The organism is Bradyrhizobium sp. HKCCYLS20291 (assembly GCF_051167715.1).
In the GTDB taxonomy this organism is placed as follows: Bacteria; Pseudomonadota; Alphaproteobacteria; order Rhizobiales; family Xanthobacteraceae; genus Bradyrhizobium.
The window spans coordinates 563,615-617,639 of record NZ_JBNPTO010000001.1; the positions used below are offsets into that span (position 1 = coordinate 563,615).

General features: G+C 64.7%; 60 protein-coding genes and 1 tRNA gene (1 of these 61 only partly in view). 35 read left to right on the forward strand and 26 right to left on the reverse strand.

Annotated features, from left to right (window positions below; translation table 11 throughout):
• The 3 genes in view from ACQR07_RS02650 to ACQR07_RS02660 are tightly spaced (at most 3 nt apart) and all read right to left on the reverse strand, a layout consistent with a single transcriptional unit that may run on beyond the window.
• A protein-coding gene (locus ACQR07_RS02650) for a TRAP transporter large permease (protein ID WP_434900797.1) crosses the window boundary here: on the reverse strand, positions 1-429 show its beginning. It extends 930 nt beyond the left edge of the window; the window shows 429 of its 1,359 coding nt (coding positions 1-429); the start codon lies at positions 427-429; the stop codon falls past the left edge of the window.
• Entirely contained in the window at positions 426-968 is a 543-nt protein-coding gene (locus ACQR07_RS02655) for a TRAP transporter small permease (RefSeq protein ID WP_434900798.1), read from the reverse strand. Before ACQR07_RS02655 ends, ACQR07_RS02650 begins: the two co-directional genes overlap by 4 nt.
• Before the next feature lie 3 nt (positions 969-971).
• Entirely contained in the window at positions 972-1,994 is a 1,023-nt protein-coding gene (locus tag ACQR07_RS02660) for a TRAP transporter substrate-binding protein (RefSeq protein ID WP_434900799.1), read from the reverse strand.
• A 354-nt stretch (positions 1,995-2,348) separates the two neighbouring features.
• Between ACQR07_RS02660 and ACQR07_RS02665 the strand changes: the two genes are divergently transcribed.
• Positions 2,349-2,585, forward strand: a complete 237-nt coding sequence (locus tag ACQR07_RS02665) for a pentapeptide MXKDX repeat protein (protein ID WP_434867217.1) — start codon at positions 2,349-2,351, stop codon at positions 2,583-2,585.
• A 118-nt stretch (positions 2,586-2,703) separates the two neighbouring features.
• Here ACQR07_RS02665 and ACQR07_RS02670 read toward each other — a convergent pair whose 3' ends face one another.
• Entirely contained in the window at positions 2,704-3,057 is a 354-nt protein-coding gene (locus ACQR07_RS02670; protein WP_434900800.1) for a DUF6481 family protein, read from the reverse strand.
• A gap of 322 nt (positions 3,058-3,379) precedes the next feature.
• On the opposite strand from ACQR07_RS02670, the gene ACQR07_RS02675 reads away from it, so the two are divergent.
• From ACQR07_RS02675 to ACQR07_RS02695, 5 genes are all read left to right on the forward strand, one after another.
• Positions 3,380-3,631 carry a hypothetical protein gene (locus ACQR07_RS02675; RefSeq protein ID WP_434900801.1) on the forward strand — a complete coding sequence of 84 codons (252 nt, stop codon included), beginning with the start codon at positions 3,380-3,382 and terminating at the stop codon, positions 3,629-3,631.
• 10 nt (positions 3,632-3,641) lie between these two features.
• A complete protein-coding gene (locus tag ACQR07_RS02680) occupies positions 3,642-3,818 on the forward strand; it encodes a hypothetical protein (protein ID WP_434900802.1) in 177 nt (58 codons plus the stop codon).
• A 671-nt stretch (positions 3,819-4,489) separates the two neighbouring features.
• A complete protein-coding gene (locus tag ACQR07_RS02685; protein WP_434900803.1) occupies positions 4,490-5,011 on the forward strand; it encodes a hypothetical protein in 522 nt (173 codons plus the stop codon).
• Between the two features lie 118 nt (positions 5,012-5,129).
• Positions 5,130-5,528, forward strand: coding sequence for an NUDIX hydrolase (locus tag ACQR07_RS02690; protein ID WP_434900804.1), 399 nt, complete (start codon positions 5,130-5,132; stop codon positions 5,526-5,528).
• A 44-nt stretch (positions 5,529-5,572) separates the two neighbouring features.
• The gene (locus tag ACQR07_RS02695; protein ID WP_434900805.1) at positions 5,573-5,767 is read left to right on the forward strand and encodes a hypothetical protein; all 195 of its coding nucleotides are present in this window, start codon (positions 5,573-5,575) and stop codon (positions 5,765-5,767) included.
• Between the two features lie 3 nt (positions 5,768-5,770).
• Here the strand turns inward: ACQR07_RS02695 and ACQR07_RS02700 are convergent, their stop codons facing one another.
• The 5 genes from ACQR07_RS02700 to ACQR07_RS02720 all read right to left on the reverse strand — a co-directional run bounded on the left by ACQR07_RS02700 (position 5,771) and on the right by ACQR07_RS02720 (position 10,110).
• Positions 5,771-6,193: a group II truncated hemoglobin gene (locus tag ACQR07_RS02700; RefSeq protein ID WP_434900806.1), complete on the reverse strand. Its 423-nt coding sequence runs from the start codon at positions 6,191-6,193 to the stop codon at positions 5,771-5,773.
• 109 nt (positions 6,194-6,302) lie between these two features.
• Positions 6,303-6,704: a response regulator gene (locus ACQR07_RS02705; RefSeq protein WP_434900807.1), complete on the reverse strand. Its 402-nt coding sequence runs from the start codon at positions 6,702-6,704 to the stop codon at positions 6,303-6,305.
• Between the two features lie 139 nt (positions 6,705-6,843).
• The gene (locus ACQR07_RS02710) at positions 6,844-7,209 is read right to left on the reverse strand and encodes a hypothetical protein (RefSeq protein WP_434901049.1); all 366 of its coding nucleotides are present in this window, start codon (positions 7,207-7,209) and stop codon (positions 6,844-6,846) included.
• 193 nt (positions 7,210-7,402) lie between these two features.
• Positions 7,403-8,461, reverse strand: a complete 1,059-nt coding sequence (locus ACQR07_RS02715; protein ID WP_434900808.1) for an acyltransferase family protein — start codon at positions 8,459-8,461, stop codon at positions 7,403-7,405.
• Positions 8,462-8,640: 179 nt separating this feature from the next.
• A complete protein-coding gene (locus tag ACQR07_RS02720) occupies positions 8,641-10,110 on the reverse strand; it encodes a helix-turn-helix domain-containing protein (RefSeq protein ID WP_434900809.1) in 1,470 nt (489 codons plus the stop codon).
• 146 nt (positions 10,111-10,256) lie between these two features.
• Here ACQR07_RS02720 and ACQR07_RS02725 point away from each other — a divergent pair, with 146 nt between their 5' ends.
• The gene (locus ACQR07_RS02725) at positions 10,257-11,894 is read left to right on the forward strand and encodes an isocitrate lyase (protein ID WP_434900810.1); all 1,638 of its coding nucleotides are present in this window, start codon (positions 10,257-10,259) and stop codon (positions 11,892-11,894) included.
• Positions 11,895-12,194: 300 nt separating this feature from the next.
• On the opposite strand, the gene ACQR07_RS02730 is transcribed toward ACQR07_RS02725, so the two are convergent.
• Complete coding sequence (locus ACQR07_RS02730; RefSeq protein ID WP_434900811.1) at positions 12,195-12,824, reverse strand: LysE family translocator; 630 nt, start codon at positions 12,822-12,824, stop codon at positions 12,195-12,197.
• Between the two features lie 728 nt (positions 12,825-13,552).
• On the opposite strand from ACQR07_RS02730, the gene ACQR07_RS02735 reads away from it, so the two are divergent.
• Positions 13,553-14,017, forward strand: coding sequence for a hypothetical protein (locus ACQR07_RS02735; protein ID WP_434900812.1), 465 nt, complete (start codon positions 13,553-13,555; stop codon positions 14,015-14,017).
• A gap of 56 nt (positions 14,018-14,073) precedes the next feature.
• Here the strand turns inward: ACQR07_RS02735 and ACQR07_RS02740 are convergent, their stop codons facing one another.
• Positions 14,074-14,235 (reverse strand): hypothetical protein, encoded by a 162-nt coding sequence (locus tag ACQR07_RS02740; protein ID WP_434900813.1) that lies wholly within the window; start codon positions 14,233-14,235, stop codon positions 14,074-14,076.
• Between the two features lie 100 nt (positions 14,236-14,335).
• On the opposite strand from ACQR07_RS02740, the gene ACQR07_RS02745 reads away from it, so the two are divergent.
• Positions 14,336-14,641 (forward strand): hypothetical protein, encoded by a 306-nt coding sequence (locus ACQR07_RS02745; RefSeq protein ID WP_434900814.1) that lies wholly within the window; start codon positions 14,336-14,338, stop codon positions 14,639-14,641.
• A gap of 53 nt (positions 14,642-14,694) precedes the next feature.
• Positions 14,695-15,174 (forward strand): Rap1a/Tai family immunity protein, encoded by a 480-nt coding sequence (locus ACQR07_RS02750; RefSeq protein ID WP_434900815.1) that lies wholly within the window; start codon positions 14,695-14,697, stop codon positions 15,172-15,174.
• A gap of 111 nt (positions 15,175-15,285) precedes the next feature.
• Here ACQR07_RS02750 and ACQR07_RS02755 read toward each other — a convergent pair whose 3' ends face one another.
• From ACQR07_RS02755 to ACQR07_RS02765, 3 genes are all read right to left on the reverse strand, one after another.
• Positions 15,286-15,450: a hypothetical protein gene (locus tag ACQR07_RS02755; protein ID WP_434900816.1), complete on the reverse strand. Its 165-nt coding sequence runs from the start codon at positions 15,448-15,450 to the stop codon at positions 15,286-15,288.
• A gap of 48 nt (positions 15,451-15,498) precedes the next feature.
• Positions 15,499-16,080 (reverse strand): hypothetical protein, encoded by a 582-nt coding sequence (locus tag ACQR07_RS02760; protein WP_434900817.1) that lies wholly within the window; start codon positions 16,078-16,080, stop codon positions 15,499-15,501.
• 222 nt (positions 16,081-16,302) lie between these two features.
• Positions 16,303-17,040, reverse strand: coding sequence for a hypothetical protein (locus ACQR07_RS02765; protein WP_434900818.1), 738 nt, complete (start codon positions 17,038-17,040; stop codon positions 16,303-16,305).
• 227 nt (positions 17,041-17,267) lie between these two features.
• On the opposite strand from ACQR07_RS02765, the gene ACQR07_RS02770 reads away from it, so the two are divergent.
• Both ACQR07_RS02770 and ACQR07_RS02775 read left to right on the forward strand, forming a co-directional pair.
• On the forward strand, positions 17,268-18,518 hold the full coding sequence (locus ACQR07_RS02770; RefSeq protein ID WP_434900819.1) for a hypothetical protein: 1,251 nt from the start codon (positions 17,268-17,270) through the stop codon (positions 18,516-18,518).
• Positions 18,518-19,084, forward strand: a complete 567-nt coding sequence (locus tag ACQR07_RS02775; protein WP_434900820.1) for a hypothetical protein — start codon at positions 18,518-18,520, stop codon at positions 19,082-19,084. The genes ACQR07_RS02770 and ACQR07_RS02775 overlap by 1 nt, the downstream gene beginning before the upstream one ends.
• Before the next feature lie 173 nt (positions 19,085-19,257).
• Here the strand turns inward: ACQR07_RS02775 and ACQR07_RS02780 are convergent, their stop codons facing one another.
• A complete protein-coding gene (locus ACQR07_RS02780) occupies positions 19,258-20,517 on the reverse strand; it encodes a hypothetical protein (protein ID WP_434900821.1) in 1,260 nt (419 codons plus the stop codon).
• 492 nt (positions 20,518-21,009) lie between these two features.
• Between ACQR07_RS02780 and ACQR07_RS02785 the strand changes: the two genes are divergently transcribed.
• From ACQR07_RS02785 to ACQR07_RS02845, 13 genes are all read left to right on the forward strand, one after another.
• Entirely contained in the window at positions 21,010-21,480 is a 471-nt protein-coding gene (locus tag ACQR07_RS02785; protein WP_434900822.1) for a hypothetical protein, read from the forward strand.
• Positions 21,481-21,499: 19 nt separating this feature from the next.
• Positions 21,500-22,060 (forward strand): hypothetical protein, encoded by a 561-nt coding sequence (locus ACQR07_RS02790; protein ID WP_434900823.1) that lies wholly within the window; start codon positions 21,500-21,502, stop codon positions 22,058-22,060.
• Between the two features lie 246 nt (positions 22,061-22,306).
• On the forward strand, positions 22,307-22,651 hold the full coding sequence (locus tag ACQR07_RS02795) for a hypothetical protein (protein ID WP_434900824.1): 345 nt from the start codon (positions 22,307-22,309) through the stop codon (positions 22,649-22,651).
• A gap of 480 nt (positions 22,652-23,131) precedes the next feature.
• Complete coding sequence (locus tag ACQR07_RS02800) at positions 23,132-24,391, forward strand: tyrosine-type recombinase/integrase (RefSeq protein WP_434900825.1); 1,260 nt, start codon at positions 23,132-23,134, stop codon at positions 24,389-24,391.
• A gap of 220 nt (positions 24,392-24,611) precedes the next feature.
• Positions 24,612-24,806: a hypothetical protein gene (locus tag ACQR07_RS02805; protein WP_434900826.1), complete on the forward strand. Its 195-nt coding sequence runs from the start codon at positions 24,612-24,614 to the stop codon at positions 24,804-24,806.
• 123 nt (positions 24,807-24,929) lie between these two features.
• Entirely contained in the window at positions 24,930-25,583 is a 654-nt protein-coding gene (locus tag ACQR07_RS02810) for a hypothetical protein (RefSeq protein WP_434900827.1), read from the forward strand.
• Between the two features lies 1 nt (position 25,584).
• The gene (locus tag ACQR07_RS02815) at positions 25,585-25,818 is read left to right on the forward strand and encodes a hypothetical protein (RefSeq protein WP_434900828.1); all 234 of its coding nucleotides are present in this window, start codon (positions 25,585-25,587) and stop codon (positions 25,816-25,818) included.
• Between the two features lie 6 nt (positions 25,819-25,824).
• Positions 25,825-28,077 (forward strand): AAA family ATPase, encoded by a 2,253-nt coding sequence (locus ACQR07_RS02820; RefSeq protein WP_434900829.1) that lies wholly within the window; start codon positions 25,825-25,827, stop codon positions 28,075-28,077.
• 3 nt (positions 28,078-28,080) lie between these two features.
• Positions 28,081-28,308 (forward strand): hypothetical protein, encoded by a 228-nt coding sequence (locus tag ACQR07_RS02825; protein WP_434900830.1) that lies wholly within the window; start codon positions 28,081-28,083, stop codon positions 28,306-28,308.
• A gap of 1 nt (position 28,309) precedes the next feature.
• On the forward strand, positions 28,310-29,077 hold the full coding sequence (locus ACQR07_RS02830) for a hypothetical protein (protein WP_434900831.1): 768 nt from the start codon (positions 28,310-28,312) through the stop codon (positions 29,075-29,077).
• A complete protein-coding gene (locus tag ACQR07_RS02835; protein ID WP_434900832.1) occupies positions 29,074-29,253 on the forward strand; it encodes a hypothetical protein in 180 nt (59 codons plus the stop codon). Before ACQR07_RS02830 ends, ACQR07_RS02835 begins: the two co-directional genes overlap by 4 nt.
• A complete protein-coding gene (locus ACQR07_RS02840) occupies positions 29,253-29,432 on the forward strand; it encodes a hypothetical protein (protein WP_434900833.1) in 180 nt (59 codons plus the stop codon). Before ACQR07_RS02835 ends, ACQR07_RS02840 begins: the two co-directional genes overlap by 1 nt.
• Positions 29,413-29,754 carry a hypothetical protein gene (locus ACQR07_RS02845; protein ID WP_434900834.1) on the forward strand — a complete coding sequence of 114 codons (342 nt, stop codon included), beginning with the start codon at positions 29,413-29,415 and terminating at the stop codon, positions 29,752-29,754. The genes ACQR07_RS02840 and ACQR07_RS02845 overlap by 20 nt, the downstream gene beginning before the upstream one ends.
• Here ACQR07_RS02845 and ACQR07_RS02850 read toward each other — a convergent pair.
• The 6 genes from ACQR07_RS02850 to ACQR07_RS02875 form a co-directional block, all read right to left on the reverse strand.
• Positions 29,748-29,930 carry a hypothetical protein gene (locus tag ACQR07_RS02850; RefSeq protein WP_434900835.1) on the reverse strand — a complete coding sequence of 61 codons (183 nt, stop codon included), beginning with the start codon at positions 29,928-29,930 and terminating at the stop codon, positions 29,748-29,750. The two genes, ACQR07_RS02845 and ACQR07_RS02850, sit on opposite strands and share 7 nt — an antisense overlap.
• A 2-nt stretch (positions 29,931-29,932) precedes the next feature.
• Complete coding sequence (locus tag ACQR07_RS02855) at positions 29,933-30,076, reverse strand: hypothetical protein (protein ID WP_434900836.1); 144 nt, start codon at positions 30,074-30,076, stop codon at positions 29,933-29,935.
• The gene (locus ACQR07_RS02860; protein ID WP_434900837.1) at positions 30,073-30,225 is read right to left on the reverse strand and encodes a hypothetical protein; all 153 of its coding nucleotides are present in this window, start codon (positions 30,223-30,225) and stop codon (positions 30,073-30,075) included. Before ACQR07_RS02860 ends, ACQR07_RS02855 begins: the two co-directional genes overlap by 4 nt.
• A 313-nt stretch (positions 30,226-30,538) precedes the next feature.
• A tRNA-Lys gene (locus tag ACQR07_RS02865) sits at positions 30,539-30,614 on the reverse strand.
• 306 nt (positions 30,615-30,920) lie between these two features.
• On the reverse strand, positions 30,921-33,620 hold the full coding sequence (locus ACQR07_RS02870) for a glycosyltransferase (protein ID WP_434900838.1): 2,700 nt from the start codon (positions 33,618-33,620) through the stop codon (positions 30,921-30,923).
• 319 nt (positions 33,621-33,939) lie between these two features.
• Entirely contained in the window at positions 33,940-34,509 is a 570-nt protein-coding gene (locus ACQR07_RS02875; RefSeq protein WP_434901050.1) for a beta-1-3, beta-1-6-glucan biosynthesis protein, read from the reverse strand.
• A gap of 377 nt (positions 34,510-34,886) precedes the next feature.
• Between ACQR07_RS02875 and ACQR07_RS02880 the strand changes: the two genes are divergently transcribed.
• Positions 34,887-36,467: a beta-(1-6) glucans synthase gene (locus ACQR07_RS02880; protein ID WP_434901051.1), complete on the forward strand. Its 1,581-nt coding sequence runs from the start codon at positions 34,887-34,889 to the stop codon at positions 36,465-36,467.
• Here the strand turns inward: ACQR07_RS02880 and ACQR07_RS02885 are convergent.
• Entirely contained in the window at positions 36,427-36,807 is a 381-nt protein-coding gene (locus ACQR07_RS02885; protein WP_434867240.1) for a hypothetical protein, read from the reverse strand. The genes ACQR07_RS02880 and ACQR07_RS02885 overlap by 41 nt on opposite strands.
• 108 nt (positions 36,808-36,915) lie before the next feature.
• Positions 36,916-38,193, reverse strand: coding sequence for a hypothetical protein (locus ACQR07_RS02890; RefSeq protein WP_434900839.1), 1,278 nt, complete (start codon positions 38,191-38,193; stop codon positions 36,916-36,918).
• A gap of 145 nt (positions 38,194-38,338) precedes the next feature.
• Between ACQR07_RS02890 and glmU the strand changes: the two genes are divergently transcribed.
• Together glmU and ACQR07_RS02900 are read left to right on the forward strand one after the other, a co-directional pair.
• Entirely contained in the window at positions 38,339-39,685 is a 1,347-nt protein-coding gene (gene glmU / locus ACQR07_RS02895) for a bifunctional UDP-N-acetylglucosamine diphosphorylase/glucosamine-1-phosphate N-acetyltransferase GlmU (RefSeq protein ID WP_434900840.1), read from the forward strand.
• A gap of 22 nt (positions 39,686-39,707) precedes the next feature.
• Complete coding sequence (locus tag ACQR07_RS02900; protein WP_434900841.1) at positions 39,708-39,896, forward strand: hypothetical protein; 189 nt, start codon at positions 39,708-39,710, stop codon at positions 39,894-39,896.
• Between the two features lie 19 nt (positions 39,897-39,915).
• Here the strand turns inward: ACQR07_RS02900 and ACQR07_RS02905 are convergent, their stop codons facing one another.
• The gene (locus ACQR07_RS02905; RefSeq protein WP_434867244.1) at positions 39,916-40,140 is read right to left on the reverse strand and encodes a hypothetical protein; all 225 of its coding nucleotides are present in this window, start codon (positions 40,138-40,140) and stop codon (positions 39,916-39,918) included.
• Between the two features lie 230 nt (positions 40,141-40,370).
• Here ACQR07_RS02905 and glmS point away from each other — a divergent pair, with 230 nt between their 5' ends.
• The 3 genes from glmS (at position 40,371) to ACQR07_RS02920 (ending at position 43,992) form a co-directional block, all read left to right on the forward strand.
• Positions 40,371-42,197 (forward strand): glutamine--fructose-6-phosphate transaminase (isomerizing), encoded by a 1,827-nt coding sequence (gene glmS / locus ACQR07_RS02910; protein WP_434900842.1) that lies wholly within the window; start codon positions 40,371-40,373, stop codon positions 42,195-42,197.
• Positions 42,198-42,442: 245 nt separating this feature from the next.
• Positions 42,443-43,057, forward strand: coding sequence for a LysE family translocator (locus tag ACQR07_RS02915; protein ID WP_434900843.1), 615 nt, complete (start codon positions 42,443-42,445; stop codon positions 43,055-43,057).
• A 149-nt stretch (positions 43,058-43,206) separates the two neighbouring features.
• Positions 43,207-43,992 carry a DUF502 domain-containing protein gene (locus ACQR07_RS02920; protein ID WP_434900844.1) on the forward strand — a complete coding sequence of 262 codons (786 nt, stop codon included), beginning with the start codon at positions 43,207-43,209 and terminating at the stop codon, positions 43,990-43,992.
• Between the two features lie 26 nt (positions 43,993-44,018).
• Here ACQR07_RS02920 and ACQR07_RS02925 read toward each other — a convergent pair whose 3' ends face one another.
• On the reverse strand, positions 44,019-44,393 hold the full coding sequence (locus tag ACQR07_RS02925; protein WP_434901052.1) for a VOC family protein: 375 nt from the start codon (positions 44,391-44,393) through the stop codon (positions 44,019-44,021).
• Between the two features lie 260 nt (positions 44,394-44,653).
• Here ACQR07_RS02925 and ACQR07_RS02930 point away from each other — a divergent pair, with 260 nt between their 5' ends.
• On the forward strand, positions 44,654-46,531 hold the full coding sequence (locus ACQR07_RS02930; protein ID WP_434900845.1) for an autotransporter domain-containing protein: 1,878 nt from the start codon (positions 44,654-44,656) through the stop codon (positions 46,529-46,531).
• Between the two features lie 156 nt (positions 46,532-46,687).
• Positions 46,688-47,548, forward strand: coding sequence for a DUF1932 domain-containing protein (locus ACQR07_RS02935; RefSeq protein WP_434900846.1), 861 nt, complete (start codon positions 46,688-46,690; stop codon positions 47,546-47,548).
• A 158-nt stretch (positions 47,549-47,706) separates the two neighbouring features.
• Here ACQR07_RS02935 and recG read toward each other — a convergent pair whose 3' ends face one another.
• Positions 47,707-49,809, reverse strand: coding sequence for an ATP-dependent DNA helicase RecG (gene recG, locus ACQR07_RS02940; protein ID WP_434900847.1), 2,103 nt, complete (start codon positions 49,807-49,809; stop codon positions 47,707-47,709).
• 195 nt (positions 49,810-50,004) lie between these two features.
• Here recG and ACQR07_RS02945 point away from each other — a divergent pair, with 195 nt between their 5' ends.
• Together ACQR07_RS02945 and mfd are read left to right on the forward strand one after the other, a co-directional pair.
• A complete protein-coding gene (locus ACQR07_RS02945; protein ID WP_434901053.1) occupies positions 50,005-50,292 on the forward strand; it encodes a succinate dehydrogenase assembly factor 2 in 288 nt (95 codons plus the stop codon).
• Positions 50,292-53,807 carry a transcription-repair coupling factor gene (gene mfd / locus ACQR07_RS02950; RefSeq protein WP_434900848.1) on the forward strand — a complete coding sequence of 1,172 codons (3,516 nt, stop codon included), beginning with the start codon at positions 50,292-50,294 and terminating at the stop codon, positions 53,805-53,807. Before ACQR07_RS02945 ends, mfd begins: the two co-directional genes overlap by 1 nt.
• Positions 53,808-54,025: the final 218 nt, after the last annotated feature.

Consider the following 54,025-nt stretch of genomic DNA (forward strand, 5'->3'; position numbering starts at 1 on the left):
GCCGGCCGCGAAGCCGCCGGAATAGCCGCGCTTGCGCATCTCGGGAATGCCGGCCGAGCCGATCGCCGAGCAGGTCGCCGGCGACGATCCGGCCATCGCCGCGAACAGCGCGCAGGCGAACACGTTGGCGACGCCGAGGCCGCCGGGCACGCGGTGCAGCCACGCGTGCAGCGCCGAGTAGAGATCCTGGCCGGCGCGCGAGCGGCCGATCGCGGCGCCCTTGAGGATGAACAGCGGGATCGACAGCAGCGTGATCGACGCCATTTCCTCGTAGACGTTCTGCGTCACCGTATCGAGCGAAGCGGCCGGCATGTAGATCGCCATGAACACCACGGCGACGGCGCCGAGCGCGAACGCGATCGGCATGCCCGCGAACATCGCAAACAGGGTGGCAACCCCGTAGGCGACCCCGATTCCAAACACGCTCATCGACGCGCTCCGGTCAGCGGCGCCAGGATCTGCAGCAGCATCTGAATGCACAACAGGGTCATGCCGGCGGCCATCAGTCCGTAGGGAATTGCGAGCGGCGGCGACCACATCGAGTTGGAAACCTGGCCGTCCTCGAACGCCTCATGGGTGAGGGTCCAGGATTTCCAGGTGAAGAAGGCACAAAACAAAAAGCTGGCGACGTCGACGAGCCAGAGCCGGATCCTGTTGGCCAACGGCGACATCAGCCCGACGAAGGCCTCGATGCTGACATGGCCGCGATGCTCCTGGACGTAGGAAGCGGTCATGAAGGTGGCGCCGACCAGCAGGAACACGGCAGCCTCGTCCTGCCAATAATTGGCGGCCTTGAACAGCGCGCGCCCCGCCACGCTGTAGCTCAGGATGACGCAGGCCGCGACCAGCGCGATCGCGGCGAAAACGACGATGATGCTGTTGAGAGCGGAGATCACACGCTGAATAGGCGCCAGCGGTCCGCTGGCGCCGGTCGGCGTAGCCTCGCTATCGGAGACGGGAGCGTGCATCAATCAGGCCGCGACGTCGGAGGCGAGCTTGAGCAGCTTGGCGCAGCTGGCCGACTTGCCGCCATAGTCCTTCCAGGCGGTGTCGCGGGCGATGTCGCGCCATTTGTTCACGGTCTCGGCATCGAGCTCGGAGACCTTGGCGCCAGCCTTCTCGTAGACCTTGGCGACCTCGATGTCGTCCTCCTGCGCGCCCTTGCGCCCGAACGCCTCGAGTTCGGCGCCGACGGTGAGGATGATGTCCTGCTGGTTCTTCGGCAGCTTGTCGAAGCTCGCCTTCGACATCATCAGCGGCTCGAGCATGAACCAGTAGGAGGCCTTGGCGCCGGAGGTCAGCGCCTTCGAGACTTCCTCGAGGCGGAATGAGATCAGGCTGGTGGAGGAGGTGATGCCGGCATCGCACGCGCCGGTCTGCATCGCCGTATAGATTTCGTTCGACGGAACCGAGAGCACCGACGCACCGGCGGTCTGCAGCACCATGTCCATCTCGCGCGAGCCGCCGCGCACTTTCATGCCCTTTGCGTCCTCGGGGGTCAGCAGCGGACGCGAGCGGCTGGCAACGCCGCCGGCCTGCCAGATCCAGGAGAGGAGGATGATGCCCTTGTCTGCGAGGAAATCGCTGAGCGCCTTGCCGACCGGCTCGTTCTTCCAGCGCATCCCCTGATCGTAGGTGGTGACGAGGCCCGGCATCAGCCCGATGTTGGTCTCGGCAAGCTCACCCCCGGCGTACGGCATCGGATAGAGGCTGATATCGAGGGCACCTTTCCGCATCGCCGAGAACTGCGCGACGGTCTTGATCAGCGACGAGTTGGGGTAGATTTCAGACGCGATCTCGCCGCCGGAGCGCTTCGACACCTCCTCGGCGAAGACCCGGCAGAGCCGGTCGCGGAAGTCGCCCTTGTCAATGGTTCCACCGGGGAATTGGTGGGAGATCTTCAGGGTGGTGGCCGCATGAGCTGTGCCGGTTCCAAAGCGCAGAATGGCGGGTGCAGCGAGCGCGGACGCGATGACTTGGCGGCGTGAAAGCATTGGATTTCCCCTGTACAACTTCTGATTGGGTTCCGGCCGGTTCATGAGCGCACTCTGCGAGCCGGTCTGCTGGCATACCTGTAGCCGAACAATACAGTTCGTTCGAGGTCAAATGCATGGGAGGCGACATATTGTTGCGGCGCAACTGCCCAACTTGAGAGTCCCGATGCGGGTTGTACTAACATGCGTTCGCCGGGCAAAATTGTGTCGACCGTTCAAACACCGACAAAGTTTGATTCAAGCTTGTCGTGCAGAAAAAATTCTTAGGCCCGTAACAATCGCTCGTCCCGATGCGTCGAGACTGAGGAGCGGCACATCATTGCCGTCCAACCCGCCCTCGAAGGAGCGATCATCATGACCAATCGTAGCCGCCTCATCCTCAGCATCTCCGCTGCCGTTTTCGCCCTCAACGTCGCGGCCGTTCCTGCGGCCTTCGCCGAGGACAAGATGAGCAAGGACGACGCCATGAAGAAGGACTCGATGTCCCACGACGGGATGAAGAAGGATTCGATGGCCAAGGACGGAATGAAGAAAGATGCCATGTCCAAGGACAGCATGAAGAAGGACGACGGCATGATGAAGAAGAACTGAGCGGACCGTTCGCCGATCACGTTCGGCGCATAGCCGTTCGCGCAAGTTTGCAGGCGCCGTGGTGAGCAACTCACCATGGCGCCGCTTGACCGTCCGGCTTGCAAATGGCCTGGCTAGATCACTTCTTTTTGCCGCGTGCCTTGCGCGCGGCATAGCGCGCGTCGCGCTTGGCCTTCTGCTCGGCTTCCAGATCGGCCGCGCGAGCGGCAGCTTCTTCCGCCTCGCGGGCGAGCCGTTCGGATTCTGCGGCTTTCGTCTCTTCTTCGATCCGCTTCTGCTCGGCCTTGGCGGCTTCGCGTTCGAGGCGCTGCTGCTCACGGCGCGCCGCCGCAGCTTCGCGCTCCTGCCGGCGCTTCACGACCTCGGGATCATCCGGCCCGGGCTGCGCCTTGAATTTCTGTAGAATGCCCTGGCGAGCCTGCTGCGCGGCCTTCTGCCGATCGGCAAATCCGGGTTCCTTGAATCCTCTCATGGAGACGTCGTCACTTCGCTACTGGTGTTGCTAGATGGTGGGGTTCGATCAGGGCTGCATACGCCGGCAGCTCGTGCTCCACGATGTCGTGAACCGAACTCAGGCTGACGCGAGGCCGTGTGTATAGGATCGCACGCGTCGATGACAAATGCTTTATCGCGCTGCCGGCACATTGCGTAGGTTTGGCGCTTGCGTGGCGCGCGCCGGTGGCTATGTAAGCATCCCCCGTCGAGCTGACGAAGGTCGGCCCGCTGTGAATTGCCTCACAGGGCTCGGGCATCGGCGCACCCTTTGGATGTGCCTTCCAGAGGAGTCTACCGCCATGACCTCGATGTTTGCGAGGCGCGGACGCATCACGCTCGTGCTCGTCCTTTTTGCCTCGGCCGTCAGCGCGATGGTCATGACTGCGGTGCTTGCCCATCCCCGAGCAGCCTCGCGGGGGGTGCTCGGCGCGGAGTGGGACTGTGGCGAGCTGCTCTGGGTGACCAGCTGTACGCGAATCGAATCGACGATGCCTGCGTCGCGCCGACCCTCCGAGCCTCATGCTGCTGCCGTTCACCCGCAGCCGGTCTAGGCGATCCGCGATGAGCGAAAGAGACGCCGGCAACGGGCGGGGCGGTGCGGTGGCGGGGCTGGTGTTCGCAGCGGCGATGGTCCTTTTCGGGTTGTGGCTGGCGCACAGCCTGACGTCGGCCAGCAAGATGCAGGATTGCCTGATGTCGGGCCGCTCCAACTGCAATGTGATCGAGCCGAACCGCTAATGGCCGCCTTGCAGCCCCGGTCGTGAGCCGCGCGGCTGTCCTCTCCGATCATGGCGGCGAATCAACTTCGCTTGCCGGTATACTCAGACGACGCGGCGGCTGCGGCCGCAAAATAGTCGCGATTTTACCGACTTTGTCGCGAAGCGTGTGGTGCGAGACGGTCCGCGCAGCGCCGGACAGGCATCGGTGACGCGATCAGTGACGCGTGGGACCGACACGGTATCCGGTCTCGGCTCGGGCAGCGATTCCGCAGAGGGCGGGCCAGTAAGGGGTAGGCAAGCATGACAGTTTTCGTCGCATCCAGATCATGGCTGCCTGCGCTGGCGATGCTGACCGCAGTCGCCTTGCCTGCTTATGGACAAGGCCAGGGGCCGTCGCCGGACCAGGGCGGCCCTGGACACCCGCCGCATGGCCGTCCGCCCGGTGTTGTCCGTCAGCCTCAGGCAGGAGGGCCCGGAGGCCCAGCGCCGCAGGCTCAGGCGCCGCGGCCTGGACCCGTTCAGGGGCAGCCAGGAGGGCCGTCGGCGCGCGCTGCCGTGATGCCACAGGGCCGGCCACCGGCTCCCGTGGCGCAGCAGGCGCACCCGCTGCCCCCCGGGGCTGACCGCGGTCGTTTCGAGCATGGCGCCGGTCCGCGGCCCGGACCTGGACCCGCCGTCGTCGGGAGGCCCGTGGATGGACGCTACGCCCGCGGGACGATCGCAGTGCGTGACTATGGCGGGCAACGCTATCGCGGCAGAATCGGCTGGGAAGGCGGTCGCTGGCGCCATGAGGTCCATAATGGCCGTCCGGGCTGGTGGTGGGACGTTGGCGGCGTCTGGTATTATTATGCGGAACCGATGGAAGGGCCGCCGACCTATGTCTCCGACGACTACGCCGACGACGTCGTCTATGCGCCGGCGACGGTCTATGAGCCCGCGCCGCCCCCCGTCGCCTATGAACCGGCCCCGCCGGCTGACCCGGACCCCGGCGCCAGCGCGCTCGGCGGCGCCATCATCGGCGGTGTGCTTGGCGGCATTCTGACTGGAAAGGCCGGCGGTGCGGCTGCGGGTGCCGTGATCGGTGGCGCCACCGGCGCGATCGCAGGAGCCTCTGCCGCGTCTCGGCCGGGCTATTATCTGTCGCAAGGCAATTGCTACTACCGCTATCCGTCCGGACAGTACGTCGCGGTCGATCCGCGGTCCTGCTACTGAACCAGGGAGGTCGATCGCGACGCCGCAGCCGCGGAGGCTCCGAAAAGGTCCGGAGCGGGAATTGGAGCGAATCCTGTTAGGGTCCGCTGCATTGCTCGTCTCAAGAGTTTTCGAGGCCATGGCCAAGGCGTCCAAGCTCGTTGCCGCCAAGGGCGGAAAGGTTCTTTTGGTACGGCGGCGCGTCGACGGCCGCTGGATGTTTCCCGGCGGACGCAAACGGGCGCGGGAAACTGCGAAGGACTGCCTCAAGCGCGAGATCAAAGAAGAGCTGCCGAAGCTCAAGCTTGGCCGTCTCAAGCTCTGGAAGGAAGTCACGGCCACGAACAAACGTTCGGGACGCAAGATGAGCGATGCGATTTTCATCGCCAAGCACGCGAAGGGACGGCTGGAGATCGGCGACAAGGACGAGATCGACCGCGCCGTCTGGCAGAAGCCCTACGGGCTGAGCCTGACCCCGACCTCGCGCTATATCCGCGACCGGCTGTTCCCGCGCAAGCCGAGTACGCGCAAGGTCTAGGCTTGGGCCGGGGAACGTCTCGCGGCGCTGGGCGTTGTATCGCTATGACTTACGAAAGCACAGCCAGACCGCCGCGCGTCCTTACGCCCGAAGAGCGAAGGGCGCGCGATGCCGCGCGCAGGGCCGATGCCGAGCAGGCCATGCGCGAGCACGAGGAGGCCCAGCGGGCCTTCTACAAGAACCGTGAGCGGCTCCGCGCGGAGCGACTCGCGCGCGAATCAGCTGGGAAGCACGGCTGAACGTCAGCTTGCCTGGCGCGTGCGAAACGCGTTCGCCATGCGCAGGAAAGCCCGGTCCAGTAGATCATACATCTCGCCGGTGATGTCGCAGTCGAACATCGCACGGCGCATGCACGTCATCCATTCGTCGCGCTCGGCATCGCCGATCGGGTAGGGCCGATGCGCCGACATGATGCAGCGGTGCTCCGCGCGCTCGAAATACAGCGGCGGCCCGCCCAGCCAGCCGCTCAGGAACTCGAACAGCAGCTGCTTGATCGGCCCGAGATCCGCATCGTGCATGGCGCGGATACGGCGCGCGTCCGGCTCCTCGTCCATGATCGCATAGAACCGCTCGGCCAAGTGCCGTACGCCCGCTTCCCCGCCGACGAGCTCGTAGGGCGTGGCCTCGACCACGACTGCTTCGCTGGCTTGCTCCGCTACCGTCATTGCATCTCGTTCCCGTTCGCCTCGTTGAAGCCAACAGGCGGCGGTCGCGCTGCGCCTTGATCTGAATCAAAGCGGGCAGCCGGTGTCGCCGAAGGCGAGGAATCGCGTACTAGCGGAGATTGGCTTTGACGAGGCGCTGCCGGTCGGTGTCGGCTGCAATCTGGCGCAGCAGCGCGAGGTCGACCGGTTTCGAGAACGGCGGGAAGACGTTGAGGCCGAGAATCTTGCCCGCGCGCACCGTGACGTCGCGGGTCTGATCGTCGGAGCCGCTGATGATCAGGATCGGCGTGCGCGACTTCATGTCGGACAAGAGCTGCAGCACTTCCGTGCCGGAGCGTTCGCCGAGATTGAGGTCGAGGGTGATGCATTCGAAGTTGCGCCGGCGCAGCACGCTCATGGCGCCGTCCACCGAATTCACGCCGGTCGTCGCAAAGCCCGCCTGCACGGCGATCTTGCGCAGGATCGAGAGATGAACATCGGCATCTTCGATCACGAGAAGTTCGTTGAGCATGGTCCCTGCGCGGCTGTGTATCGGCTCTTGATGGGCATTCAGAGCTTAAGAGCCGGTTTCTGAGTTCCGCGTAAATTTTCACTCCCGTAGAATTACGGAAATTTGTGCACGCGCACGTGCGCAAGCGGACTGGGCGCTCCTAACGTGGACCCGGGATTGCGGCGCCCTTGATCGCGGCGGACGCGACCGGCCTGACGTGTCCGCGCATCAGCCGCCACTGCCGGACGTTCACGAGGATCCCGGCGACGACAAGCGGCGCGACCGCGACCACGGCCATCAGCGGCGACAGCGGTTTCGGGGCGATCATCTCGAGTGCCATCTCGGAGACCATCCAGAGCGTCGCGAAGACGACGGCGAAGTCGAGCGGCGGGATGCGCAGCCAATACAGGAAGCCGGTGATCAGCACCGCGGGCGCGATCGCGGGGCCGATCATGTAGAAGGTGAATTCCGGCGGCGTCAGGGCGTCGAGAAGCATGGACGCCAGCAGCCACAGGCTGAAGAACATCACCGCGCCGTCGACATATCGCATGGAACACCTCCGCCGCGACACTTTGGCGCAATCTTTGTCGGGTTTGTGACTGTTTCGTCAAGCCCGGAACTTTTGGCGAGGTCGTTCTCCCGTCGATCTTCCGGGCTTCTGACGACGGCCATGGCGCCATCCGACGCCTCTCCGCCGCCGCCGACCAGCCCTGCGCAGATCAGTGCCGTCCGGTCGGCGCCAGCCGTGCGTCGAGGAGCGTCGTCGGCGCCCGGCTGGTCCTCGGGGCCACGCGCAGGGGCTTGTCGACCAGATGGTAGGCCAGTATGGCCGCGGCGATCGAGACGATGACCTGTGTGATGCCGTAGTTCAGGTTGGGGTAGTGCTTGAAGAGTGAGCTGCTGACTGCGAACAGGACGGGATAGTGCAGGATGTAGAGCGGGAAACTGAGTTCGCCGAGGTATTCGAATGCCGCCGCCGTTCTGCCGCCGACCTCGCCGACCCGGTAGAACACCAGGACCAGGGTGCCAATCCAGGCGACGCAATTGACCGCTGCCGATGCGAATCCGGCGACGTCGAAGAACTTCGCCTGGGTCGCAACCCCGGCGAGGCCGGCGATTCCAAGCCCGATCAGATAACGCAGGTCGCGGGGCTGCCGATAGGCGACCCATCCGGCCAGCCAGGCCCACAGCATCACGAGGGCGGTCAGCCAGAAGGAGCTGTGGTCGGCGACGTAGTCGTCGGGGAACAGCGGGAACGCGACGAAGGACAGTCCTGACGCGATCATCATCGCCGGAATGTGCGGCCGGCCGTCGAGCCGTTTGAACAGCGGCGCCAGCAGGTAGTAGACCGCCTCGATGGACAGCGACCATGCCGGATAGAGGAAGGAGATCATGATCGGCAGGACGGCTTCGAGCAGCAGCATGCAGCCGATGAACTGCAACGGCGTCGGCGGCTTGGCGGGAGCGAGGTAGCCGCCGGACGTGCCGAACATCGACCAGGCGAGCCAGGCGATCAGGACCGCAAGCGCATTGAGCGGGAGGATGCGGAGGACGCGACGGCGGAGATAGCCGGCGGGCCGGGTGGCGATGGAGTGATGGATGCTGAAGCCGGATATGACGAAGAAGCACATCACGGCCATCAGCCCGCTTTTCGTCAGAACGGGAATGGCCCGTTCGGCCGGCCCGAAATTGTAGGTGTGGTCGAACAGCACCCATATCGCGAGCAGAAAGCGCACGCCGCCGAGGATCGGCCAGAATCCACGATGCGGGTCGTTCATGGCGCTGCACACGCTGACGTCCGGGCGCACGACGCGCCGATTGAACTCCGTCAGTCCCAGCAAAGGACAGTAATGAACGGACACAAATCATAGCGGTAAAATGATACAGCTCGACAGCTTGCCGGACCCGCCACGCTCCTTTCGAACCGATGTGTGCCATCCTGGTCACAGAATCTCCCTCAATCCGACGAGAAACCGAACGGCACGGACGACGTCCTGAAATCGTCCGGGAGGATTTCGCGGCCGATTGGCGGCGCCGAGCGGGCGGCGCATTTCGGGCGGTGGCAGACGCGGCAGGCGACGCCGATCGGAGTCGGCGCGTCGGCATCGGGGCCGTGGCCGTCGCGGGTGTAGATGAGCTGCGCGGCATGCTCGGCCGCGCAGCCGACCGCGATGGCGCGTTCGACGCGGACCGCGCCATAGGAGCCGCCGCCGGCGGTCACCGTGCGCGCGATCGAGAAGAAGCGGCGGCCGTCCGGCAGCTCCAGCCATTGCGTGATGATCTGGCGCGGCGTCTTGAAGATGCCGTGGACCGACCACAGCGGGCACGCCCCGCCATGGCGGGCAAAGGGAAAGCCGGCGCCGTCGAGCAGCTTCGAGATGTTGCCGGCGGGATCGACGCGGATCAGGAAGAACGGGATCTTCTCGGCGCCCGGCTTCTGCAAGGTGGTGACGCGATGCGCCGTCTGCTCGAAGCTGGTGCCGAACTGCCGCGCCAGCGCCTCGAGATCGTAGGCCCTGGCATCGACGGCCTTGGCGAAGATCGAGTAGGGCATGATGATCGCCGCCGCCGCATAGGCCGCGAGCGCGCGGCGCGCCAGGAGCTCTGCGGTCTTGCTGGCGAACTTGCCGTCCTCCAGCGCAGCGCCGATCTCGGTGTCGAGCTCGAGATAAGCGAGCTGCCGCGCCAGCTCGAATTTGAGGCTGGCGCTGTCGAGCGAGTCCTCGATCAGCAATTGCCGGCGATGCAGATCGAGCCGCCTGAGCGAGCCCAGCATCACGTTCGGCGGCATGTAGCGGACCTGCAGATTGTGTTTTGCGCGGAAGCGCTCGATCAGGCCGGCGGGGCCGGGCATCTGCGGCGACCCGGTCGGCGCCCCCTGTGCGATCGCCTGCGCCAGCCGCTCGGCGGCATCGTCGAGACCGGCAAAGTTGTTGCGGCGGGCGGCGAGGAAGCGGCGGACGTCGGCCACGGGATCATTGGCGTCGAAGCCGTCATTGCCCGGCCGCGGCGCGCTGCCGGAGACGGGCGCGCGCTGTTCGGCCAGCGCCAGCTGCTCCTCGCGATACGCCGTGTAGAGCCGCAGGAACGCTTCCGTCATGCCGGGATAGCTGACGGCGAGGTCGGAGATCTCCAGGGCGGGGATGTCGATGTCCGAGAACATCGGGTCCTTCAGGATCGACTGCATCCGCGCGGTGTGGTCGGCGCCGCCGTCGCCGGCGAGATCGGCGAGGTCGATCTTGTAGGTTCGGGCCAGCCGCAGCAGCATGTCGGCCGTGACCGGCCTCTGGTTCCGCTCCAGGAGCGCCACGTAAGGTGCTGATATTTCGAGGTCAGCGGCCATGTCGGCCTGGGTCAGGCCGAGCTCGCGGCGGAGCCGTCGCAGGCGCGGGCCCATGAAGATAGAGCGTGCCGTGGCGGTACTCATGACCGGTCAACTCCCGTCTGTAAGCTCCTTACAGCTATACACGAGAGATTTGTAAAGTGTGACAAGTTTTCCGCGCAATGTCTGGTCCGTACGCTGCAGGTGCTTACAACGGGTCTCAGGTTGTCCTTAACCAAGGGATCACGGACATGAACTTCCAACCGCGTGGATTGAACGATCAGGCCATCCAGGGACCGGCGTCCTACCAGGCCGAGGTCGAGGCGGCGCGTGCGCTGCTCGAGAGCAACCCGACCTGGAACGGCGTCACCGCCGAGGCCGTGGCGCGCATGCGCCTGCAGAACCGCTTCAAGACCGGCCTCGACGTCGCCCGCTACACCGCGTCCGTGATGCGCGCCGACATGGCTGCCTATGATGAGGACAGCACCAAGTACACCCAGTCGCTGGGCTGCTGGCACGGCTTCATCGCGCAGCAGAAGCTGATCTCGATCAAGAAGCATTTCGGCAAGACCGACCGCCGCTACCTCTATCTCTCTGGCTGGATGATCGCGGCGCTGCGCTCGGAGTTCGGCCCGCTGCCGGACCAGTCGATGCACGAGAAGACCTCGGTGCCCGCGCTGATCGAGGAGCTCTACACCTTCCTGCGTCAGGCCGACTCGCGCGAGCTCAATGATCTCTTCCGCACGCTGGACGCGGCCCGCAAGGCCGGCGACAAGGCGAAGGAGAGCGAGATCATCGCCAAGATCGACGGCTTCCAGACCCACGTCGTTCCGGTCATCGCCGACATCGACGCCGGCTTCGGCAATGCGGAAGCGACCTATCTGCTCGCCAAGAAGATGATCGAGGCGGGCGCCTGCGCGCTGCAGATCGAGAACCAGGTCTCGGACGAGAAGCAGTGCGGTCATCAGGACGGCAAGGTCACCGTGCCGCATGACGTCTTCCTCGCCAAGATCCGCGCCTGCCGCCACGCCTTCCTCGAGCTCGGCGTCGAGGACGGCATCGTCGTCACCCGCACCGACTCGCTCGGCGCTGGTCTCACGCAGCAGATCGCGTTCTCGAGCCAGCCGGGCGATCTCGGCGACCAGTACAACAGCTTCCTCGATTGCGAGGAAGTGACGGCGGCCACCGCGCGCAGCGGCGACGTCATCATCAACCAGAACGGCAAGATGATGCGCCCGAAGCGGCTGCCCTCGAACCTCTACCAGTTCCGCCCCGGCACCGGTGAGGACCGCTGCGTGCTCGACTGCATCACCTCGCTGCAGAACGGTGCTGACCTGCTGTGGATCGAGACCGAGAAGCCGCATATCGAGCAGATCGCCAAGATGGTCGACCGCATCCGCAAGGTGATCCCGAACGCCAAGCTCGCCTACAACAACTCGCCGTCGTTCAACTGGACCCTCAACTTCCGTTGGCAGGTCTATGACGCGATGAAGGAAGCGGGCCAGGACGTCAGCAAGTACAACCGTGCCGAGCTGATGAAGGCGGAGTACGACGACACCCCGCTGGCGAAGGAAGCCGACGAGCGCATCCGCACCTTCCAGGCGGATTCGGCCAAGCGCGCCGGCATCTTCCACCACCTGATCACGCTGCCGACCTACCACACCGCCGCGCTGTCGACCGACAACCTGGCCCGTGAGTATTTCGGCGAGCAGGGCATGCTGGGCTACGTCAAGAACGTCCAGCGCGCCGAGATCCGCCAGGGCATCGCCTGCGTCAAGCACCAGAACATGGCCGGCTCCGACATCGGCGACGACCACAAGGAATACTTCGCCGGTGACAAGGCCTTGAAGGCCGGCGGCGCGCACAACACGATGAACCAGTTCGGCTGATCTCCGCCGGGTGAAGCGCTGGACTGATGAGACCCGCCCGAAGCCGAGTGCTTCGGGCGGGTTTCGTTTTTTGGCGATACGCCTCATTGCTGTCGCCGATCGTGAACCTGGAAGCTTGAGGTCACCTCTCTCCACGCCGTCATGGCCGGGCTTGTCCCGGCCATCCACGTCGTTCGGCGCCTGCGGAGCCACGTGGATGCCCGGGACAAGCCCGGGCATGACGAGCAACAAATTGGCCCCGCGCTGCGGAGCTAAGGACGGCTTTTGTACGCGAGCCTCTCGCCGCATTACTCCGGGTTCTCACCGCTCGCTCAGCGCAAGCCTTGCGCCGAGCAGCGCAAACCCGCCCGCAAATGCGCGGCGGAGCCAGGTCACGACGCGAGGCCGGCTGACGATGCGGTCGCGGACGGCGGCGGCGAACAGGCCGTAGACCACGAACACCGCAAACGTCATCGCCATGAACGTGGCCGACAGCTCCAGCATCGCCGCGAGCGGATGCGCGTCGTCGGCTGCGATGAACTGCGGCAGGAAGGCGAGGAAGAAGATCGACAGCTTTGGATTGAGGATGTTGATCAGGAAGCCGGTCAGCACCACGCGCCACGCCGAGCGCGCATCCGCATCGTGCTTGGCATCCTCCTTGGCCTCGACCGACAGCGCGCCGCGCTCGCCGAGCGTCTGCCAGGCCATGTACAGAAGATAGGCGACGCCGCAATATTTCAGCGTTGCAAACGCCAGCGCGCTGGTGTGCAGCACCGCCGCAAGCCCGACGATCGCGGCAAGCATCGCCGGGATGATGCCGAGCGTGCAGCCGAACGCCGCCGCGATGCTCATTCGCGAGCCCTTGGTCAGCGCCACCGCCAGCGTATAGAGCACCCCGGTGCCGGGCGAGGCCACCATGATCAGCGAGGTCAGCAGGAAGGCAGTGGACATTGGCGGGCTCCCAGGGGCGTGGCCGTTCAGGCGAAAGGCGGTCGGCGCGCTTCACATCGGCTGCATCCTTCCACGGCGCAGCGGCGGACGATAGGCGGGCGCAGGACACGGCTCGGTGACGAGCAGGCGCGCCGCGGTCGATTGCAGAGGACGTGGACAGAAGCCAGCGGGCAGGGGACGTGTTCATCCGTCGTCGCGACGCAGGTCGCGTCCGAGCTTTGCGAGATCGTTCGCCCTCATCAGACAGAGGGCGCGGGGAATGCCGGGCTGCAGGCCGCAACCCATGGCCCGCCTGCAGAAGAAAAAGCAGGCGGCAGTCACCACAGGTTCAGCCGACAACCGGCATTCCCCGCGCGATGGTCTTCACGCTTATACGCGATCTCCCCGGCGTCCGGCTTGATAGCCACCGTCGCCCTCAGGGCTCATCATCCCCAGGACTTGGCGCCAGCTTCGGGGCGCCAGGACCACGCGATTTCACGTCCGCGCCAGGCTGTTCGTCCGCGCGCAAGCGCGCTGCAGCCAGCCGCGGCCACCGCTCCCCGCACCCAACGTCCGTGACGATCGCGATCCGCCCCTCTCGAGGAGCACGGGATGGGATTGCGTGTAGCATGGAATTCGGAAAAGTGGAAGTGATATTTTTCGCGGGCAGGACCGGACAAGACTGATTGTGTTGATGCTGTTGAATAATCTAATTTATCTCACTTCCCCGAAAGATCGGACGTCTCCGCATGCTGTCGTCGATGAAACGGATCTCGAAGTCTCTGCGCGAGGCCGTCCAGGTGATGAAACAACGTGCCGCCGCGCGCGAGGCGGAGAACGAACGAGTCTATGAGAAAATACAGCTTTTCGGACGTCGTGATGGCATCTACGTCGGATTTCGACGTCCCACGTTCCTGCTGGATTGTACGCTCGGTGACGTCGGCTCTGTCGAGCTGTCACTCGACGAGGCGCGAATGCTTTTCCAATCAATCAGAGAGGCCTGCGAACGGCAGGATATCGTGAAGGTGAATTCCCTGAACCTCTCCTGGACCACGGACGCAAGGCCGCGTTCGAAGGATCCCGACAAGGTCGTCGTTCGATTCAGGGGAGGGTTGGGTGGGTTGAATATCGCTCTCAGCAGGGAGCAGCTGCTTGCGGCTTCGGATCAGTTCTTCGCGACATTCCGCGAGAGCAGGGTGTTCGATGATGCATGAGGGAGGCGAAGGCCGGGCAGTGTCACCGTCATCCTGGCCTTGCCCCGGGGGGGCGCTCAGGGCCGCCAGGTCGGGGGCTGCAGCCGGGCTTGCCGCAAGCACTCCGCCTCGGCCTGTCCGCGCGATTGGCAGTCGTCATATTTGGCGGACAGGAGCAGGACCATCAGGACCGCGATCACCGCCATGCACGCGAGTGCCAGACGATTGTCCGCCTTCATGATGATCCTTCCAGCAGGTCTGTCCTGCACGCCGCTTTATCACAGGCATTCGCCGCGCGCCGCCTCGGCACGGCCGGATCAAACGTCGGAGTCAAACGCCATGAGAGCCCTCGCGCTGATCCCCATGATCGCCTGCCTCGCCGGCTGCGGCATGATCGACGCCGTTCAGAACGGCATGGCCTACAGCCGCGCCGTCGAAGCCGACCTCCTCACGGAGACCGGCGTCAAGCCCGCCGTCGGCTTCAACTGGAACAACGGCACCCTGACGTCGGTGACGGTGACGTTTCCGAAGCTCTACACGGACAAGCCGCTGCCGGAGCTGGCGGAGAAGGTCCGCGCCGCGGTGCTCAAGGAGTTCAAGCAGAGCCCGAAGCAGCTGGTGCTGGGGTTTGCGGTGGGTGGGTGAGGGGGCTGACGGTTAAGCCGTTATGCGGCATACTGCCTTTGCGGGTAAGTGAAGTGTACCTCACCTTAACTAACGAAGGCCCACAAATGTGTTCGGTATCACTGAAAGTAATACTCACGGCTGCGGCAATTCTCTTGGCTGGTACGCTTCACACGCTCGCCGCTGATATGCCGAAGAGGCCGCCGTTTAGTGACAAAACGTTCTTTAGTGGCAATGACGTTTACCAGTGGTGCCGATATGAAAAGGCTTTGGCACAGACCTACGTCAGCGGAATGTACGACATGTCCGTGCATGGCGCATTCGCGATAGACAGGACGAGGCATCTTGGTGCTAAGCCGGATAACGATTTTGAGGTCGATTTCGCACTCGAAGCATTTATAGGCTTCTGCAAGCCGGAACGCGCAACTGTGGAGCAAATGACAGACCTGTTCTGCGCGTATCTTAGTAGTACACCGGCAAAGCGCGATTTGTCTCCTGCACTTTTACTCAACGATGCTCTCAAGGACGCGTGGCCCTGTCCAATCAAAAATTAGAATTGCGCAGTTCATGGACACGGGCAGCACGATGCGGCGCATGTCACCGGTCGTGCAGTACCCTTCGGCGGGCGTCTTATCCGATCTAAGATCGAAGCCCGCAGCACGCATTCAAGCGTACAGGTATCGACCCGCGGGACTGTGCCAGTCACCTTGCTGGTAACCCATCTTTTCAATCGCTTGCATTTCGCAAGCATCAAATTGTTTGGCGGCATCCGAGTTAAAAAGTACCGGAATGGCGGCCACCACCCCTAATGTCGCAAAAAGCCGAATCATTGCAGCCATATCCCGGATTGCAGTCCAGCACTGTCACCGTTACTAGTTTTAGGGGCAGAAGAGCTCATGCCCGGAAGGGAGAAGGGACCAAGCGTAGAGCGTTCCGACGAGCACCATGAGCGCGGCCGTTCCGACGTCCCAGATCCAAAAGCGAACGGCGGTTAGTCTTGGGAAGTTTTTCAACCGCTTGCCGTATATTTCAGCGGCCTTGGAAAATTCCTTGAGATTATCGGCATCTTGCTTGGTAAAAATACTCTGTCCCTGAGAAGTAATAACCCCAGCATTTGCCATTATTTTCTGCAAGCTGTCACTTGCCTTGCGTATTTGGTTGGTGAGATCGACAACACCCAGGCCACCATCTGCAAAGGTTGTGTTTTGCTGGGTGAGCTCGAGCTCCCAAACCCTATACTCTTCGAGTGCGCGAATTGCGAAAGCGACGAAGTGATAAGCCATCACAATGAAAAGAATGGCCACGAGCGCGCTGGTCGTGAAGTTTTTGACTTCAATCCCGAGCGTACCGGCTTTATCGATCTGAAGATTGAATAGCTTGATGCTGATGATCACTGCTGCTGCACCCACAGCATTGCGGTGCAATCGGTTCGTCATTTCGCTAAATTCAATGCGTTTCATTTTAGCCCCGATCGTATCGCGTCGTGAGTGTAATTGCGATTGTGCGACTAGGTCAGCACGGCTCGGAAAGTAGATCTTGCTCTGAGCATCAACCAATCAATTCGAAAGACAGGCGTAGATCAAATCAACTGGGGGGTGCGGTGAAAGTGCACGAAACTTGTTCGAGCACGCCGGGCTTTGTAGGAACTTGCTGCGGCTGCACGTAAACTCCGAGTGCGTATCTCATGCCCCCGCAGGCGCTTGCGACACCTCGACCACGTGCCGGTCGGTCCCAACCGTGATCACGATGGTGTAGGTCTTCGCAGCACCGGCCTGATCTGTCGGAGGCGCCAGGTGGAGTTGCCCGCCGTACCACTCGCTCGGCATCAGAGTGTTGTCCTTGATCACCGCCTGCTCCAGCATCGCCATGTTGCGCTGGCCGGTTTCGATCGTTGCCGAGATCATGGCCTCGTTCTGGATCGCTGCGTTGTTCTGGGCGATGACTGCGGCTGTCGGACTGTAGAAGGTCCCTGTGCGGCCGCTGGGGGTCGTGTAGCTGCCACGTCCGGCTTGCGACGCGCTCATGGCGTTGGCGCCGGCAGCGAGCCCGGTGAGCAGGGCGGCAGCGACCTGGCGGCTCTGCTCCTCCTGCACCAGCATTTCGTAGGTCACGACCTTCATCTCGAAGTCCGAGCCGGCGGCATGCTGGACAGCTTCGACCTGGGCGACGCGGAAGTCGATAGGTTGGCGGCCGAGATTGTTGATCGCAACGACGAAAACCGGCCTTCCGTTGCGCTGAAGCTGGCGCGACGCCGGGCGTACCAGCACGAGCGAGGTTTTCTGGCGCGAGACCAGGGCCGGCTGACCGTCGCGCATCAGCGACTGCTGCTGAGGATTGGAGGCCCGAAACGAGATCGTCTCGCCGGCGCTGACGCATCCCGCGAGCAGGCTGTACAGCAGCAGTGATGCCCAGTGTCGCATTTTGGTCTCCCCCAATCCGGGCATCCAATCGCAACCGATGCGGGAACTCAAGGGGAGCTTCTCTAATCCGGAGAGGTGTCCAGCGGTTGTGCACACTGAAGGTGTTAGCCGTGCGTGAGACAACAAAGGTCAGCAGGATACCGTCTGAGGTTGCGCGAGCAGGTTACGGTGGTAAGTGCTGTCACGGCAATCACCGTAGTCACGTCATCGCAACATCCGAGAGCATCATGAACGTCGGGCGTACTCTCGTTCTCGTGGTGATCGTGGCGCTGCTTGTAGCGGCTGGGTTTGCCGGTGACACATCGACCGTTCAGGCGCTTCTGCGACGATGGTCTTACACCAAGTCGGTCGAGCGGGACTCAGGCACTTACTACCGACTGAACGTCAAGCTCGTCTACAGGGGCGCGCCCCTGAACTTCGACATCGTCGTCGGCTGCAACGTCAAGATCACGCGCTCCATGGACAACGATCGGACCGTTGAGGTCGGCATCCTACCGATGGCCTACGGTCTCAAGATGACGGATGGCCGCGGGGTCGTGGTGAAGCCGCCGCAGGCCTGCGGCGGCGAGACCACGGCCAACGGCAAGGTCCCCGCTGCGCTGCTGCCGCTCGTGGTGACCTATCAAAACGCGGATGAGCCGTGGTTCGGTCTGGCCTATGCCTCCGATGACGCCTACGAGAGCCCCCGTTCCGAAATGAAGTTCCTTGGTGCCACGATCAGTGAGGCCACCAAGCCCCAGTGGGAGGAATGGCGCCGTGTCGAGGCTCCCAAAAACTTTCTGACTTTTGAAGTTCTCGGCATCAATCCGAAGAATCCGTGGGATCAGATTCGTTGGAGGATCGGCGATCGTTTTATGGGAACGCGCTGCCATGCGGCCGCGCGTGTGAAGCTCGCGGATGCGGTCCGCGCGCCGGTCAATGCAAAATGGCCGGTCGATCGACCGACTTACTGGCACACCAATGAAGAGGTGAAGCGTATTCTGCGAGGGCGCCCGGCGGGTAACGTCTTGCCCGAGTGGTTGTTCGATGATTACCGGTTCGAGCAGTACTTGTCGCATGGCGCGTCCCAGGGACTTCCCAGGCTTAAGGCCGGAGCGGTGATGTACCGAGCAGACGACGTGGCGGGCGCAATTTATCCTGCGCGCACGGATTTCACACCCAACCTGCTTGGCCCAGATGGCCGCCTTCCGCCGGATATCGCTGCAAAGACAAACGTCAGCTGGACTGCAACTGAGGTCCTTCCAGAGTTACGCGGCTTTGCCTATTGCGACACCCTTTCCAACGTTACGGGATTCCCGTCCTACATCGACTGGCAATTGAACCTTGGTCGCACGGTCAATCGGATCAATGGCGAGTTGATCCAGGAGGCGCACGAAGACGGCGGAGGCCGAACCCGATCCGGAGCGGCCATCGAGCGCGACGAATACGTGTACTTCTTCCGCGAATATGAACTCGTCAACATTCTTGGTGGATTGTGATGGCGAACACAGCGCTGACCGGTATCCAGCTTGCCGCAGCGCTTGCGGAAGAAACTTATCGTCGAGGTTCGCCTGACGCGCCCATCGATCTGAGTAAAGATCTTGGAATGGTCGCCGCTTCGACAGCAATGGTGCGCAGAGCCCCGTTCCCTTCCGCCATGATTGTTGTCCTGGTTGCGACTTCGATGTTGGTTCTGTCGCCCAGTGTGTCGTTTGGCGCCTGTAAGGCCGTAGTGCGAGGCGAGTTGGTGCAAGCGCTCGATCGCCAGCCGGCGTACCCCAAGAAGTTTCTGTTTTTCTTTCTTTTCAAGATCACGCGGTCTGGAAAGGAGGAGCTCTTTCAATCCTTCGTAGTTCCGAATGCGAGAGATGTGCTGCCGATTTCATTCGTGTTGAACGTCGAGTCGCGAAGGGATTGTCCAAGCGAGGTTCGATTGAAGGTGAACACTGCTGATGGGGATCATTCGCCACCAATGCACTTTGGCGACCAGTCGCTGTTTGGCTCTTGGAGCGACACCCGTCTGGACAAGTTCCAGTTCATCCCGGTCTGGGGCCCAACTTACTGAATGGGAGGGGCAACGGTCAGGTGCCGCTCAGCCCTGTTGCAGGTGATTTTCCCAAGGTTAGGTGACGGTGCATTCAACGCGTCCGTAAACAGGGCGAATGGAATGGGATCAAGTGGGACTGGACCGTTATGCGTAGACGCAATCGCTGATCAATGCGTCGTTCGTTTCGATCTTCATTGCATTCTCGCGAGCTCGTGCGTCAGGTCAAAATCGTTGTTGAGCCAGATGTACTCGTCGCGCTCGATGATGGCGGCGCCCGGAGCCATGGTTGTCGATTCCGGCCAGGTTCCGATCAGTTGATTGTCGATGAAAATGCGGTGATCGGCCGCTCTTCTCGGCGTACCCAGTGGTGTGGCGAAGTAGTATCCGAACATGTCGCGGTAGCAGTAGGCGAAGCCTTGGTCTGCGCCGCCATCAGTGTCCGCATGAAGGTCGAATGAACCTTGTGTCCGCATCCGTTCGGTGGCCCACGGATAACCCGTTTCCACGCGATAAGGAATCCGAAGACCTTGACCGGAGGCGAGCCGGCCGACCCCGATGCTGCCGACACCCGATGAACGGTTGACACCCGTGCCCTCATAAAACGTCGGAAGACCACGCGGCTCCTCGCCGCGCAGAACGCCGCGCCGCGCTGCCTCAGCGCGAAATCGTTCCCAGTAGCGGGTTTCTTGCGGATTCTCTTCGAATATGATGGGGCGGACGACGCGCCAGTCGAGGAGCCAATAGCGAGGGCGATCCGACGGCCAATGGGCCCCCACCAATTCCCGCAGATCCGGCGGAATTGGAACCCGCAGAAATGAAAAGCACGCCATGCGCAGCAATGATTTATTTGGATCACCAGCTGGAAAAAATCCTTCGCCCCGGAAGAAGCTTCGGGCGTTGACCTGATCCTCTCGCCGATCGCCGATCGGGACGATATTGTCCTTCCATTTTGTCTCACGCCACGCCTTGTGGTCGGCCTCGGTCGCTTCGGTCACAGTCGCGCGATGAAATGTCAGCTTCGAGACAGGCTGCTCGTAGGCCCGCTCATTGAGATAGGCGACAAGGAATTCGAGATTGCCCGCGTCCGGCGTCCAGAACACGACCGGCATGAAATCGGCGGGGACCGGCTTCTTGGTGACATCGCGATCGCAGACGTTGGGGCTTTGAACCAGCACGCCCTCACCATTCCCGGTGCGAACGCCGTAGATGTAGGGAGCCCAGAGCGCACGGGCGCTGCGCCCTTCGCCCAGGATTTGCCTGACCTGCGAGCCGCAGGCGATGACGACTTCAATGCTGAGTGGCTCGTCGCCGTGGGATAGATCGACGACCATCCGATAAAACCAGCCAAACTTGATGCCGTCGCTTTGGCTTTGGCTCGGACCGCATGCGGCAAGACCAAGGGCGAGGCCAACCATCAGAGTCAACGAAAGCAGACGCTTTGCGAGCGCCATCACGCGCCCTCCCTCTCTCAGAGTTACGGTGTGAGTTACGTTGGCAGTGTACAAAAATGAAGTCGCAACAACCCGACCATCGCTACGTCCATTGGCACGAGGCATCATTTCGGCGAAGTGGTGTTGGGGAAAGCCGCCAGCGTTGTTGCAGACATTGGCGGCCTACACCTACAAGCAATTGCGCCGATCGCGCTTGATTTCTCGCATAAGTTGTGGCTCGGCGATCGTCTGACACATCCATTCCACCGGCCTATTTGATGCTGCGGGACGACAGCGACTGTGTCCTGCCCGCAACGCAGGCGGTTTTTGATGGTCGCTCTACTCTCCCCGAGGTTGCGGCTATTGTTGGTCGGATTGGACCCTGCTACCGCTATTTCACCACAATTGGGCTGGGGGGCTCAAATGGACTGTTTGCGTTGGTCTGCCACTTGGCTGGCGATCCTTGGAGGGGCGTGCCTTGGCGGGTGTGCTGCGCCGCTTGCGGTCAGCAGTGTGACCGACATCAGGTCGAACACCGGCAGCCGAGGGATCGACGTCTACGAGCCCAAGCGCCGGACCGGCGCGAGCGTGCCCGATTTCGCGGGTGACCAGCTGGTGGAAGTGCGGACCTATGGCAATGCCGGCCAGGGCGAGGTCGAGATGACCGGGGCCGCCTGCTCGCTGGAGGCCACCGGTTTCACCGCATCCATGACGAGCCCCGCGCAGGTGCGCGTGCCGCTCTATCGCGGACAGTCGAGCACGCTGGCCGTGACCTGCCAGAAGCCCGGCTATCAGAAGCGGATGATCACGGTCGCGCCGTTCGATGCGACGCGCCGGGCGCGTCTGGCCAGCGGCGTCAATGGCGGGCTCATCGGTGCAGTCATCGTGGCAGGCATCGATGCCGCCGCCGACAACTCGAAGAACGACTGGCGCTATCCCGTGGCGAAGGTCGTGATGGAGACCGATCCTCCCGTCGTTAGGTAATGGACGGGATCGTTCGTGATTGAAGGTGACGGCGGTTGCGGGACAGTGCACGTCACGCGTTCGATCGCCTCTCGAGATCACAGGTTCGGGGACGACGGTGCCGGCCGCAATTGAACAACGGTCGGTGATTGCCGCCTCTCCGGAGGAAATCTGGCGTCGGATCGTCACGCTCGACGGCATCAACCACGAACTGATGCCTTTCGTCCAAATGACGACGCCAAGGGCGATGGCAGGCAAGGTGAGCAGCGAGATCCGTCCGGGCGACCGGCTCGGAAAGAGCTGGCTGCTGCTGTTCGGCGTTCTGCCGTTCGACTATGATGACATCGTTGTTTCGGAAATCCAGCACCCGTGTCGTTTTCGGGAAACATCGACCATGGGGAGCCTGCGGGTATGGGAACACGAGCGCACGCTACGGCCGACTGCCGGAGGTACAGAGATCATCGACCGTGTGACATTTGAGCTGAGAGCTCCGTTGTCGATGATCCCCGGATTGCGGTCGTTGGTCGCCAGCGCCGTTTCGAGATTGTTTTCCCATCGCCACCGGCGTCTCGCCGATTGGTTTGCAAAGCAAGACCCGTAGAACGCCTGAGGAAATCATGCAGTTGCGGTGACATGCGGTTACGGCAGTTGCGGCGACAGTGCACGAAGCCAACCTCGCAAGACCCCGAGCATCGCTCGGCGTCCATCCGCACGAGGCCTCATTTCGCCGAGCGGTGTTACGAAAGCCACCAGCTCTGTTGCAGAAAATGGCCGCGCCACAATGGTGTCGATCGCGCTTGATCTCGCGCTCAAGTTGCGGTTCAGTGCCGCGGGGAGAGGCGGGGTAATGCGATACTTGCTGGTGCTTGTTCTGGCCGGGCCGTTGCTGGCCGGGTGTTTCAAGTCGACTGAAGAGGTCAGGGCCCAGCTGGCGGCCAAGGACGATCGGGACTGCCAGAGCTATGGCGCCCAGCCGGGCTCACCGGCCTACGTTCAATGCCGGGCCACCCGCGCCGCCGGCCATGACGCCGCCAATGCCGCCGAGACAGCAATCCTGGCGAACGCGCCGCCGCCACAGAACAACCAGACGGCCACGCAAGCCGGCCCCGCGCTCGCGCCGCTGCCGCCTCCGCCGCAGCGCTGCCAGACCATGCACCTGGGAATGGGGCAGTACCGGACCAACTGCTACTGAGCTGCGAGCGTGGGCTCGGGGCGACGGTTCTCGATCAGCTCCGGCTCGACAACGCCTCGGTCGCACGGAGGCGAGGCGCCTCCGGAGTGCACAGGCGCGCGATGCCCACGCCTGCGGTGATCGTGCAGTCTGTCCCAATCGGACCGCGACGGCGAAGCAGTGCGCCGTCGCTTCGATCCCAATCGGACAAGTGCAGCCAAGTTTCTGTGAGGGATGTGGTGAGCGCGCCGGGACTCGAACCCGGGACCCCATGATTAAAAGGGAGGATATTCCCGATTATCCGTTGTCACGCCCTGCCACTCACGCGCATCAAGCGCCTGATAAATCGTCATATTCTGTCATCTATCGGCAAGGGTGACTTCGTACGACCAAGCGATTTGTGCCCCCGGGGGCAACAAAAATCAGGTTGCGGCCGTTGAAAGTTACGGGGGTGTGGGGTATCGGGGGTCTAACCTGCCGTGTGCAGGGGGGAGGGCCTCAATGCCGAAACTTCTCACCGTTCAAATCATCGAAGGGCTGAAGACGGAGGACGGGAAGCGCGTCGACGTGCCCGACCCGAAGTGCCCGGGTTTGTCCATCCGGGTGACGGCAAACGGCGTCAAGTCCTGGAGCTTCAGGTATCGGCCCCCGCTTGCTTCCACCGTTGCACGGGTGACGTTGGGACGCTGGCCCTCAATGTCGATTGCTGAGGCTCGGCAGGCCGCCAACAAGCACCGCGAGCACGTCGGGCAGGGCCGCGACCCGCGCGCCGTGGTCCGACAGGAAAAGATGCGTGCGGGCGGCGGGCCGACGTTTGACGCGGTGGCCGACCTGTTCCTGAGCGCGGAGAAGAAGGGCGGGAAGGGGCCGCGCTCGACGTCGACCACGGAGGCGTACACGGCCACGCTCGCGCGGGAGGGCGGGCCGCGGGAGCTGTGGGGCCGCTGGCCTATCGGCACGATCACGCGGGCGGACGTGACGGATTATCTCCGCGGTGTCGAGAAGGTCGGGAAGATCGCGGCCAACCGACAACAGGCCATGTTGGCTTCGCTTTTCAACTACGCTGTGCGAGAAGGCAAGCTCGAAGCCAACCCGATTGCGGGCGTCGGCAAGCGCAACGCCGAACGCGTCCGGACCCGGAGCCTGAACGACGTAGAGCTTGCCGCCGTCTGGCGCGAGCTGCTGAACGTCGAGTCGCCTCACGGGCTCATCGTCCGGTGCGCGCTGCGGCTGCTTCTGCTCACCGGCTGCCGCGTGTCGGAGGTTTCAGACTTCCCCCGGAAAGAGATCGTCGAGAGTGAGCCTCCGGTTTGGTGGCTCTCACGCGAGCGGACTAAGAACGGTCGGGACTTGCGGATACCGATCGTTCCCGCCATCGGGGACGTGATCGCGGATGTTACCCGGCACGTCGAGACGACGCACGGGAAGGCCACCGAGTGGGTTTTCCCGGCAGCGGGTCTCTTCGATCGGCCGACCTCGCGCTATGCGCTCAGGGACGCTTGCGCGGCCATTGCCGAGCGCCTTGAGCTACCGAGCTTCTCACCGCACGATCTGCGGCGCACATGGACGGTTGTTGCTCTGCGCAGCGGCGTGGCGCCGCACGTTGTTGAAGCTCAGCTCAACCACGCGAAGCCGGGCGGCGGCGGGCTCTCAATCGCGGTTGGTGGGGCCTTCGCCAACTACGGCGGCGAACACGATTACCTGGAGGAAAGAAGGGACGCGTTGACGCGGGTTGCGGCGCATATCGTCGCCGCGAAGTAGAAAGTTTGTCTTTTTGTCCGCCCGTTTGCGATGAAACATTCTACGCCTGCGAATTCGTCAATAACCCCAACGGCTTGGTGGGAGGCGTCAGGCGGCTGATCAGACCTGACTTTTGTCCATCAATTCTGTCCAATAAGCTGACGAATTTCGGTGCCTGCCCGATAGTACGTGTAGTTCGCGAGCGATGGCCGCGCGCGTCAACACTTGAGAGGCACCACCGATGAGCAGCCCCGAAATCACGTCCCCGTACATCGGCATCGAAGAGGCAATGGTGTACTACCGCTGCTGCCGTTCCTCGATCCGCAACTACATCCTTCGCGGCATTCTTCCGAAACCGATCGCGATCGGCGCCAAGAAATATTGGACACGCGACCAGATCGCGCAGGCTGACGAGAACCTTCGCAGCGCGGCTTGATGCGAGCTGCTTCGCCCGCTGGCTAAGCCAGCACCACCCCAAAACAGCGCAAGCACCGGCCAAGCCTCACGCAACGCTGCGCGGGGACGGGCGCCTGCGTGCCCACCGACCGAGAGACAGCACGTGAAACTACTAGACCGAATTCCGGCCGACGACGTTCGGCCGTCGCTTCCGATCGAGATTGACGACGGCGGGGCGCCGCGAAATGACGCGGCCACAGCGTTCATGAAAAGCGAGGGCTTCAATCGCGAAGGCGGCGAAGGCGCGTGCAGCCGCCCCATCCATTCCTCGCGCCGCGTCGACCCGTACGCAATAGACATCGCGGATACAAACGGGCTCGGGCCTCTCGTCGACGAGGATGAGGACGCGACCGAACTAACCCCGCGCGATAGTCTGACCCTCTTCGAGGGTGAGCGCATCGTACTGGCCGATCAGATGCGGCGCGCGGCACGGCGAGGCGCCTTCAACCGCAAGTGTGCGGAGTGGGAGGCTGAGAAGCTGTTGACGCTGTTCGGCAGCAAGGCCGGTACCGCCCGCGCTGCGCTATCAGCGAAAGAATACAAGCTGCTCGCCGATAAGCTCGTCAAGGCGCATCGGGCAGAGCAGGCCAAGGAAGCGGCGGCAGAGCAGCGGGCAAAGCTGAGGTCGCAGGGCAAGTCCGCTCAGACCTACGCGCCTAGCTCGAATGCAGCACTCGCGGTGACCCTGCTGAAGACGATGAGCGATAGCGAGCGTAACTACGTCAACAAAGAGCTAGCAGAGAAAACAGGAGGTTGAGATGGGAAAAAAGGCACACAGAAAGGCGCGGACTGCGACCAAGCGCGAGCGCGAGAATGCGGACCGTTGGCTGCAGCACGCAAAGTCGCGGCCGGAGATCACGCTGGACGAAGCGCTAAAGCCCGGCATGGTTGCGCACGCCATCTTCGAGCATGACGATTGGTGCCCCGCGCTGGAAACGTTCAGCATCAGGGACTGCAAGTGCAGCCCGAATATCAAGTACCATCGAGAGTGAGCTACGATGACAGTCGACACAACTGGCGCCCGCCGAAGCACCAATCGCCGCAATGCCAAGTTCTTCGCCGAGGCCGGGCTCTACGTCTTCCCGTCGAATGGCAAAGTGCCGCTCGTGCCTCGCTACACGAAGGCCGACACCGCGATCTCGAAGGACGAACGCGAAGCCGCTATTGAGGAGTTCGAACTGAAGCACGGGAAAAGGCCCGTTCACGTTGGCGCCACCAACAAGGTTGCGGTCATCAATGACATGTGGCGCGAGTTTCCCGATGCCGTGCCCTCGATTTCGTGCGGCCCGTCACGGCTTGTTGTGCTCGACGCCGATCAGAAGGACGGCGGCCCTGAGAAGCTGCGCGCCTTGTTCGAAGAGCACGGCGGGCCGCCCGTTGGTGTTGCTATCAACCCCACCAAGTCTGGCGGTGCGCATTTCGTGTTTCGAGACGTCGAAGGAAAGTTCACCAACAAAGCGGGCCTGCTCAAAAAGCAATACGGCACCGACGTGCGCGGCATCGGCGGGCAGTTCGTCGGCCCCGGTTCGATCCGTGAAGATGGCGCGACCTATGGCAACACGGCGGACCGAGACGATTTTGTGCGTGCCTTCATGACCGGCAAGCTCCCGCCGCTGCCCAACTACATCGTCGAGCTGATCGGCTCGGGGAGCGGGAATATCGAGCGCGAGCAGCCCACACCCATCAAAGAGCGCGAAGTCATCAAGCTGCTCGAAGGCGCAGATTTGGAGAAGCACGCCCACGCATTCGACTCTGATCTCGGATCGTACGACCTGAACGGACTACTCGCCGACAACGCGGCTTTCAGGCAGCTATACGACGTTCCTGGATCGGATTGCTCAACCAACCGATTTCTTGCCGCTCAACACCTCATGCGCGAGTGGCCGGACATGCCCGCTCCAGCGCTCGCAGTGTTTTTCGAACAGTGGCCCGGGGCGGGCGAATACGTCGGGGGCAAGCCGGGCGCCGGGCAATACGACAAACGTCAAATCGCCCGCGAGTGGCTGAAGAATCAGGGCCTTAAGAAACCTTCGAACGGAGGGGCTTTCGACGAGGTAGACGAGATGGACGACCAAGGGGCCTACATCGCAAACGGCGGCAGTCCGGAGGGGTGGGACGCATGGCAGCAGCGCTTTGACTCGCAGCGTCTGGAGCGGCTGGCGCGGATCGAACGCGAGCGTATGCGTGACGAGGTTGGGTCCGCCAGCAAGCCGCGAGACGAAGACACCGGCAAAGACCGGAAGCCTGCCAATGGCAAGGCCCCTGCGTGGGTGCAGCACGTGGCCCGCGTCCCGCTCGATCTCGACTTGGACAAGCTGCCGCCCCGTCCGTTCGTGTACGGGGGCGAGCTGCTGCGCGGCGCTGTGGCGTTGCTCTCAGCCGCGGGCGGCGCAGGCAAGTCGCTGTTGCAGACGTCAGCGCTCGTTGATTTGAGCTGTGGCGTCGACCATCTCGGGGTCGTCATCAAGAGGCCGCGGCGTTGCTTCCTGTACGACGCTGAGGACTCGCTGACCGAAATCTATCGCAGGATCGCGGCCTACATGCGGCACCACAAGTTCACTGAGGCGATGATGGCGGACGTCCGTGAGAACCTGCTCGTTCTGAGTGGAGTCGATGGGACTATCAGAATTGCCGATCTCCAGAACGGAAAGGTGGTGGTCAACCAACGGCAAATCGAAGCGCTAGAGGCCGTGATCGCGCAGCACGCTGCGGAGGTGATCGCTGTCAACCCGCTGCGCTCGCTGCACTCGACGTCGGAGAACGGTAACGACGCAATGGGCGAGGTGATGCGCGAGCTGAACCGTATTGCTGCGGTCCACGACCTCGCCGCGTGGCTCGCCCAGCCGGCAGGCCGACAACACCATCAAGAGGGGTTGATCATGGCTCTGGCGTTCAAACAACCGCCCGAGGAGCGCGTCATCATCGAGCGCAAGGGCAACGGCGACCAGCGCGTCTGCAAGGCGAAGCAGGACGCCAGCAATGCGCGACGCTGGAACATCACGCTGGAGCATCCGAGCGGGTCGACCTTCAGCGGCTCGTTCCACGGTGACGGCAACACGGTGCATGTCGCCATGGTTCAGATGATGATGGACCGCGAGCAGATTTATCGCGAGGAGGCCGCGCGTGGGCATCGCCAGACGATCGCGGCGCGCGACGTCAACATCCCCGTCAATGACGTCGGTGAAGCCCGGATCGGCAGCTACGATCAGTCGCCACAAGCCAACCTCATTCGAAATCTTCCAAGGAGCTAATCCATGTCCCGACTGCGTATCGAACGGCTCAAGAGCTACAAGAACGAGGCAGGCCCGGCGGGCGAGGCGTCCAGCAAGGCCAATCTGAACTATTGGGCCGACCGCGCCGAGAGCAACAGCCTGCATCCGGGCAAGTCCAAGGCCGGGACGAAGGCCGATGGGCCGGGCCGCGACGACAACAACCACCTCGGCGGCACCTTCATGCCGAACGTTCGCAGGACCGGGGCGTAACATGGTCTACACGCGCCCAACGCGGTCCAAGAAGCCGCTGACGTATTCGACGGGTGGCGCGGTGCCTGTCATGGACGCGCCGCCGCCTGCGCCGCCACCGGCCGACGACGCGGCGCTCAAGCATGCCTTGGAGGCGCAGCGTCGCGCCGAGGAGATGGCGCGGGCCAAGCCGCTGACGATCGAGGAACAGATCGACGCGATGCCGAACCTGTCGGATGCGAACCGGCAATGGCTCAAGACTTATCCGCGCCTGATTTCGCCGGACGTCGCGCCGCTGGCGCACCGCGCCTATGCGATGGCCAGGGCGGAAGGCGTCCCGGACGACAGCGACGAGATGCGCGAGCGGGTGACGCGAGAAGTTGCCGCCGATCTGGAGCGGATGGAGAAGGCGCGCAGCGGCGCTCTGCGCACTGATCCGGCAGTCGAGCCGGAGCCGGAGCCCGAACCGGAGCCGGCCTATGAGCCGCCGGCCGTCGTCGCCGCGAGGCCCGCACCGCCGCCGCAGCGACCGCAGGCGCCGCGCCGGTCATTGCCGGGCGGCGTAGCCGCGCCCGTGTCCCGCGAGGTCCATAGCGGCAGCGGCCGGAGAGAGGCGCCGTCGACACATACCCTGACCGCCGAGGAACGGGCCATCGCCCGCAACTCGTTCGGCGCCGTCAACGGCACCGGATTGAGCGACGATCAGAAAGAGCGGCTCTACCTTCAGAACAAGCTTCGCTATCAGGCCATGGTGGCCAACGGCGAGTATTCGAAGCAGACCGAGCGATGACCTATTCCGACGATCCCAAGATCGCCGCCGACGTCCGTCTGCTGATGCATGTCGGCCATTACGCGCACCCGTGGTGGCCGCATGCTTGGGTTCTGACCCGTGCCGAGGTCGTCGAGGTCGTCCGCGCCGAACACGGCGCCGAGGCGGCCCGCTCGATCAGGATCACGGTGCACTGATGGCGATCCCAACGGCCAGAGATCACGGTCTGAAGGCGATTGAGGACACCATGGCGAACGTCGCAACGCGTCTCGTCACGATGCGCTTCACGCCCGGCCCAAAGGACCGGGCAGGCCTGCGCGAGACGTTGCAAACCCTTGTCGACCTGGTGATGCGATATGCCGACGACTGCGAGTAGCGACAAATACGTCCCCGGCCAGACCTACAAGCTGGCGAAGTCGACGGCCGAGCGCTTCCGCGATCTCAACGCGTGGATCATGAAACGCGGCGGATGGATCACCAGCATTCCGGGCGAGCAGCCGGCCGTCATCGAGTGCCTGCAGGGCTCGTTCATCCTGACCGATCTGGACGCCGCCGGGTATGAGATCACGCCGATCGGCGGGGCAGAGCGCATCCTGCCGGGCGCGATCGTGACGACCGATAAGCAGGACGACGGGACGACCATCACGACGCGTCACGCCGGCATCACGGCGACGTTCCGGTACGAAGTCCGTTACTGACGCTCGCTCTGCTGGATCGAGTACGGCGCCACGTGCGGCGGCATGCGGCTGATGTAGAGGATCGCCAGCGCCATGATCGCGGTCAGGATCACGCCGAGCAGGAAGCCGAGGCAAAGCGCCGTGATCACCACCAGCTTGAGGATGGTCGCGTCGCGGCGCTCATCGGTATCCGGCATGCTTAAGCATTCCGGCAGTGATCATCAAAACGCTTCGCAAAGCTCCGCTGCTCCCAGAGGGGGGCCAGCAGCATGAAGGCCATCAGAGCGACGGCGGTGAGAAGGGTGGCGGCAACACCGGCAACGAAGCCAATAGCGAAGGTCATTGCCGCACCTCCGCATCATCCGACAGATCGGCGACGTATTGGCAGACGGTGCTTTCAAAGCCGAGCGCGCAGGCCGGCTTCACGATGTCCAGATACGCCGCATAGAGGACGCCGAGACCGGCACAGAGGCCGAAAAGGATTTTGCGCACGGATACACCTCCCCGTTTTGGGGTCTGGCGATCCGGGCATGACGGCCCTTGATCTGGAAATGGGATTGCGCCGGGCCTTGGCCGAGACGACCGGGGGTCGGCCCCCCGGTCTCGCAACGCCCAATGATTGCCGCGTCAATTGGGCTGACGCAAGCACAAGATTACCTCAATTGCGCCGGGGACCGGCCCAACATGAGGAGGACGCCGCCGATCGCCGTGCGAGCGTGTCAGCAACCGTAAGGCTTTTGCTGACATATCGCTGACATGGCGTTTCGAGCGTGTCAGCAGTTTCGGGCTAAGTGCTTGATTTGGTTGGTGAGCGCGCCGGGACTCGAACCCGGGACCCCATGATTAAAAGTCACGTGCTCTACCGGCTGAGCTACGCGCTCGCTTCCCAGGAAGCGGTGTGACGGCAGTACCGTCACTGTCCGGATCGTCGGCAGGTGACCATCAGAACGCTTGCGGCGTGGCCGTGGTTCACTGCGGGCTTACGGGAACGGGGGCTGACCCCTGGCCCGTGGGCCGCATGCTGTCGTGCGCGCTGTGTAGGGGGTGGGTGCGGTCCGGTCAATAGGGCGGGGAGGGAAACCACAGGGTGGCGGGCGTCTCGAAAGACGGCCGCGGGCGGGATGCCCCATGGGATGGATACGAGGACCGGCGCGGCCGGCGGTCAGCCGACGCGCCAGGCCCCAACCTCACACCTTCTCCACCACCTTCGTCGCCGCGGCGCTCAGCGGTGCCGGCTGCATGGGTTGCATCCCTGGGCCGGCCAGCTCCGGCACCCAGACCGGGCGCAGGCCGATCAGTTCGGCGGTGCGGATGGTGGCGTGGCGCCAGAACTCGAAGGAGTTGATGCGCGACATCTCCAGCACGGCGATCGCGACCGCGGACAGGAACGGCAGGCTCTCCAGGATCAGGACCGCGGCGAAGATGTAGAGCTCGGTGATGGCGTGGTAGTTGGTCATGATCAGGATGGTGGCGCCGATCAGGAGCAGCACGCCGATCACCGCCTCCCAGAACGCCTGGAACTCGATCGACATCCTGGAGAGACCGCCCTTGGACGTGCGAGCGAACGCCAAATGCTCGGTGATCAGGCCCTGCGCCACGGCGCGGCTGACCGTCCATTGCACCGACATCGCCGCGATCATCGCGCCCAGCATCTGCCACGGCCGGATCGCGACGCGCAGCCGGTAGAGAATGAGGAAGTGCGCGAGCGACACCACGAAGGCGGCGATGATCGGGATGGTCAGGATCTTGTCGGGAATGGCGATGCCGGCGAAGGCCACGATCGGCACCCAGATCAGGTTGAGGATCGCGACGACGACGCCGAGGCTCTCGGCGCCGAGCCAGTTCAGCCAGCCGAGCGAGAACTCGCGCTTCTGGTCTGATGTCAGCCGGCTCCGGCCGGGCAGGAAGCGCTGCCAGTGCTTCTTGACGATCTGGAAGCCGCCATAGGCCCAGCGATGGCGCTGCTTCTTGAACGCCTCGTAGGTGTCCGGCAGCAGGCCCGAGCCGTAGCGGGTGGCGGTGTAGTGGGTCTGCCATCCGAGCTCCTGGATGGCGAGGCCGAGGTCGGTGTCCTCGCAGATCGTGTCGCTCGACCAGCCGCCGGCCATGTCCATCGCCGCGCGGCGGATCAGGCACATCGTGCCGTGCACGATGATCGCGTTCTCCTCGTTGCGCTGGACCATGCCGATGTCGAAGAAGCCGGCATATTCGCCGTTCATGATGTAGTGCATCAGCGACAGGTGCTCGTCGCGATGCTCCTGCGGCGCCTGCACGAGGCCCACGGCGGGGTCGGCGAAGGCCGGCACGAGGTCGGAGAGCCAGTCCGGCGTCACCACATAGTCGGCGTCGATGATGCCGATGATCTCGGCATCGGCCGCGGTGCGCTCCATCGCGATGCGCAGCGCGCCGGCCTTGAAGCCCTTGACCTTCTCGGCGTTGATGAACTTGAAGCGCTCGCCGAGCATGCGGCAGTGATCCTGGATCGGCTGCCAGAACGCCGGGTCGGGCGTGTTGTTGATGATGCAGACCACCTCGTAGTTCGGGTAGTCGAGCCGCGCCAGCGCATCCAGCGTCTGCTTCATCATCTCGACCGGCTCGAAATAGGCCGGCACGTGGATCGAGACCTTCGGGCAATAGCCCTCCGGCGCCTTGGCGCGGTCGCGCGCGACTTTGTCACGGGTGAGGAGCCGGCGCGGCTCGCGGCCGAAGGCGATCGCGGCGATCTCCTCGATGCGGGCCATAGCGATGAGAATCAGGGGGACAAGGAGCGTGAGGCCGAGCGTCAGCGCGAAGGCCGAGCCCCAGACGAAATAATGCACGTTCCAATAGGCGAAGACGTTGGACACCCAGGCGCCGACGCCATGCGCCGTGATCGCCAGCAGCATCGCCTGCAGCAGCGTCGGCCGGCGCAGCCGCACGATCGGCAATGACAGGAGCACGCCGACGAGCAGCGCGATGGTCGCGAGCTTCCAATAGTCCGGGTTCACGATCGGACCGGTCCACGAGAATTTTGCTTCGCGCGCGGCGTTCAGCACGCCCCAGTACGGGCCGACGCCGCCTTCGAAGAATTTCCAGGGCTGATCGATGCCCTCGACGATGTTGTACTCCATGCCGATTGCCTCGGCGCGGGTGACGAAATTGCGCAGCACCCAGGCCTGCTGGAACGGGCCGGGATCGGCGATGCCACGGTTGTAGCCCTCGCTCGGCCAGCCGAACTCGGCGATCACGATGCGCTTGCCGGGGAATTTTTCGCGCAGCAGCTGATAGCGATCGACTGCCTGGTCGACGGCCTGGGTGTGACTGAAGAACTCCCAATACGGCAGCACGTGCGCGGCGATGAAATCGACGTTGGAGGCGAGCTGCGGATAGTCGCGCCACAGGTTCCAGATCTCGCCGGTGGTCACGGGCACGCTGACCGACTTCTTGACCTTCTTGATGTAGCCGATCAGTTCGTCCGGCTTGAGCTCGCCGCGGTACAAGGTCTCGTTGCCGACGACGACGCCGATGACGTTGCTGTTGCGGCGGGCGAGCTGGACAGCGGCGGCGATCTCGCGCTCGTTGCGGTCCTCGTTCTTGTCGATCCAGACGCCGAGCATGACCTTGAGGCCGACCTCGGCCGCGATCGGCGGCACCAGCTCGACGCCGCCGGTCGATGAATACAGGCGGATCGCGCGGGTGATGCTGGCGAGCTTCTTCAGGTCGCTTCGGATGCGCTCGGCATTCGGGATGTTGTCGACGTCGGGATGGTCGGTGCCCTCGAACGGCGCATAGGACACGCTCGGCAGCATGCCGGTGAAATCGGGCGCGTTCTGCTTGGTTTGCAACACGCCCCACAGCGCGGCATGCGCGGCGGCGACGAACAGGATGACGGCTGCGATCACGCGCATCGGTCAGGACACCATGGCGGGCTTAAGGAGTGAGGAGCGGCTGTTCCGACGCGGGAGACGCGCGGCGCACCGGCGGCACGCTCGGCCGGCGTGCTGCCCAGGCACGCCATGCGAAGCGCGGCTTCGATCAGACACCGGCAAGTCCGTCATTGGCCCTGCCGGTGATCACATTAAGGCCGGTTCATCACTGAACGAGGGCTGAACCGCCGGAACGATCGACGCCGAACCACCTGCGACAGGATACCGCTGCAGCGCGATTAAACAACTGCAGCGGGGCCTGCAATCCTCACCGCGCAGCCCGGCGCGGCGGGCAGGGCGCCTATTGCTTGGCCGGCTGCGGCGCGGGTTGCGCCGCGGGCGCCGCCGGGGCGGCCTGAGGCGCCGACCCCGCCGGAGCCGGCGGAGCGGCCGGCGCCGGAGCGGCGGCCACCTGCGGCTTGGCGTCCGGATTGATCCAGCAGGTGTGGACGTGGTTGTTCAGCGAGTTCGGCACCTTGTCGTCGATCTGGGCGATGAACCGCGTCAGGCAGCGGAACGAGGCCTGGACATGGCCGCCGGGGCAGCCGAAGCGGTCATACAGGTCGAGATGGCGGAAGGCGGTATCGAGGTCGTCGCGGTACATCAGCTGCACGACCCGGCGGCCGAGCCAGACGCATTCGGGATTGCCGGCCGGCCCGCCGCTGAGCGCCTGGGCGGCCTCGCCGAATTCGTCTGCCTTGCGCTGGTTCTCCTTGGCGTCGGCCGGATTGGCCGCCTGCGGCTTCTGGTCCTGGGGATGGTCGTTGCCGCTCTGGGCGAAGGCGCCGGGCAGGCCGGCCAGGACCGAAAGGCCGAGAGCCGCACACAGGCGCAAAACCGAAAACTTGGACTGGAGCACGCGTCGACCCATAAATTCCCCGAATGTTGCCTTCATGCCGTCCCCTCGGGGACGCAGTGTTGATGCCGGTCAAATCAGCCCCGATTGCGGCGGGAGGTTGATTCCGACCATCGCATGCCGTTCCTAACGGGCGAGTGAACCGCTCCAAACAACGGACGCAACGGGCAGGTCAGCCCGGGATTCCCAATGACTGGAATCTCGGATTTTGTCCAGCAAGGCCCCAACTTTCTCGCGTCATCGTAAAAGCCGGATTGGGATCGGGAGCCGCCCACGCCTGGGGGCTCCGGAGTTCGCCTACTTGGCAGATCGCCGCCAACCGGGTAATCGACACCTCCCTGCCTGGAGACACGGAACTGAAATCCCTTCGTACGCCGCTGGCGCTTCTGCTCATTTCCTTGGGTGTCATCGCCGCCGCGTGGTGGTGGCTGGCCAAGCCGATCACGCTCGCCCGGGCGCCGATCGAGCTCGATTCGAAGGTGCAATGCGTCTCCTACGCCCCGTTCCGGGGCCAGCAGAGCCCGCTCGACCCGACCACCCACATCGACGCCGAGCAGATCGAGCAGGATCTGGTCCAGCTCGCCAAGATCTCAGAATGCGTCCGTACCTATTCGATCGAGAACGGTCTCGACCAGGTGCCGGGCATCGCCGCCCGCGTCGGCATCAAGGTCATCCAGGGGATCTGGCTCGGCTCCAACAAGCTGAAGAACCAGCAGCAGATCGGCATCGCCGTCGACCTGATCAAGCGCTCTCCGCAGGTGATCACCGGCGTCGTCGTCGGCAACGAGGTGCTGCTGCGCGGCGAGATGACCACCGCCGACCTCGCCGCGACCATCCGCAGCGTCAAGGCGCAGGTCCAGGTGCCCGTGACCTATGCCGACGTCTGGGAATTCTGGCTGCGCAATCGCGAGCTCTACGACATCGTCGATTTCGTCACCGTTCATATTCTTCCTTACTGGGAGGACATGCCGGTGCGCGCCAAGTTTGCCGCCTCGCATGTCGATACCATCCGCCAGCAGGTTGGCGTGGCGTTCCCCGGCAAGGAGATCCTGATCGGCGAGACCGGCTGGCCGAGCGAGGGGCGGATGCGCGAGGGCGCGCTGCCGTCGCGCGCCAACCAGGCGCGGGTGGTGTCGGAGATCCTGACGCTGGCCAAGCGCGAGAATTTCCGCGTCAACCTGATCGAGGCCTATGACCAGCCGTGGAAGCGCAAGCTCGAGGGCACGGTCGGCGGCTATTGGGGCCTGATCAGCGACGATACGCGGGCGCTGAAATATCCGCCGGGCGAGCCCGTCAGCAACTTTCCGCAGTGGAAGCTGCAGATGGGCGCCGGCATGGCGCTGTCCTTCATCGTCTTCATGGCCGGTTGGCTGACGGTGCGGCGCCGGCCCTGGCCGCCGCACATTTCGGCGTGGATCGGGGTCGCGATCTCGGCAACCACGGCCGGTGTGCTGCTCGGCATGGCCGCGGACAAGATGTACTATGAGAGCCTCGGCTTTGGCGGCTGGCTGCAATGGGGCGCGCTGCTCGCCGCCGGCGTGCTGTCGCCGATCCTGGCCGCCAACGCCGCGATGGCCGGCCGTCCCCTGCCGACCTTTCTCGATCTGCTCGGGCCGGCCGATGGCCGCAAGCAGCTGAAGATCACCTTCGCGCTGGGTCTGGTTCTGATCGTCACGGTGCTGATCGCGGCCCAGACGGCGCTCGGCTTCGTGTTCGATCCGCGCTACCGCGACTTTCCGTTCGCCAGCCTGACCATGGCGGTGGTGCCGTTCGCGATGCTCATGGCCAACCGTCCGGCGCAGGGCGTGCGCCCGATCGCGGAGGCAAGCTTCGCCGGCCTGCTGGCGATCGCCTCGGTCTACGTCATCTACAATGAAGGCCGGGACAATTGGCAGGCGCTGTGGACCTGCGCGATGTACCTGACGCTCGCCGTTACGCTGTGGCGGGCGCGGGCCGCGCAAATCCGAGGATGAGCAGGCCGATCGCCAGCCCCGACAGCACGATGTTGTAGAGCACGATGCCGAGCCCGGCGGCGACCAGTCCGCCGGTCAAGAGTACGATCGACGGCCGCATCACGTGCAGCACCGCGATCACCAGCGCGGTGGCGCCGAACACTGAATTCTTGAACAGCGTGGTAGCGACCGCGCGGCTCTTGCAGGCGAGCGTCTGCAGGCCGGCGTCGCAGGCGAGCGCGACGCTCGACAGCTCGATCGCGAGATAGCGCAGGTAGAGGGCGTAGCCGACGGTGACGAAGCCGACGATCAGGAGCCATTGCACCTGATAGGGCGAGAGGCGGAACGGGGTCTTTTTCATGCGCGGGACTATGCTGCGGAACGGGCCTGCGGACAAGCCGCAAACGGACTTCACGGATTGGCTTCACAATCCGTCCCAAGCACCTTTCGCGGCAAGATGATTTGAGGCTCAGGAGCGGCGGAAGAAGGACGACAGCGCCGACGGCTGCTCCGGCTTTGGTGCCTCCGCCGGGGGCGCCGCGGGCGCGGCCGCCGCCGGCGGTTCCTCGCGCCTGCTGCCGTGACGCTGCTGCGCCTGCGGCTGCAGCACCCGGCGACGCTGGGCCGGCAGCGGCTTCTGCATCGCCGGCACGGCCGGCTTGACCGTCTCGCTGGCGTCGGGCTCGTCGCGGATCGCCAGACGCTGGCCATCATAGACGGTGGTTTCACAGGGACGCTGCTGCTCGGCCAGGGCCGCACAGATCCTGGCGGCCGCGGCGGCATCGCCGAGCGGGCCGGCGCCCAGCCGCAGTTGCATGCCGGGACCGGCCTGGCCTTCCTTGAGGATGATGATCGGCCGCAGCGCGGCCAGATCGGGGTTGGCCTTGCTCAGGCCGCGCCACATCGCCCGCAGGCCGCCAATCGAATTCGCCCCGCCGAGATCGACGGCAAACTCGGTCTTCTGGACGATCGCAGCCGCGACATCCGCATTATCCGTGCCCTTCGCAGCCGGCGCCTCGGCGGGCAGTTCGGCCTTGGCGAGCTTGTCGCCGTCCGCGGGCTTGCCGGCGGCGGCCGGGGAGGGCGACGCGGCGGGGGCCGGCGGAGGACCTCCGGCGAGCATGGCCGCGGAGAGCGGCTTCGCGGCTTCCGTCGGCGACGGGGACGGCGATGGCAGGGCCGCACTGGCGGGCTGACTGGCGGTTCCCGGCGCGCCGCTCGGCGCCGCCATGAAGGGGGACATATTGGCAAAGGCCGGTAATGCGCTCGGGGACGGCGAGGACGGCTGCGTCTCGACCGCGGCGATCGCCGGGGGCGCGGACTTGCCGGCGATGGCCGGGCTGGCGGCGGCCTGGGAACTCTGTTTGGCGAGCGTGCCGGTAACCGATTCCAGGCCCTGCTCGAGCACGGTCACGCGCGCAAACAGCCGGTCGCGGTCGGTGTTGAGCGTCTCGATGGCGGCGCCGAGCTGGCGCGCCTCGCCCTGCGTCTCCCGGGCGAGCGACTGGATCAGCTTGGCCTGGCGCGACAGATCGGCCGAAGAGATCCGGTCCTGCCGCAGCCCGTGGGCGGCCTGGTTGGCGACAACGGCTAGGCCTACGGCGCCGACGGCGCCCGCGCCCCACCAGCCGAGCCGCCACATCGCCCGGCGATCGAACTCGTTCTCGTCCGCAAACAGTCCGGACAGCGTTCCGCCCGTCTTTTCGGCTCCTTGCGCGCCGGCTGATTTGTGGAAGTCCCTAGCCATGAACCTGCCTTAATCGAATCATGAAGCGAACATTATCAGGAAAACCACCATAGGCTTCAGCTGCTGCGGCTTGCCGCGGGCAGAAAACGCTTTATGACAGCGCCGGTGTGGCACTTCTGATTGCCTACTTATTTCAAGGTGTTGAATGACCGCTCGAACCAGTCTCACGATCGTGCTTGCGGCGGGCGAGGGCACGCGGATGCGCACCAGCATCCCGAAAGTGCTGCATCCGATCGCCGGCGAATCAATGCTCGCTCACGTGCTGGCGTCGGCGCCGCATGGCGATGGTGCCGACGTGGCGGTGGTGATCGGTCCCGATCACGACGCCGTCGAGCGTGAGGCGAAGCGGCTGCGGCCGAACGCCGACATTTTCGTCCAGCACGAGCGGCTGGGCACGGCGCATGCGGTTCTGGCGGCCCGGCCGGCGATCGCGCGCGGCGCCGATGACCTGCTGGTCGCCTTCGGCGATACGCCGCTGATCACCGCCGACACCTTCGCGCGGATGCGGGCGCCGCTGGCCGCGGGCGCGGCCATCGCCGTGCTCGGCTTCCGTGCTGCCGATCCGACCGGTTACGGCCGCCTGCTGATGGATGGATCGAAGCTGGTCGCGATCCGGGAGCAGGCCGATGCGAGCGAGGCGGAGCGGGCGATCACGCTGTGCAACGCCGGTGTGATGGCACTGGCCGGCCGGCACGCGCTGGCCATTCTCGACAAGATCAGCAACGCCAACAAGAAGGGCGAATATTATCTCGTCGATGCGGTCGCAATCGCGCGCGAACTCGGCCTCGATGCGGTCGTGATCGAAACCTCGGAGGACGAGGTCCGCGGCATCAATACCAAGGCGCAGCTCGCCCAGGCCGAAGCCGCGATGCAGACCCGCTTGCGGCAGGCGGCGATGGAAGCCGGCGTGACCCTGATCGCGCCGGAGACGGTGTTTCTCGCGGCCGACACCACGTTCGGCAGGGACGTGACCATCGAGCCGTTCGTCGTCATCGGACCGGGCGTGTCGATCGGCGATGGCGCCATCGTGCATTCGTTCTCGCACATCGTGCAGTCCAGGCTGGGCAGCAAGACGCTGCTCGGACCGTTCGCGCGTCTCAGACCCGGAACGTCGATGGGGGACGGCGCCAAGATCGGCAATTTCGTCGAGGCCAAAGCCGCGGTGCTGGAGCCGGGCGTGAAGGTCAACCACCTGTCCTACATCGGCGACGCCCATGTCGGCGCCAACGCCAACATCGGCGCCGGCACCATCACCTGCAACTACGACGGCTTCAACAAGTACAAGACTGTTATCGGCGAGGGCGCGTTCATCGGCACCAACACCTCGCTGGTGGCGCCGATCAACATCGGCGCGCGCGCCTATATCGGCTCGGGATCGGTGATCACGCGCGACGTGCCCGATGATGCGCTGGCGCTGGAGCGCAGCCCGCAGACCACGCGCGAGGGCGCGGCGGCGCGGTTCCGGAGCGCGAAGCAACGTCAGAAGAAGTAGGGCCCTCGGCGGAAAGGGCAGCGTGGAGCTTGGTCAGCTGATCTTCGACGTGGCCAGGGAGGTGCTGATCGCGACCATGCGGTTGGCAACGTTGTCTGGCCGCATGCTCTACGCCGCGATCGGACTCACGCCGGGGCGGGACATCATGTTCCTCGCCGGAATTGGTGTTTGGGCACTCATCGGCACGATCGCCTCGGCCTGGCTCGTCTGATGCGGACCGCCGTGCGAAGCTAGTCCTCGTCGTCCTGGAACTCGGCGAACATTGCCCGCGTGAGGCGCCAGCCGCGCCGCGTCCCGTGCTTGACGGGCTCGTTGGTGCGATGCTTGATCGGCATCGGCTTGAGCTCATGGGCGAGGGTGGGCGGCGGCCAGTGCGCGAGATGGCTGCCGGAGGTGGGGTGCGACAGGCTCAGCGGGCTGGTGCCTTTGGGATCAGTCGAGCGGTTATTGGTCATGGCGTCATCTCCGACGCGACAGTGTCGCCGTGAAAGCGTTGACCGGGCGTTAAGCGCGCTTCGAACTGACCTCCGCGTCGAACCGGAGTTGATTGGCCGCCCGCGCGGTTAAGCCTGCCACTTAACCCTGTCGCAATCCGCAATAATTATTGAATCCTGAAAGCGCGCGGTTTTCGTTAAGACAATGCCACGCATTTGAATCTCTCTCGACGATTTGGGGACTAGCGCTGATGTGCGGAATCATCGGGATCCTGGGACGCGGGCCGGTTGCCGAGCACCTCGTCGATTCCCTCAAGCGTCTCGAATATCGCGGCTACGACTCCGCGGGCGTTGCGACGCTGGAAGGTGATCACCTGGATCGCAGGCGCGCCGAGGGCAAGCTCAAGAACCTGGAGAAGCGGCTTGAGCGGGAGCCGCTGAAGGGCCACGCCGGCATTGGTCACACGCGTTGGGCAACGCACGGCAAGCCGACCGAGGGCAACGCGCATCCGCACGCGACTGACAACGTTGCAGTGGTGCACAACGGCATCATCGAGAATTTTCGCGAACTACGTGCCGAGCTCGAAACGCAGGGCGCCAAGTTCACCTCAGAGACCGACACCGAGACAGTCGTTCATCTCGTGAATTCCTATCTGCTGAAGGGCCACACCCCGCAGCAAGCGGTTGCTGCGTCGCTGCCGCATCTGAAGGGCGCATTCGCGCTCGCCTTCCTGTTCAAGGGGCATGGCAATCTCCTGATCGGCGCCCGCAAGGGCTCGCCGCTGGCGATGGGTTATGGCGACGGCGAGATGTTCCTCGGCTCGGACGCGATCGCGCTGGCGCCGTTCACCGATACGATCAGCTATCTCGACGATGGCGACTGGGTCGAGATCACCCGCGACTCCGGCATCATCCATGATGCATCGGGCGCAGTGGTGAAGCGTGACGTGCTGAAATCCGGTGCGTCGTCGTTCCTGGTCGACAAGGCCAACTACCGCCACTTCATGGCCAAGGAGATTCACGAGCAGCCCGAGGTCGTCGGCCACACCTTGGCGCGGTACGTCGACATGGGCACCGAACGCGTGATGCTGCCGGCGCGGCTGCCGTTCGACTTCAAGGACATCCAGCGCATCTCGATCACCGCCTGCGGCACCGCGAGCTATGCCGGCTTCGTCGCCAAATACTGGTTCGAGCGGTTTGCGCGCGTGCCGGTCGAACTCGATGTCGCCTCCGAGTTCCGCTACCGCGAGGCGCCGCTGCGCAAGGGCGATCTTGCGATCTTCATCTCGCAATCGGGCGAGACCGCCGACACGCTGGCGGCACTACGCTATGCCAAGTCGCAGGGCGTGCACACGCTGTCGGTCGTCAACGTGCCGACCTCGACGATCGCGCGCGAGAGCGATGTGGTGATGCCGACCCTGGCCGGCCCCGAAATCGGCGTCGCCTCGACCAAGGCGTTCACCTGTCAGCTGATGGTGCTGGCGGCGCTGGCGATCGCTGCCGGCCGCGGCCGCGGCGAACTTTCCGAAGCCGACGAGACCAAGCTGGTGCACGGCCTCGTCGAGGTGCCGCGCCTGATCGCTTCGGCGCTGACCACCGAGCCGCAGATCGAGAAGCTCGCCCGCGAGATCGCCAAGTCGAAGGACGTGCTGTATCTCGGCCGCGGCACCTCCTATCCGCTGGCGCTCGAAGGTGCGCTGAAGCTGAAGGAGATCTCCTACATCCATGCCGAGGGCTACGCGGCCGGCGAGCTCAAGCACGGCCCGATCGCGCTGATCGACGAGACCATGCCGGTCGTCGTCATCGCGCCCTATGATCGCGTGTTCGAGAAGACGGTGTCGAACATGCAGGAGGTCGCAGCACGCGGCGGCAACATCATCCTGATGACCGATGCCAAGGGCGCCGAGGAAGCGACCGTGGAGTCGCTGGTCACGATCACCATGCCCGACATGGCCGCGACCTTCACCCCGATCGTCTACGCCGTTCCGGTGCAGTTGCTCGCCTATCACACCGCCGTCGTCATGGGCACCGACGTCGACCAGCCGCGCAATCTGGCGAAGTCCGTGACGGTGGAGTAGGACGCTAAGGCGTGAGTTGCGACGCTGCCTCGATACATTCAGTGTCATCCCGGCGAACGCCGGGATCCATAGCCACCGCGTTTGATGATGGGCAGCTCTGACGGCTCCAGCGGGGCCCAAACCACCTCCTGGGAGTATGGATCCCGGGTCGGCGCTGCGCCAACGCTGGCGCGCTGGCGCAGCTTGCCCGGGACGACGACTGAGTTTGGTCGCGCTGCCATGTCACCCAATGACCGGAATTCGCAATGGCCCTCAACACCTGGCTGCTGTTTCTCGTCACCGCGGTGGGCATCTCGCTCACCCCCGGACCAAACGGCCTGCTGGCGCTGACGCACGGGGCGTTGCATGGCGGACGGAAGACGCTGTTCACGATTGCCGGCGGCTTGATCGGCTTCATCCTCATCATGGCGCTGTGCATGTTCGGGATCGGCGCGCTGGTGCAGTCCTCGATCACCTGGCTCGTCGTGCTGAAGTGGATTGGCGGGCTCTACCTCGCCTGGCTCGGCATCAAGCTGTGGCGATCGCCGCCGGTGGCGGTCGATCTCGGCCATGCGCGCGCCAGGGCCAGCGGGCATCAGATGTTTCGCCAGGGCTTCCTGACCGCTGCGACCAATCCCAAATGCCTGCTGTTCTTCAGCGCGCTGTTGCCGCAATTCGTCGATCCCGGTCGCAGCCTGCTCGGGCAGTTCGCGATCGTCGCCCTGACCTATACGGTCACCGAATTCCTGACCGAGGTGGCGATCGCCAGCGCCGCCGCCCGGGTTCGTCCCTGGCTTGCCCGGGCCGGGCGCCGCTTCAACCAGGTCTGCGGCAGCATCTTCGTGGCCGTGGGATTGGCGTTGCCGCTGCGCAGCGCCTAGCAGGCTGATTTTTGACGCTTTTTGCGAGCGGGCCGGGCGGACCACCCCACGCGGGCGGCAAAGCGCCCGGCTGTGTCGGAAAGAGGGCCTTGCCCTTTCAAAAATCTGCTAAGAGCCTAGCTGAGATCTGATCCGACCTGGAAGTTCGCATGAGTTCCCGCGACGACGTGCCGCCCGAGACCGATCCCTTGGCCGAAGCCCCGGCCGAGACGCCCCACCATGGGTTGATGTTTCGGTTTCGAAACTACTTTTTGACCGGGCTCGTGGTTGCCGGACCCGTCGCGATCACCCTCTATCTCACCTGGTGGTTCGTCACCTGGGTGGACGGTCTGGTGCGTCCCTTCGTGCCGCTGGCTTACCGCCCTGAAACCTATCTGCCGTTCGGTGTGCCCGGCTCCGGGCTGATCGTGGCCGTGATCGGTCTCACGCTGGTGGGCTTCCTCGCCGCCAACTTGATCGGGCGCACCCTGGTCGATCTGGGCGAGCGTCTGCTCGGCCGCATTCCCGCGGTCCGCGCGATCTATCGCGGTCTCAAGCAGGTGTTCGAGACGCTGTTCTCGGGCAAGGGCTCCAGCCTGCGCAGGGTCGGCCTGGTGGAGTTTCCCTCGCCGGGCATGTGGTCGATCGTGCTGATCTCGCAGCCGCCGAGCACGGAAATCGCCAACCGTCTGCCAGGGGACGACGAGCAGATTTCAGTGTTCCTGCCGTGCGCGCCGAACCCGACGACCGGCTTCTTCTTCTATCTGCCGAAGAGCAAGATCATCGAGGTCGACATGAGCGCCGAGGATGCGGCGACCCTGATCATGTCCTGCGGCGTGGTGCAGCCGGGCTCCGATCAGCAGAAGAAGGCGGCGGCGCTCGCCAATATGGCCAACGCCGCGCGCGTCGCCAGCGCCCAGCCGGCGCCGCAATTGGAGCCGGCCAAGGTCGACTGAGCCGGTCGGCTGAGTTCGCCGGCTGATCAGCCGGCGTCCTGCGGCACGAACACGCGCAGGCGATGCCCGTCGGGATCACGCGCAACGAAAGTCGTGCCGAAATCCATCCGCGTCGGCGCTTGAAGGATCGGCAGGCCGCGCGCCTTCCAGTCGTCGTGAATGCGTTCCACCTCTCCGGCATCGCCGACCGTGAATGCAACCTCGCTTGAGCCTGCGGCGCCCGCCGCGGCGGGCTCGATCGTGTGCCGTGACCACAGCCCCAGCATGACCCCGTCGCGCAGCGGCAGCATCGCGAAGGTCGGCGATTGGTCGATGATCGGACGTCCCAGCAGATCGGCATAGAAGGCCGCGCTGGCCGGCGGGTTGTCGACATAGAGAATCAGGAAGCTGAACTCGGGCATGGGTGTCTCCGTTGGCGGCGCCGGCAGCGGCGCTTGCCCGCCGGAATAGCCGAGCCCCCTGCCAGATTCTGTCAGCAGTGTTTCTTGAGCCGTGCGCCGGGCGGGCGTGCGTGCGCTGAGTGGTGCTTCGCGCTGCATGATGATGCCCGGAAGGCACAGCAAGCGACACCCTTGCGCCTACAACCGACGGGCGGTGGTGTTTCAATTCGTCACAATGGAAACATTGCGCAAACAAAGGGAAGGCGTTGCGGAGGATGCGTATGAGAGTTGTGAGTAAGGCGTGCTTGTGGGGGATGGTCGCGCTATCGGCGGCGTCGCTGCAACTAACGGGGCAGGCATCGGCCCAAACGACTTTTACGCGCATCCAGGCCTTCGGCGACAGCTACGCCGACACGGGCAATCTTTGGATCTTCACGGGTGGTGTCGGCAAATTGCCGCTGTATCCGACCGGCCGATTCAGCGGTGGTACCAATTTCGTCGATACGACCTCGGCGCTGCTCGGTATTCCCCAGCTCAACTACGCAATTGGCGGCGCCATGGCGGGCAACACCAACGTGGCCGGTGTCGGCATCCCCGGCTTCGCGCAGGAGTGGAGTGGCCTGACTGGCTTCTCCGGCACGATCGCGCCGACCGACCTGGTCGAGCTCTCGGTCGGCGGCAATGACGCGCGGGCCTACTACCAAGCCGGCGGCACGCTTGCAGGCGCGCCGGCAGCCGCAGCGGTGACGGCTGGGCAGGCGATGGCCGGCATCAACGCGCTGGTCGGCGCCGGCGCACGCACCATCGTGTTTACCGTCGGCGACGTCAGCACGCTGCCGGAGGCGCTCGTCAAGCCCAATGTCCCGGCCGGGTCGGCGTTCAGCCAGACCTACAACAGCCTGATGCAGGCCTCGCTCGCCGGCGTGGCGCGCGCTGGCGTGCGGGTCGAATATGTCGACACCGGACTGATCGGAAAGCTGATCCAGGCCAATCCGTCACGCTACGGCTTCAGCAGCTTCGCCTGCTCGGCCGCGTGTATCGGCAATCCGGCCCTGCAGTATCAGTCGTTGTTCTACGTCGACGGCGTGCATCTGACCTCGCACGGCTTCGAGGTGCTCGGCCAGTACATCGTCAACCGCCTCAATGCGCCGCTGACCTTGGCGCCGCAGGGCGAGGTGGCGTCGATCAGCGCGATGGGCTTTGCCTCGACGCTGTTCGGCAAGCTCGACATGTTCCGCGAGACCGCAGGCTTCGCGCCGTCGACCATGAACTCCTTCGCCTCGATGACCAAGGCGCCTTACGCCAAGGCCCCGCCGCTGGCACCCGTCAGCCCGTGGTCGTTCTACATGCAGGGCAATGGCGGCCTCAGCAATCGTCAGGGCAACGTCGCGTCGAACGGCTTCAACCTCGACAGCATCGGCGGCACCATCGGCGTCGAGTACCGGCTGTCGGCAAACGCCATGATCGGCACCGCGTTCGACTACGCCAACCCGAGGGCGAAGCTGTTCAACAATACCGGCACGTCAGACGCGAACTCCTATCAGTTCGGCGTCTATGGCGCGTGGGCCAGCAGCAACCTGTTTGCCGAAGGTCTCGCCACGATCGGTCACCAGGACTATCGCAACACCCGTCCGGGCATCGTCGACATCATCACCTCGAACCCCGGCGGCACCACCTTCGTGGCGGCCGGCAAGGCGGGCTACCTGTTCGATGCCGGCGCCGCCAAGCTCGGGCCGATCGGCGGCCTGACCTATGCCCGTGCCCGCGTCGACGGCTTCACCGAGGCCGGCGACCCTGCGCTGACGCTGACCGTCGGCTCGCAGACCGCCGAGACCCTGATCGGCAGCGTCGGCGTGCAGCTGCGTACGCCGTTCCAGATGAAGGGCGCCACCATCAGTCCGTACCTGAACCTGACGCTCGATGACGACATCATCGGCAACGGCCGCCTGATCCAGTACAGCGCGACCTCGGCTCCGCTCATCGTCAACAACTGGACGGTTCCGAACAGCACGTCGCACAACGTCTATGGCCGCGTCAGTGCCGGCGTGATGGCGCCGTTCTGGAGCAACGTGGCGCTGACGGCGACGGTGTCGCGCACCATCGGCCGGACCGGCGGCGATGATTTCTTCGGCAGCGGCGGGTTGAAGATCTCGTTCTGAGTTCGGCTGAAGCAGCAGGCGCTGGGGGGCGCGACTGCTGCTGTGGCCGTGGCGAGGGGCAGTCCGGAAGGGCTGCCCCTCCGTTTTCGTGTCTTCCGTTGGTCCGCCGGATGCGCATAGTCTCCGCGACCATCGTGATCACTGGAGCCAGTCCTCATGCCCCGCAGCATTGCCATCATCGCGCCCGGCGCCATGGGCAGCGCCGTCGCCGGCCGTCTCGCCGAGCACGGCTGCAAGGTGCTGACATCGCTGCAAGGCCGCAGCGTGGCCACGCAGGCGAGGGCGGCCGCGTCCGGCATGACCGCTGCGAGCGACGATGAGATCGCGCATGCCGACATCATCCTGTCGATCGTGCCGCCTGGAGAGGCCGTGGCGCTCGCCGAGCAGCTCGCGACCGTCATCATCAGCAATTCCAAGAAGCCGATCATCGTCGACTGCAACGCCGTCAACGTCGAGACCATCAGGACGATCGAGGACATCGTGCTGTCCTCGGGCGCGCGCCTGGTGGATGCCGCCATCATCGGCGTGCCGCCGAAGCCGGGCAGCAAGGGACCGACGTTCCATGTCAGCGGCGAGGCGGCGGCCGATGTGGCCGTGCTCGGCCAGCTCGGACTCGACCTGCACGTGATCCAGGGCCCGATCGGCGCGGCCTCGGCGCTCAAGATGTCCTATGCCGGAATCAACAAGGGCCTGACCGGGCTCGGCGCCGCGATGGTGCTCGCCGCGACGCGGGCCGGCGCTGCCGACGCGCTCCGCGACGAGCTGGCGGCGAGCGCGCCGAACATCCATGCGCGGCTCGGCACCGCGCTGCCGGACATGCTGCCGAAGGCCTATCGCTGGGTCGCCGAGATGCGCGAGATCGCGGGCTTCCTCGGCGACGATCATCCGGCGGCGCCGGTCTACGAGGGTTTTGCCAGATTGTTCGAGCACATCGCAGCCGACGTGCAGGGCGACGGCACCGAGGCGGCTCAGCTGGTGGCGTTCGCCGAGAGCTGCAGGACGAAGACGGCGCGGTGATCTTGTAGGGTGGGCAAAGGCACAGCGCGCAACGCGCGGTGTGACGTGCCCACCATCCCATCCATCGCCGTTCGCGGTGGGCACGGCGCGGGCCAGGGTTCGACCAACATGCGCGTCTCCGGCGCGCCTTTGCCCACCCTACCGAACATCATGACGAGTCACCCCGCCGTCAGCAGCGGGATCGCCTCGTCGCGTTCGTACAGATACAGCAAACAGCGCAACGCGTCGCTGCGCGAGCCCTTCAGCTTGGGATCCTCCTTCAGGATCCGCATTGCCTCGTCGCGGGCCTGGGTGATCAGTTGCGCATGCACTTCGGGGCGGGCGATGCGATAGCCGGGCAGGCCGCTCTGGCGGATACCGAGCACGTCGCCTTCGCCGCGCAGCTTCAAATCCTCCTCGGCGATGCGGAAGCCGTCGGTGGTCTCGCGGATCACCGCAAGGCGCGCCTTCGACATCTGGCCGAGCGGCTCGTGATACAGGAGGATGCAGGTCGAGGCCTCCGCGCCGCGGCCGATGCGGCCGCGCAGCTGGTGCAATTGCGCCAGCCCAAAGCGCTCGGCATTCTCGATCACCATGATGCTTGCAGCGGGCACGTCGACACCGACCTCGACCACCGTCGTTGCCACCAGCAGCCGCAGCTCATGCGCGGAGAAGCGCCCCATCACCTCGTCCTTCTCGCTGCCCTTCATCTTGCCGTGGACGAGGCCGACTTTGTCGCCGAAGCGCTCGCGCAGGCTGTCGTAGCGATCGGTGGCGTTGGTGAGATGATCGATACCTTCGGCCTCGGATTCTTCGACCAGCGGGCAGATCCAGTACACCAGCTTGCCGGCATCGAGCGCACGGCCGACCGCGTCGATGACCTCCGCGAGCCTGGTATCGGCCACCGCACGCGTATCGATCGGCTGCCGGCCGGCCGGCTTCTCGCGCAGCTCGGAGATGTCCATGTCGCCGAAGTAAGTGAGGACCAGGGTGCGCGGGATCGGCGTCGCCGACAGCACGAGCACGTCGACGGCCTCGCCCTTCGACGTCAATGCCAGTCGCTCGCGCACGCCGAAGCGATGCTGCTCGTCGACGATGGCAAGCGCCAGAGATTTGAAGATGACGTCGTCCTGGATCAGCGCATGCGTGCCGATCAGGACGTCGATCTCGCCGGCCTCCAGGCGCGCGAGGATGTCGCGGCGCTCCTTGCCCTTCTCGCGCCCGGTGAGAATGGCGACGTTCATGCCGGCGCGCTCGGCGAGCGGCGTGATGGTCTTGGCGTGCTGGCGCGCCAGGATCTCGGTCGGTGCCATCAGCGCGGCCTGCTTGCCGGCCTCGGCCACGGCGGCGGCCGCGAGCAGCGCCACCACCGTCTTGCCGGAGCCGACGTCGCCCTGCAGCAGCCTGAGCATGCGCACCGGCTTTTCGAGATCAGCCGCGATGGCCTCGATCGCCTGCGCCTGCGAGTTCGTCAGAGCGTAGGGCAAGGCGTCGATGATCCTGCGGCGCAGCCGGCCATCTCCCGCGTGACGGTTGCCCGCGGGCCGGCGCAGCTGCGCCCGCACCAGCGCCAGCGCCAGCTGGCCCGCGAGCAGCTCGTCGAAGGCGAGGCGCGACCAGAACGGATTTTCGGGGAGGATATCCGTCAGCTCCTGCGGGACATGCACCCGCGTCAGCGCCTCCCGCAATGGCGGGAAGTTGCAGCGGCTGAGCACCTCCGGGCTGATCCATTCCGGCAGCTCCGGCAGCTTGATCAGCGCCGCGGCGATCGCGCGCCGCAGCGAGCCGAGCGCGAGGCCTTCGGTCAGCGGATAGACCGGGTCGATTCCTGACAGTTTGGCGAACCCGGCTTCATCCAGGATGGGTTGCGGATGCACGATCTGCGGAACGCCGTCATACATCTGCACGGTGCCGGAGACGTAGCGCTTGGCGCCGACCGGCAGGATCTTCTCGATGTAGTCGCCCTTGGGCCGGAAGAAGGTCAGGACGACGTCGCCGGTGTCGTCGCTGGCGTAAACCAGATAGGGCGCGCGGGCGTTACGTGACGGGCGATGGCGATCGACCGTCACCTCCAGGGTCACGACGGTGCCGACCTCGACGTCGCGCACCTTGGGCCGGTTGCGGCGGTCGATCACGGAGGCGGGCAGGTGCAGCAGCAGGTCGACCAGCCGCGGCGTCTCGCTGCAGCTGAGCAGATAGCGCAGCAGCTTGTCCTGCTTCGGCCCGACCCCGGAGAGGGTGGTGACCGGCGCGAACAGCGGATTGAGGATGGCAGGGCGCATGGCTGGACACTTAAAGCGGTTTGCGAGCCGGAATAGCCGCGAACGCCCCGGCATCCACCTCTTTTTTCATCGCTTTCGCGCGCGGACATGCCGGTTCTGCGGCACCGGAGGGCTGACATGGGCACCGTGCATCGCTATATCGAGCCGCGCCCGGCACCGTCCGGGCTTTCCGCGTTGGACTGCAGGGATACCGCGATGACAGGGACCACCCGATCAAGCCAAGGCCTCGATGACCGCCGCAAGCGGCTCCTGTTCCGCTGCTGGCATCGCGGCACCCGTGAGATGGACCTGATCCTCGGTCGCTTCGCCGATGCGGAGATCGGCACCCTCTCCGAGAGCGAGCTGGACCAGCTCGAGCAGCTCCTGGAAGTCCCTGACCCGGACTTCTACGCCGCTATCACCGGCGCCCGGCCGCTGCCGCCCGAGCAGACGCCGGCGCTGTTCGCGCGCATCAAGGCGTTCCGCGCCGTGGACGCCGATTGATGAAGAGTCCCGTCAAGTCGCCCGCCGAACACCTCGCCCCGGGGCGCGCGCTCACGCTCGCCAACGTCGCCGAGGGCGCCGAGGGCCTCGTCGTCTCCGATCTGGCGCGGGCCATCGCCGCCAGGCCGAAGCCGCCTGCGGTCAGCCTCGCCGTGGTCTGTCGCGACGGCGCGCGGATGCAGCAGCTGGCGCGGGCGCTCGACTTCTTCGCGCCGGATCTTCCGGTGATGCAGTTCCCGGCCTGGGACTGCCAGCCCTACGACCGCGTCTCGCCGCACGGCGGCATCCTGGCCCAGCGCGTCACCACCCTGGCGCGGCTGTCGCGCCTCGCCGGCAGCGACAAGCCGCTGATCGTCCTGACCACCGTCAACGCGATCGTGCAGCGCGTGCCGGCGCGCGAGACGATGGCGGGGCAGGCGCTGTCGGTGGCGCCCGGCCATGTCGTGCCGATGGATTCCGTGGTCGCGTGGCTGGAGCACAATGGCTACCACCGCTCCTCGACCGTGCGCGAGAGCGGCGAGTACGCCGTGCGCGGCGGCATCCTCGATCTGTTTCCCGCCGGCCTCGATCAGCCGGTGCGGTTCGACTATTTCGGCGATAGCCTGGAATCGATCCGCACCTTCGATGCGGAGACGCAGCGCACGCTGCTCGACATGCGCTCGCTCGATCTCGTGCCGGTCTCCGAATTCCAGCTGATCACCGATACCATCCGCCGCTTCCGCATGGGTTACGTCGCCGAGTTCGGCGCGCCCGAGCGCGACGACGCGCTGTATGAGGCCGTCAGCGAGGGGCGCCGCTATCCGGGCATGGAGCACTGGCTGCCGCTGTTCCACGACAAGATGGAGACCCTGTTCGACTATCTGCCGAACACCCCCATCGTGATCGAGCCGCAGGGCGAGGACGCCGCGCGCGAGCGCTTCAAGCAGATCATCGACTATTACGACGCACGCCGCGAGGCGATGGAGCATCCCGGCGGCGGCGCGATCTACAAGCCGCTGACAGTCGACCGGCTGTATCTCACGGCGTCCGAATGGAAGGATCGGCTGGACTCCGTGCCGCTGGCACGCGTCACGCCATTCGCCGTGCCGGAGAGCACCGGCGTCGTCGACATCAACGCACGGGCTGGCCGCAATTTCGCGCCCGAGCGTAACGATGCCGCCGTCAACGTGTTCGAGGCCGTGGTCGCCCATGTGCAGGCGCTGCAGTCGGTGCGCAAGAAGGTCGTGATCGCGCTGTGGAGCGAAGGCTCGCGCGACCGCATGGCCAGCATGTTGAGGGACCACAAGCTGATCCACGTCACCAGCGTCAACACCTGGCGCGTGGTACAGGCGACGCCGCGCAACGAGACCATGCTGGCGTTGCTCGGGCTCGAATCCGGCTTCGAGACCGACCAGATCGCCGTCATTTCCGAGCAGGACATTCTCGGCGACCGCCTGGTGCGGCCGCGCCGCGCCAGCCGCAAGCTCGACAATTTCATCTCCGAGGTGACGAGCCTCGCCATCGGCGACATCGTGGTCCACGTCGATCATGGCATCGGCCGCTTCGTTGGCCTGCAGACGCTGGAGGTCGCCGGCGCGCCGCACGACTGTCTCGAATTGCGCTATGCCGGCGAGACCAAGCTGTATCTGCCGGTCGAGAACATCGAGTTGCTGTCGCGCTACGGCTCCGACCAGACCAGTGTCGAGCTCGACAAGCTCGGCGGCTCGGGCTGGCAGACCCGCAAGGCCAAGCTGAAGAACCGCATCCGCGAGATGGCCGGCGAGCTGATCAAGATCGCCGCCGAGCGCATGCTGCACGAGGCGCCGAAGCTGCCGGTGCAGGCCGGCCTCTACGACGAGTTCTGCGCCCGCTTCCCCTATGACGAGACCGAGGACCAGCTCACCGCGATCCAGGCGACGCTCAGCGATCTCGAAGCGGGTCGCCCGATGGACCGGCTGGTGTGCGGTGACGTCGGCTTCGGCAAGACCGAGGTGGCGCTGCGCGCCGCGTTTGCGGTCGCGCTCGAGGGCAAGCAGGTCGCCGTCGTCGTGCCGACCACGCTGCTCGCGCGCCAGCATGCGAAAACCTTCACTGAGCGCTTCAAGGGCTTTCCGGTGAACGTTGCGCAGGCCTCGCGCCTCGTGAGTACCAAGGAGCTCAACCAGGTCAAGAAGGGGCTCACCGACGGCTCGGTCGACATCGTCGTCGGCACCCATGCGCTGCTCGGCAAGTCGATCAAGTTCCGCGACCTCGGCCTCGTCATCGTCGACGAGGAGCAGCACTTTGGCGTCGGCCACAAGGAGCGCCTGAAGCAGCTGCGCGCGGAAGTCCACGTGCTGACGTTGTCGGCGACGCCGATCCCGCGCACCCTGCAACTCGCTCTGACGGGCGTGCGCGAGCTGTCGATCATTGCTTCGCCGCCGGTCGATCGATTGGCTGTGCGCACCTTCGTCGCGCCGCATGATCCCGTGATGATCCGCGAGGCCTTGCTGCGCGAGCGCTACCGCGGCGGCCAGGCGTTCTACGTCGTGCCGCGCATCGACGATCTCGCCGAGGTGAAGGAGTTCCTCGACAAGACCGTGCCGGAGATGAAGGTCGCGGTCGCCCACGGCCAGATGGCGCCGACCGTGATCGAGGATATCATCGGGGCGTTCTACGACGGCAAGTTCGACATCTTGCTGTCGACCACCATCGTCGAGTCCGGCCTCGACATTCCCCGCGCCAACACGCTGATCGTGCACCGCGCCGACATGTTCGGCCTCGCCCAGCTCTATCAGTTGCGCGGCCGCGTCGGCCGCTCCAAGCTGCGGGCCTATGCGCTGTTCACCCTGCCGTCGACGCACAAGGTCAGTGCGCAGGCTGAGAAGCGCCTCGGCGTGCTGCAATCGCTGGAGACGCTCGGCGCGGGTTTCCAGTTGGCCAGCCACGACCTCGACATCCGTGGCGCCGGCAATCTGCTCGGCGACGAGCAGTCCGGCCACATCAAGGAGGTCGGCTTCGAGCTCTACCAGTCGATGCTGGAGGAGGCGATCGAGAACCTCAAGGCCGGGATCACCGAGCCGACCGTCGACCGCTGGTCGCCGCAGATCACCATCGGCATGCCCGTGCTGATCCCGGAGGACTACGTCTCCGATCTATCGGTGCGGCTGTCGCTGTATCGACGGTTGGCCGATCTCGAGACCGACGAGGAGATCGAGAACTTTGCGGCCGAGCTGCGCGACCGCTTCGGCAAGCTGCCGGACGAGACGCGCTATCTGTTCAAGGTCGCGGCGATCAAGAACTACTGCCGGAGAGCCAATGTCGAAAAGGTCGATGCCGGCCCGAAGGGCGCCGTCATAGCCTTCCGCGACAACAGCTTCGCCTATCCCGACCGCCTCGTCGCCTTCATCAAGCGCCACGGCCAAGCCGCCAAGGTGCGCCCCGACATGAAGGTGGTGTTCCTGCAGATCTGGGAGACGCCAGAGGAGCGCCTCGCCGGCACCACGGATATTCTCAAGGAGCTCGCAGAGCTCGCGGAGAAGAAAAAGGCGGCGTGATCGACGCCGGCTCGAGTCTCACCGGATCTGCCAGCCGAAGTGCAAGGCAAGGCTGGCGATCAGGAACACCGAGACGATGGCCACGACGCTGACCCAATCGGTCTCTTCGCGAGATTGCCGGTTGTGCATGACGCATTGCTCCGCTTCGCCAGATGCCCCCGATTCGAGCTGGGATTGCACCATAGGAGTGGGGCAAATGCGCGATCTCAACATGCACG

What these genes read in the sequence shown, in the direction of transcription:
- ACQR07_RS02945 (WP_434901053.1), top strand. Translation starts at nt 50,005, where the DNA reads ATGACAGGGACCACCCGATCAAGCCAAGGCCTCGATGACCGCCGCAAG.
- ACQR07_RS02845 (WP_434900834.1), top strand. Translation starts at nt 29,413, where the DNA reads ATGCCGACGACTGCGAGTAGCGACAAATACGTCCCCGGCCAGACCTAC.
- ACQR07_RS02720 (WP_434900809.1), bottom strand. Translation starts at nt 10,110, where the DNA reads ATGAGTACCGCCACGGCACGCTCTATCTTCATGGGCCCGCGCCTGCGA.
- ACQR07_RS02930 (WP_434900845.1), top strand. Translation starts at nt 44,654, where the DNA reads ATGAGAGTTGTGAGTAAGGCGTGCTTGTGGGGGATGGTCGCGCTATCG.
- ACQR07_RS02670 (WP_434900800.1), bottom strand. Translation starts at nt 3,057, where the DNA reads ATGAGAGGATTCAAGGAACCCGGATTTGCCGATCGGCAGAAGGCCGCG.
- ACQR07_RS02675 (WP_434900801.1), top strand. Translation starts at nt 3,380, where the DNA reads ATGACCTCGATGTTTGCGAGGCGCGGACGCATCACGCTCGTGCTCGTC.
- mfd (WP_434900848.1), top strand. Translation starts at nt 50,292, where the DNA reads ATGAAGAGTCCCGTCAAGTCGCCCGCCGAACACCTCGCCCCGGGGCGC.
- recG (WP_434900847.1), bottom strand. Translation starts at nt 49,809, where the DNA reads ATGCGCCCTGCCATCCTCAATCCGCTGTTCGCGCCGGTCACCACCCTC.
- ACQR07_RS02755 (WP_434900816.1), bottom strand. Translation starts at nt 15,450, where the DNA reads ATGATTCGGCTTTTTGCGACATTAGGGGTGGTGGCCGCCATTCCGGTA.
- ACQR07_RS02925 (WP_434901052.1), bottom strand. Translation starts at nt 44,393, where the DNA reads ATGCCCGAGTTCAGCTTCCTGATTCTCTATGTCGACAACCCGCCGGCC.
- ACQR07_RS02885 (WP_434867240.1), bottom strand. Translation starts at nt 36,807, where the DNA reads ATGAAAAAGACCCCGTTCCGCCTCTCGCCCTATCAGGTGCAATGGCTC.
- ACQR07_RS02870 (WP_434900838.1), bottom strand. Translation starts at nt 33,620, where the DNA reads ATGCGCGTGATCGCAGCCGTCATCCTGTTCGTCGCCGCCGCGCATGCC.
- ACQR07_RS02665 (WP_434867217.1), top strand. Translation starts at nt 2,349, where the DNA reads ATGACCAATCGTAGCCGCCTCATCCTCAGCATCTCCGCTGCCGTTTTC.
- ACQR07_RS02795 (WP_434900824.1), top strand. Translation starts at nt 22,307, where the DNA reads ATGCGATACTTGCTGGTGCTTGTTCTGGCCGGGCCGTTGCTGGCCGGG.
- ACQR07_RS02780 (WP_434900821.1), bottom strand. Translation starts at nt 20,517, where the DNA reads ATGGCGCTCGCAAAGCGTCTGCTTTCGTTGACTCTGATGGTTGGCCTC.
- ACQR07_RS02690 (WP_434900804.1), top strand. Translation starts at nt 5,130, where the DNA reads ATGGCCAAGGCGTCCAAGCTCGTTGCCGCCAAGGGCGGAAAGGTTCTT.
- ACQR07_RS02855 (WP_434900836.1), bottom strand. Translation starts at nt 30,076, where the DNA reads ATGACCTTCGCTATTGGCTTCGTTGCCGGTGTTGCCGCCACCCTTCTC.
- ACQR07_RS02815 (WP_434900828.1), top strand. Translation starts at nt 25,585, where the DNA reads ATGGGAAAAAAGGCACACAGAAAGGCGCGGACTGCGACCAAGCGCGAG.
- ACQR07_RS02695 (WP_434900805.1), top strand. Translation starts at nt 5,573, where the DNA reads ATGACTTACGAAAGCACAGCCAGACCGCCGCGCGTCCTTACGCCCGAA.
- ACQR07_RS02655 (WP_434900798.1), bottom strand. Translation starts at nt 968, where the DNA reads ATGCACGCTCCCGTCTCCGATAGCGAGGCTACGCCGACCGGCGCCAGC.
- ACQR07_RS02725 (WP_434900810.1), top strand. Translation starts at nt 10,257, where the DNA reads ATGAACTTCCAACCGCGTGGATTGAACGATCAGGCCATCCAGGGACCG.
- glmS (WP_434900842.1), top strand. Translation starts at nt 40,371, where the DNA reads ATGTGCGGAATCATCGGGATCCTGGGACGCGGGCCGGTTGCCGAGCAC.
- ACQR07_RS02730 (WP_434900811.1), bottom strand. Translation starts at nt 12,824, where the DNA reads ATGTCCACTGCCTTCCTGCTGACCTCGCTGATCATGGTGGCCTCGCCC.
- ACQR07_RS02800 (WP_434900825.1), top strand. Translation starts at nt 23,132, where the DNA reads ATGCCGAAACTTCTCACCGTTCAAATCATCGAAGGGCTGAAGACGGAG.
- ACQR07_RS02710 (WP_434901049.1), bottom strand. Translation starts at nt 7,209, where the DNA reads ATGTTCTTCAGCCTGTGGCTGCTGGCGTCCATGCTTCTCGACGCCCTG.
- ACQR07_RS02820 (WP_434900829.1), top strand. Translation starts at nt 25,825, where the DNA reads ATGACAGTCGACACAACTGGCGCCCGCCGAAGCACCAATCGCCGCAAT.
- ACQR07_RS02705 (WP_434900807.1), bottom strand. Translation starts at nt 6,704, where the DNA reads ATGCTCAACGAACTTCTCGTGATCGAAGATGCCGATGTTCATCTCTCG.
- ACQR07_RS02915 (WP_434900843.1), top strand. Translation starts at nt 42,443, where the DNA reads ATGGCCCTCAACACCTGGCTGCTGTTTCTCGTCACCGCGGTGGGCATC.
- ACQR07_RS02875 (WP_434901050.1), bottom strand. Translation starts at nt 34,509, where the DNA reads ATGGGTCGACGCGTGCTCCAGTCCAAGTTTTCGGTTTTGCGCCTGTGT.
- ACQR07_RS02905 (WP_434867244.1), bottom strand. Translation starts at nt 40,140, where the DNA reads ATGACCAATAACCGCTCGACTGATCCCAAAGGCACCAGCCCGCTGAGC.
- glmU (WP_434900840.1), top strand. Translation starts at nt 38,339, where the DNA reads ATGACCGCTCGAACCAGTCTCACGATCGTGCTTGCGGCGGGCGAGGGC.
- ACQR07_RS02920 (WP_434900844.1), top strand. Translation starts at nt 43,207, where the DNA reads ATGAGTTCCCGCGACGACGTGCCGCCCGAGACCGATCCCTTGGCCGAA.
- ACQR07_RS02745 (WP_434900814.1), top strand. Translation starts at nt 14,336, where the DNA reads ATGAGAGCCCTCGCGCTGATCCCCATGATCGCCTGCCTCGCCGGCTGC.
- ACQR07_RS02735 (WP_434900812.1), top strand. Translation starts at nt 13,553, where the DNA reads ATGCTGTCGTCGATGAAACGGATCTCGAAGTCTCTGCGCGAGGCCGTC.
- ACQR07_RS02890 (WP_434900839.1), bottom strand. Translation starts at nt 38,193, where the DNA reads ATGGCTAGGGACTTCCACAAATCAGCCGGCGCGCAAGGAGCCGAAAAG.
- ACQR07_RS02760 (WP_434900817.1), bottom strand. Translation starts at nt 16,080, where the DNA reads ATGAAACGCATTGAATTTAGCGAAATGACGAACCGATTGCACCGCAAT.
- ACQR07_RS02700 (WP_434900806.1), bottom strand. Translation starts at nt 6,193, where the DNA reads ATGACGGTAGCGGAGCAAGCCAGCGAAGCAGTCGTGGTCGAGGCCACG.
- ACQR07_RS02935 (WP_434900846.1), top strand. Translation starts at nt 46,688, where the DNA reads ATGCCCCGCAGCATTGCCATCATCGCGCCCGGCGCCATGGGCAGCGCC.
- ACQR07_RS02830 (WP_434900831.1), top strand. Translation starts at nt 28,310, where the DNA reads ATGGTCTACACGCGCCCAACGCGGTCCAAGAAGCCGCTGACGTATTCG.
- ACQR07_RS02850 (WP_434900835.1), bottom strand. Translation starts at nt 29,930, where the DNA reads ATGCCGGATACCGATGAGCGCCGCGACGCGACCATCCTCAAGCTGGTG.
- ACQR07_RS02835 (WP_434900832.1), top strand. Translation starts at nt 29,074, where the DNA reads ATGACCTATTCCGACGATCCCAAGATCGCCGCCGACGTCCGTCTGCTG.
- ACQR07_RS02715 (WP_434900808.1), bottom strand. Translation starts at nt 8,461, where the DNA reads ATGAACGACCCGCATCGTGGATTCTGGCCGATCCTCGGCGGCGTGCGC.
- ACQR07_RS02775 (WP_434900820.1), top strand. Translation starts at nt 18,518, where the DNA reads ATGGCGAACACAGCGCTGACCGGTATCCAGCTTGCCGCAGCGCTTGCG.
- ACQR07_RS02660 (WP_434900799.1), bottom strand. Translation starts at nt 1,994, where the DNA reads ATGCTTTCACGCCGCCAAGTCATCGCGTCCGCGCTCGCTGCACCCGCC.
- ACQR07_RS02680 (WP_434900802.1), top strand. Translation starts at nt 3,642, where the DNA reads ATGAGCGAAAGAGACGCCGGCAACGGGCGGGGCGGTGCGGTGGCGGGG.
- ACQR07_RS02805 (WP_434900826.1), top strand. Translation starts at nt 24,612, where the DNA reads ATGAGCAGCCCCGAAATCACGTCCCCGTACATCGGCATCGAAGAGGCA.
- ACQR07_RS02840 (WP_434900833.1), top strand. Translation starts at nt 29,253, where the DNA reads ATGGCGATCCCAACGGCCAGAGATCACGGTCTGAAGGCGATTGAGGAC.
- ACQR07_RS02825 (WP_434900830.1), top strand. Translation starts at nt 28,081, where the DNA reads ATGTCCCGACTGCGTATCGAACGGCTCAAGAGCTACAAGAACGAGGCA.
- ACQR07_RS02740 (WP_434900813.1), bottom strand. Translation starts at nt 14,235, where the DNA reads ATGAAGGCGGACAATCGTCTGGCACTCGCGTGCATGGCGGTGATCGCG.
- ACQR07_RS02770 (WP_434900819.1), top strand. Translation starts at nt 17,268, where the DNA reads ATGAACGTCGGGCGTACTCTCGTTCTCGTGGTGATCGTGGCGCTGCTT.
- ACQR07_RS02765 (WP_434900818.1), bottom strand. Translation starts at nt 17,040, where the DNA reads ATGCGACACTGGGCATCACTGCTGCTGTACAGCCTGCTCGCGGGATGC.